We start from the raw sequence: 50,508 nt of genomic DNA, 5'->3' as shown, positions 1-50,508 counted from the left end.
GGGGCGGCTCGGGTCGAAGGAGAAGTGGCAGGTCCTCGACCACCCGCTGGTGTGCGTGGCGTCCGAGGACCGCACCTTCCACTCGAACTCCGTGATCCTGCCTGCCGCGGAGGTCTCCAGGGTGGCCCGCGGGATGGTGAACACGGCGGACTGGCCCGAGAAGGCGTGCAGGTTCGCCGGGTCCGTCTCGACGACGGTGGTGCCGTGCTGCGACACCTTGAAGTCGACGCCGAGCGATTCGCTGACGGGGGACGACACCTTGGCGTAGAGGGTGACGTCGCCGTCGCCGAGGATCGTGTCGCCCGCGCAGGAGGATGCCGGGATGGTGTTGAGGTCGCTGGGGACGCCGGGCGGCGGCGTCGCGGCGGACGCCGCGACAGGGTGCAGAACACCGGTGACGGTCGTCAGCACGACGATGGCGGCGGAGGTCGCGAGGGCGTTGCGTCGGCTGGTCGAGATGCCGGAGCGGAAGGAATTCACGCGATCGTCAACTTTCGAACTAGGGACCGAATGACCCTGATCGGCGATCAGGATAGGCGTCATCGCCCCTTCCTCACAGGGGATTTCCCGGTGGGCCGACAGGCGGGCGTTTATGCGCGGTACGTGCCCGATCCACACCAAAGGGCGAAATGGGCTGGTAGCTCTGGCTCTTTGTCGATTCGTTGAGGAATTCTGACGGTGCGACGTCGCAGTCCGTAGCACCGCAGCCGTGAGTACCGCAGAGCAGCCAGGAGGACCGCATGTCCCGTATCCGTACCGCTCTTGTCGCCGTTCCGCTCGCCGCCGCCGCCCTGATCCTCGGGGCGGGCGTGGCGTCCGCCGACAACGGGGCGTTCGCGGGTTGGGGTTCGACCAGCAGCACGTCCACCAGTTCCGTCTCCGACAACGGGACGGGCAACCTGTCCGGTTGGGTGGACGGCAATGCGAACTGGACGCAGCAGACGGCGAACGGGTCCGGCGCGGCGAACCAGAACAACACGTTCGCCGTGAAGGACAACAACGGCCCGATCTTCAGCAACCAGTCCAACAGCAACGTGCGGATCGTCTTCGGGGGGTAGCGCCTCCGATCGCAGTGCGAGTGAGCCGACGGCCCCGGGTGTCCCCCTCGGGGCCGTCGTCGTGTCTTGACAGTCCTCACAGATCTGACGCACTGTCAGATCTGTGAATCTGGAGGCTTACCGAGGACTGCCATCGACGGTCGGCGGGGTGGGGCTCGACCTCGTCAACGCGCCCATGATCCGGCACTGGTGCGAGGCGCTGGGCGACGCCAACCCCGCCTACGCCGCAGCGGGGCCGGAGGCGATCGCGCCACCCGCGATGCTCCAGGCGTGGACCATGGGCCCGTCCGGTCGGCGCGAGCACTTCGACGCGCTGATGCGGGAGTTGGACGCGGCCGGCTACGCCTCCGTGGTCGCGACCGACTGCGAGCAGCAGTACGTGCGGCCGCTGCGGATCGGAGAGCGGGTGCTCTTCGACTCCGACATCGAGAGCGTCTCGGCCGAGAAGCACACCACGCTGGGGACGGGCTACTTCGTCACCACGCGGATGGACGTCCGCGCCTACGACGAGGCGGCGGGCGAGAAGCCCGGGGACGCGACGCCGGTCGGGTCGCACCGCTTCCGGATCCTGAAGTTCACCCCGGCGGAGCGGCGCGAGCGTCCACAGGGTGTGGATGCCAAGGCCCTGCGGCCCAGGCCCGTGGTCAACCGGGACAACGCCGGCTACTGGGAGGGGGTCGCCGCGGGCGAGCTGCGGTTCCAGCGCTGCGACGACTGCGCCGCGGCCCGCTTCCCGTGGCTCCCGGGCTGCAATGCCTGCGGGAGCGACCGATGGCACGCGGAGGCGGCCTCGGGTGACGGCGCGGTCTACTCGAAGGTCGTCGTCCACCACCCCCTCCCACCTGCCTTCGGTACCAAGCCCTACCCGGTCGCTCTCGTCGAACTCGCCGAAGGCGTACGGATCGTGGCGAACGTCCTCGGCGCGGCACCCGACGAGATCGGGATCGGCATGCCGGTGCGTCTCGGATTCCAGCGCCACGACGACGCTTTGCTGCTGCCCGTGTTCCACCCCTCCGGGCCGGACCGGCTGCCGCCCCTGCGCGTCCCGGTGACCCGCACGCTGATCGTGGCCGGCGCCCTCGCCTCGCGTGACTACCAGGAGGTGCACCACGACGCCGAGTTCGCGCGGACCAAGGGCGCGCCGGACATCTTCATGAACATCCTCACCACCAACGGCCTCGTCGGCCGCTACGTCACCGACTGGACCGGCCCGGACGCCCGCGTCGAGTCGATCGCCATCCGCCTCGGCGTGCCCGCCTATCCGGGCGACGAGCTGCAGTTCAGCGGCGAGGTCACCGAACGCGGCGAGGACGGACGGCTGATGCTCGCGATCCGCGGCACCGGGCGGCTCGGCGTGCATGTCAGCGGAACCGTGAAGGTCAGGGTCAAGGGGGCCTCGGCATGAGCCTGCACCGCGCCGACACGCTCGGCGGCCGCGCCGCCGTCGTCGGGATCGGGGCCACGGAGTTCTCCAAGGACTCCGGTCGCAGCGAGCTGAAGCTCGCCGTCGAGGCCGTCCACACCGCGCTCGACGACGCCGGGCTGACTCCGGGGGACGTCGACGGCCTGGTCACCTTCACCATGGACACCAGCCCGGAGATCACCGTCGCCCAGGCTGCCGGCATCGGCGAGCTCTCCTTCTTCAGCCGCGTCCACTACGGCGGCGGGGCCGCGTGCGCGACCGTGCAGCAGGCGGCGATGGCGGTCGCGACCGGCGTGGCCGAGGTGGTGGTCTGCTATCGCGCCTTCAACGAGCGGTCCGGGCACCGCTTCGGCAGCGGTCTGCAGTCGCGGCAGCCGTCCGCCGAGGGCGTCGCGATGGGCTGGACGATGCCGCCCGGCCTGCTCACCCCCGCCTCCTGGGTCGCCCTGCACGCCGCCCGCTACCTGCACGCCTACGGCCTGAGCCCGGACGTCTTCGGCCACGTCGCCGTCGCCGACCGCCGCCACGCGGCCAACAACCCGGCCGCGTACTTCCACGGGCGCCCGATCACGCTCGCGGACCACGCCGCCTCCCGCTGGATCGTCGAGCCGCTGCGGCTGCTGGACTGCTGCCAGGAGACGGACGGCGGCCAGGCCCTCGTGGTGACCTCCGTCGAGCGCGCCCGGGACCTGCCGCACGCGCCCGCCGTCGTCGCCGCCGCCGCGCAGGGCGCGGGCCGCGCCCAGGAGGCGATGACGAGCTTCTACCGCGACGACCTGACCGGCCTGCCGGAGCTCGGCGTCGTCGCCAGGCAGCTCTGGCGCACCAGCGGGCTCCGGCCCGCGGACATCGACACGGCGGTGCTGTACGACCACTTCACGCCGTTCGTCCTGATGCAGCTGGAGGAGTTCGGCTTCTGCGCCCGCGGCGAGGCGGCCGCCTTCGCGGCCGACGGCGGACTGGAGATGGGCGGTCGCCTTCCCGTCAACACCCACGGCGGCCAGCTCGGCGAGGCCTACCTGCACGGCATGAACGGCATCGCGGAGGGCGTCCGCCAGCTGCGCGGCAGCAGCGTCAACCAGGTCGCGGACGCGAAGGCGGTGCTGGTCACGGCCGGGACAGGCGTGCCGACCTCCGGTCTGGTGCTGACCGCGGACGGTTGATTCCGCTGCCCGGCCGCCGAGGATCGCCTCGGCGCTGCTCTCGCACGCCCTTCGCGAGGGCCTGCCGCGGGCTGGGGCAACTCGACCCTGGGCGTGGACGCGGCCTCCCTGACGGGGGCGGTCGGCCGGTACGAGCGGCCGGGGTACCGGGCGAAGCAGACGTTCGTCCAGCAGCGGAAGCTCCTGGGCTGACGTCGGCCGGTGGTGCGTCAGGTCCGTTTGAGTGGCGCCACACAGACTGTGGCGTGGCATATCGTCAGATAACGGGTATTCAGCCCACGATCGAATGTGACCAATCAGCGAACCCTTCTGCGCCGTCGTCGCGCCCCGCGTACGCGGTCCACGATGTGCTCTCTGCTCTGCGCGATGCTCGCGCTGGTGTTCGTCCCGGCGCTGGTCTCCCCGACCGAGGCCGCGGCGACGAGCCGACGGGACCTGTCGCAGGTCTTCACCGGGCAGGCCTTCGACACCTGCTCCGCCCCGAGCCCGTCGCTGCTGCGCGCCTGGCGGCACCACTCCTCCTACGGCGCCCTCGGCCTCTACATCGGCGGCCGGAACCGGGCCTGCTCGCAGCCGCTGCTCAACCGCGGCTACGTGCGCGCGGCGGCGGACATGGGCTGGCGGATGCTCCCGCTCTACGTCGGCGCCCAGGCGCCGTGCGTGACCGCGGAGCACAACCGCACCAAGCGAATCAGCTACGCGAACGCCTTCGAGCAGGGCCGGTCCGACGGGGAGGACGCCGTCAGCGCCGCGAGCTCACTGGGTCTCGCCCCCGGCAGTCCCGTCTACCTGGACATGGAGGCGTACGCCCGTGACCGCGGCCGGTGCAGCATGGCGGTGCTGCGCTACACCACCGCCTGGTCCCGCGCGCTGCACGAGGCCGGCTACCTCTCGGGCTTCTACAGCTCCGCCGACTCCGGCGTCGCCGACCTGGCCGACCTCGCCTCCCTCGCCGTGACCGGCGGCGACGAGCCGCCGCCGCTCGACGGACTGCCGGACGTGGTCTGGTACGCGCGCTGGGACCACCGTCGTTCGACCGACGGCTACCGGGCGCTCGACCGGAGCCTCTGGTCCGGACACCAGCGGGTGCACCAGTACGTGGGCAACGTCGCCGAGAGCCACGGCGGCCAGAGCGCGATGATCGACCGGAACTCCGTCGACGCCCCCGTCGCGGTCGTGCAGTAGGGCGGCAACAGCGGCGACAGTAGGGACGGCAGTAGGGCGTGGGCCGTGTGACGCTCGTCCTCTGGACGGACCGTGCGGCCCTCGCCCATTGTCCTCGGGCCGGACGGGAGTGAGAATGCCCCACGTACGCCCTACGTACCAGTCGGTATGGCGATGGTCGGCCGGCCACGGGCAGGGCCGGACGGGGCAGGTCAGGTCAAGGAGGACCCAGGTGCTGAGCACGATGCAGGACGTCCCACTCACCGTCGGCCGCATCCTCGCCCACGGGGCGGGATTCCACGGCGCCGCCACCGTGGCCACCTGGAACGGTACGGGCGCGGACACCCGCACCTTCGCCGAGGTCGGCGCCCGCGCTGCCCAGCTCGCCCACGCCCTGCGCGACGAGCTCGGCGTCACCGGCGACCAGCGCGTCGCCACCCTGATGTGGAACAACACCGAGCACCAGGAGATCTACCTCGCCGTGCCGTCCATGGGCGCGGTGCTGCACACGCTGAACCTGCGCCTACCCGCCGCCCAACTCTCGTACATCGTCAACCACGCCGCCGACCACGCGATCTTCGTCAACGGCAGCCTGCTGCCGCTGCTCGCCCCGCTGCTGCCCGCGCTCCGGCCGACGCTGCGTCACATCGTGGTGGTGGGCCCTGGCGACCGGGCCGCGCTCGAGGACGCAAAGGCCCGCGGCATCGCCGTCCACGAGTACGAGGAACTGATCGCCGGCCGGCCGACCGACTACCCCTTCCCGACCGACCTGGACGAGCGCACCGCCGCCGCCATGTGCTACACCTCCGGCACCACCGGTGACCCCAAGGGCGTCGTCTACAGCCACCGCTCGATCTACCTGCACTGCCTGCAGGTCATCTCCGCCGAGGACTTCGCGCTGACCTCCGCCGACAAGGCCCTGCCGGTCGTGCCGATGTTCCACGTCAACGCCTGGGGCCTGCCGCACGCGGCGTTCATGGTGGGCACCTCGCTGCTGATGCCGGACCGCTTCCTGCAGCCGAAGCCGCTCGCCGAGATGATCCAGGCCGAGCGCCCCACCGTCAGCGGCGCCGTCCCGACCATCTGGACCGGCCTGCTCGACGAGCTCGACCACGGCTCCTACGACACCTCCTCGCTGCGCCGCGTCGTCATCGGCGGCTCCGCCTGCCCGCCGTCGCTGATGAAGGCCTTCGAGGAGCGGCACGGCATCACCCTCGTCCACGCCTGGGGCATGACCGAGACCTCCCCGCTCGGCTCCTTCGCCCTCCCCCCGGGCGGCCTGACGGCCGAGCAGGAGTGGCCCTACCGCCTCACCCAGGGCCGCTTCCCCGCCTCCGTCGAGCCGCGGATCATCGGCCCCGACGGCACGCCCGCGCCCTTCGACGGCGAGACCGCCGGCGAACTCGAGGTCCGCGGCCCGTGGATCGCCGGCTCCTACTACGGCGACGACGAGCTCTCCTCCGAGAAGTTCAGCGAGGACGGCTGGCTGCGCACCGGCGACGTCGGCACCATCAGCCCCGACGGCTTCCTCACCCTGACCGACCGGGCCAAGGACGTCATCAAGTCCGGCGGCGAGTGGATCTCCAGCGTCGAGCTGGAGAACCATCTGATGGCCCACCCCGACGTCCTCGAGGCCGCCGTCGTCGCCGTCCCGGACGAGAAGTGGGGCGAGCGCCCGCTGGCCACCGTCGTCCTCCGCCCGGACGCCAAGGCCGGCTTCGCCGAACTGCGCGCCTTCCTCGCGGAGCGCATCGCCTCCTGGCAGCTGCCGGAGCGCTGGTCGCTGATCGAGTCCGTACCGAAGACGAGCGTCGGCAAGTTCGACAAGAAGGTGCTCCGCGCGGAGTACGCCGCGGGCGAGCTCGACGTCACCATGCTCGGCAAGGGCGACTGAGGCGGATCGTCCGGGCTGGGGCGGCTCGACGGCCGCCCCACCGACAGGCGTTACGCCTCGCCGAGGGCGCCGATGCGGCCCAGCAGGTCGACGATGCGGGCCTGGACCTCGGGAGAGGTCGAGCGTTCGGCGAGGAAGAGGACCGTCTCCCCCGCGCGCAGGCCCGCGCGCTGCTCCGGGCCGTCCACCGAGGTGTAGACGACGAGCGGGGTGCGGTGCAGCCGGTTGTTGCTGCGGAGCCAGTCGACGATGCCCATGCGGCGGCGCCGGATCAGCATCAGGTCCATCACGACCAGGTTCGGCTGGACGCTGCTCGCCCGGGACACCGCGTCGTTCTCGGACGCGGCGTGCTCGACGTGCATGCCGCGTCGCTCCAGCGCCGCGGTGAAGGCCGACGCGACGTGCGGGTCCTGCTCGATCAGCAGGACGCGCGGGGCGTGGCGCTCACTGTCGCGCGGCGCGAGCGCCCGCAGCAGGACGGCCGGGTCCGCCCCGTAGGCGGCCTCCGGAGTGGCCTGGCCGAGGCCGGCCGTCACCAGCACCGGCACGTTCGCGTCGCCCGCGGCCGTGCGCAGCGACTGCAGCGCGGTGCGGGTGATCGGCTCGGTCAGCGGGTCGACGAAGAGTGCGGCCGGGAAGCCCGGCACCTGTGCGTCGAGCTCCTCGCGGGTACGGACCAGGATCGGCCGGTAGCCGCGTTCCTGGAGCGCCTGATGCGTCGACGGATCGGGCTCCGGCCAGACGAGCAGGCGGCGCGGTCGTCCGTCGGAGGCCGGGGCGACCATCGTGGGGTAGTCGGCCCCGGCGATGAACTCCAGCCGGCTCTCCGTCAGCGGACCCTCGGGGCCATGCTGCTGGGGCGGCCGACCGCCGTCGGACTCGGGATGCTGCACCGGGAGGTGCTGCTGCGCGGGGACGTTGGTCCCCTTCGGCGGCGTCTGCACGGCCTGGAGCGGAGACTGCGACAGGCTCATCACGCCGCCGCTCCCGCCGAAGGTGCCGCCGGAGGGCACCGGCGCGGCGGGCGGCAGCGGCAGTGCGCCGTGGCTGTGATGGCGGGCCCGGGACTGCTGCGGGACGGGCGCGTTCGTGCCCGCGCCGATCGCCCTGGTGCCCGAGGCGTTCCTGGCCTGGCCGTTCGCCTGGCCGCCGACCTGGCCGTTCGCGTCCGCGGGCGCGGGGCCGAGCTCGAAACGGCCGCCGAAGGGGGCGGGCGCGGGGGACATCTCGGCCGCGCCGTGCTGCTGCGGCGCCTGCACCGGGGGGACCGTCGGGTGGACCGGCTCCAGCGCGGCCGGGCCCGTCGCTGCGGCCTCCTGCTGCGCGGCGGGGTTCTCGTCGCCCGCCGCCGGGCCGAGCGCGAGACGGCGCCGACGGCCGTTGCCCGGGTTGGCGGGGCGTGGCGGTTCCGGCGCGACCATGCTGCCCGCGGGCGGCAGGGCGTTCTCCAGGCCGGGGTAGACCGGCCCGCCGATCAGCCCCGAGAAGTCGTCGGAGCGGTCCTGCTCGGACTGCGCCTGCGGACCGGGCTGGCCTCGGCGTCCGGCTCGTCGCCCGCGTCCCTCCTGGCCCGTCCGACCGTTCTGCTCGCCGTAACCGGCCGCCTGCTCGGAGCCGGAGCCGTACTGGGAGCCGGAGCCGTCCGGCCCCGGCAGGGCGGGCAGGTGCGACGCGCGCTGCTGCTCCGCGTCCTGATCCTCCTGGACCGCACGGGGCGGACGGACCACCTCGGGTGCGGGCAACCGGTTGCGGCGGCGCGAACGGTCCGTGCCTTCGGCAGGGGTGTTCGACGTCGTGTTCGACGTCGCGTTCGGCGGGACGTCCGCCGCGGGCTCCTCCGGGAGCTGCGGCGGGGCCTTGGGGAGGGCGTCCAGCGGCAGCTCGGGCAGCAGCGTCGTCGCGTTCTCGCCCGGAGCGGGCAGCGGGGCGAACTTCGCCGCGTTCGCCGGGTCCAGCGGCAGTTCCACGATGTAGACCCGGCCCTGACCGTCCGGCAGGTCGTGCGCCTGGAGCACCCCGCCGTGGCGCTCCACGATGCCGCGCGCGATCGGCTGGTGCACCGCCTCGGCGCCGGCGCCGGGGCCACGGAGCTCGATCCGGGCCACGTCGCCGCGCTGCGCCGCCGCCACGACCACGCCGCCGCTGCCTGTGCCGCGCGCCCCGTGCCGTCCGCCAGGACGGCGTCCGGACAGCCCGGAGGCGACGCCGACCGCCATGCCGAACAGCTCGCCGCCGCCGTTGGTCCCGCCGTCCCCGGTGATCGCGATCTCGGCCAGCAGGTGGCCGAGCGCCTTGGCGAGCCGGTCCGCGTCGCCGATCAGCTCGATGGACGCGGGGTGCACGGCGATGTCGACACGGCCCGCGCCCAAAAGCGCCGTCGCCATCGCGACGGCCTCGGAGAGGATCTTGTCGAGCTGGACCGGCTGCCGGTCCAGCCGCTCCTTGCCGGCCTCCACGGCGGCGTCGAAGCGCTGGTACGCCAGCACGCCGTCAACCAGCGCGGACGTGCGACGGCACTCGTCGGCCAGCCGCCGCAGCACCCAGTTCGCCTCCGGCCACAGCTGCCCGGCGGGGTCCCGGGCCAACTGCTCCAGGGTGTCGTTGAGGCGGTCGAGCGGCTTGCGCAGCTCCTGCTCCAGCACGGCGGTCAGGTGCTCGTGCCGGTTCGCGAGGGTCAGGTAGGCCGTGCGGTCGGTGAACGTCATCACCGCGCCGACCAGCTGGTCGCCGTCACGCACCGGTGCGGTCGACAGCTCGACGGTCACCGGCTTGCCGTCCTTGCGCCACAGCGTGGCGGAGCGGACCCGGTGGCGACGGCCGGACATGAGCGTGTCCGCGAGCGGTGACTCCTCCGGCGGCAGCGGCGAGCCGTCCGCGCGGGAGTGCATCACCAGCGGCAGCAGCGCCTGTCCGCCCAGCTCCCCGGCGCGGTGGCCGAGGATGTGCGCGGCGGCGGGGTTCACCAGGACCACCTGGCCGTCGGTGTCGACGCCCACCACGCCCTCGGCCGCGGCGCGCAGGATCATCTCGGTCTGCTTGTGCTGGCGGCGCAGCTCCGCCTCGACCTCCAGCCGGGCGCTGAGGTCGCGCACGACGATGAGCAGCAGCTCACGGTCGCTGGGGGAGGAGATGCCGGAGCCGCCCATGCTGTAGTACGAGCCGCTGTAGGAGCCCGAGGTGCTGCCCAGCGCGCCCGGGGAGAGCCGGCCGTCGTCCTCGAACTCGGCCGCCTGCACCTCGACGGGCAGCGACGACCCGTCCGTACGCACGGCGCTCATCCGCACGGGGGCGTCGTCGTCCTCGTCGGCGCCGTCGGCGTTCTTGCGCGGACGCATCGAGCCGGGGATCCGGCTCGGATCGAACTCGGGCAGGACGGAGAGCACGCCCCGGCCGACCAGCGACGTCCCCGGAGCCTGGAGGCTCCGCACCGCCGCGGCATTGGCGTCGACGATGGTGCCGTTGCTGTTCACCAGCACCAGGGCGTCCGGGAGGGCGTCGAGTATCGCTGCGAGGCGAGCAGTGCCTCGTGTCGGCGTGCTGCTCACGACGGGAGGGCCTCCTACTCGCTTCCTTGCTCCTTGCGGCTCCGTGCGGCTGGGGGCCGCATCGGCCAGCTAGCACTATCGCATTGTTTTTGCGATCCCGGCGACCCGCCTAGTAACGTGGTCTGGGGTTAGCCGCAGCCCCCCGGGTTGTGGCATCATCCCTGCAGACGGTTGTGATCGCCAGTCGGCGAGAGCAGACGCCTGAGGAGGCTTCGCCTAGTCCGGTCTATGGCGCCGCACTGCTAATGCGGTTTCGGGGTTATTCCTGATCGAGGGTTCAAATCCCTCAGCCTCCGCTCCACATCGGGGCCCTGATCTGTCACTCACAGGTCAGGGCCCCGTGGCGTTTCCCGGCCTCTGGCGGGTCGAGGCTCCCGCGTCCGCGCACGGCCGATCGTCGAGTCGGCTTCGAGGTCTGCACGGACTCCGCTCCCCGCCCTCACCGACCGTCCACGCCTGGCGTCCTCGGCCCCCGCTCCCCGGCACGCTCGTCGCCCATGCTCGCCGCGCGCGCCCCTGCTCGCCCCTGCCGACGATCTTCAAGCCCGCAGCCTCCGTGGCGACCGGCCTCCTCGGAGGGGCCTCCGCCTCCCCTGCTCTCCTCCTCGTATGACCGCAGGTGAGGGCTTCGCAGGGCGCTCGAATACCCGATTTCGCCTCTGGGCCCAGGTCGTGTAATGTTCTTCTCGTGAGGCCGCGAGGGGCGAACGAGAAGGAAGCCCGGAGCGAACCGAACAACAACTGAACAAGCGCTCGTAGCTCAACGGATAGAGCATTTGACTACGGATCAAAAGGTTGCAGGTTCGAATCCTGCCGAGCGCACCAGCCGAGAGGCCCCGACCGAATCGAACGGTCGGGGCCTCTCGCATGTTCGGCGCGCGGATGCTTCGGCCGTGCCGGTCGGAAGTGATCCGGGTTACACCGGCCGGTGTAACAAGATCAGCCGACGGGCGGTCATATCGGGAGACGGGGTACGAGCCCCGGAATTGGAGTCTCTCGATGAAGCCCAGTCTTCGTGGCGCGGTCGGTGCCGCCGGAGCCGCCCTGCTCGTCCTCGGCCTCGCGGGGCCGTCCGTTGCCGCTGGCCGGGGTGTGGCGGCGCGGTGGACGGCGGCGTTGCCCGGCAAGGACGCGACGCTGCTCGGCTCGGCGTCGCCCGATGCGCACACGGTCTGGGTGGTGGGCGCGAAGCTCGTCGACCGGGGACCGCAGCGCGTACCCGGCTTCTCTCCGGTCCTGTTCGCGCGGGACGACCGCGCGGGGCAGGCATGGAAGCAGATGCCGACCGCCGAGGGGGTGCCGGTGCGGATGAACGCCGTGGCCGCAGCCTCGGACCGGGACGGATGGATGGTGGGCGACAGCGGCAGCACGTCGACGGGCGCCCGCGCAGGCGGCGTCTACACCGAGCACTGGAACGGCAGGGCCTGGTCGGTCCAGCAGTTGGCGCTTCCGAAGGCCGTGCTGGGCGGCGGGCTGCTGAGTGTGTCCGCCGTCGGCGGGTCGAACGCCTGGGCCGCGGGGTGGGTCCAGGTCTCCGATCCCGCCAAGCCCGGGACGCGTCCCTCGTCGCACGACGAGGGGCTGGTCGCGCACTGGAACGGCAAGGCCTGGCAGCGGGTCGCGCTGCCCCGGATCGGGACGGCGTGGACGCTGAACTCGATCACGGCCGCCGGGGCCGACGACGTCTGGGCCGTGGGCACCGTCGCCCAGGGCGACAGCAACGTCCCTCTCGCCCTGCACTACGACGGCCGCAGTTGGACGGCCCAGCGGGGCTCCGTCTTCGGCGGGACCGTGAACGGCGCGAACGGCGACCTGACGGGGATCGCCGCGCACGGTCACGACGACGTGTGGGCCGTGGGCGCCTACCGCGTGCCGGGCGCCCGCGTCAGTCAGGCCCTGATCGAGCACTGGAACGGACACCGCTGGGTCCGCGTGGCCGCTCCGGCGGCCGCAGGCCCGCTGACCGGCGTCGCCGCGGCGCCGGGCGGCATGGTGGCCGTGGGCGGTTCCACCGACGCGGCCGGCGACGGTTACGGGCTGAGGGTGGGTGGTGGTCGCGCCGTCTCGCTCGGACTGCCCGCGAACACGGCCGCCGCCCGGTACGCGCCCTGGGCGGTGGGCCTGTACGGCGGGCTGATCACCGTCGTCGGGGCGGTGGACCGTCCCGGTCAGTCGTTGCCGCAGCCGATGGTGCTGACGGGCCGCGGCTGAGCCGTCCCGACGCCAGGGCGGTCGGGCAGGTCGGCAGGCGTCCGGCCGGGGGTTGAATGCTGATCCGATGGGATGAAGAACTGATCGACGGCGATTCAGTTCCCCCTCCGCTGGCCAGCGTTGAGGGTCATGGAGAAACGTTCTTTCCGGGCACCCCGATGGCTCGGGCGTAGCGGTGCCCTCACCTCGGTGCTGGCGTTCCTGGTGACGGCGCTCGGCGCCGCGTTCGCCCCCGCCGCAGAGGCGGCGAGCGTACGGGCGGTGTATCCGACGGCGGCCGAGCAGCGGCACTGCCACGGGAGCGGGACCAGGCTCGTGGTCTGCGTCGACCAGAGCGCGCAGCGGCTGTGGGTGGTGCGGGGCAGGTCGGTGATCTTCGGGCCGGTCACGGTGCGGACGGGACGGCGCGGGCAACTGACGCGGACCGGGACCTTCCGCATCTACTGGCGCCATCAGCACCACTGGTCGAGCCTGTACAACGCGCCCATGCCGTACGCCCAGTTCTTCAGCGGCGGCGAGGCGCTGCACGGGGTCTACGGGAACCTCGGCCGAGGTCCCGGCTCGCACGGCTGCGTCAATCTGACCGTCCACGACGCGGCACGGCTGTGGCCGCTGACGCGAACGGGCACCGTGGTCGAGGTGTGGGGGCACAAGCCCGGCTCGTGAGAGTCCTGCACAGAAGCGGCCCGGCCGGTGTCGTAGGGGTGGTACCGGGAGCGATCACCCGGCCGGGGATGTGAGGATGGTGCCCATGAGTGACAACGTTTTCTTCGACATCACCATCGACGACCAGCCGGCCGGCCGGATCGTCTTCCACCTGTTCGACGAGACCGTCCCGAAGACGGCCCGCAACTTCCGTGAGCTCGCCACCGGCGAGCAGGGCTTCGGCTACGAGGGTTCGCACTTCCACCGCGTGATCCCGGAGTTCATGCTGCAGGGCGGTGACTTCACCCGCGGCAACGGCACCGGCGGCAAGTCCATCTACGGCGAGAAGTTCGAGGACGAGAACTTCACGCTGAAGCACACCAAGCCGGGCCTGCTGTCGATGGCCAACGCCGGCCGCAACACCAACGGCTCGCAGTTCTTCATCACCACCATCGTCACCGACTGGCTCGACGGCAAGCACGTCGTCTTCGGCGAGGTCGTCGAGGGCATGGACGTCGTCAAGAAGATCGAGTCCCTGGGCTCGCGCACCGGCGCCACCAGCGCCAAGATCAGCATCGCCAAGTCCGGCACGGTCTGATCCGACGCCGCCTGAGCGGATGGGGCGCCCGGCCCGTTGTGGCCGGGCGCCCCACGTGCGTCCGGAGCCGGTCAGGCGCGGGCCAGCAGGTCCAGGACGTGCCAGTGCTTCGGGCCGCTGACCGCGTTGCCCTCGCGTTCCTCCTCGCGCACGGCCAGGACCTCCAAGCCGTCGAGGAGGGCGCGGGCCTCGGCCGCGGAGTGGGTGGTGAGCTCGGGATCGCCCGCCCAGGTGTCGCGGGGCCCGAAGAGGTTCACCGCGAGGATCGCGCCCGGCCGCAGCGCGTCGCGGATCAGGGACCAGGTGCGGGCGAAGACCTCCCGCCGCTGGAACGGCAGGGCGTAGCCCGCATAGATCAGGCCCGCGTCCGGCAGCCGGTCGAGGGCGGCGAAGGACTGCTCCACGACGGTCAGGCGGTCCCGCCGTGCGGGCCGGACGGCGGCCTCGATCCGCAGGTGCGCTCCCGGAGCGCCGTCGAGCGCGAGGACCCGCCAGCCCGCGTCGAGCAGCGCGGCGGTCTCGCGCCCTGCACCCGCGCCGAGGTCGACGGCCAGGTCGACGGCCGGGCCGTCGTGCGGATCGCCCGCGGTGGCGATCGCCTCCAGGCAGAGCGGACGGACCGGGCTGTCGGCGGTGGCCCGGTAGAAAGGCTCCCAGTCTTCGATCACGTCGTTCATTCTGCGCGAAGCGCCGGCTCGTCGGAGTGCTCGCCGGGATTGTCAGTGCCGGGTGCCAAGCTCGGGCCATGGAGAGTGGGAGCGAGGACCGGAGCGGCACCCGGGCCTTCTGGCGGTTGATCGAGCAGGCCCGCGCCGTCGCCGGGGTGGAGGACAGCGGCGCTGTCGCGGCGACGGCCTCGGCGCTGCTCGCGCGGTGCCGGGCGGGGGAGATCGTCGCGGCGCAGCGGGCGCTGTGGGCACTGATGGAGGAGTCGTACCGCAGTCCGCTGTGGGCCGCCGCTTACATGATCAACGGCGGTTGCTCGGACGACGGGTTCGACTACTTCCGCGGGTGGTTGATCCTGCAGGGGCAGCAGGTGTTCGAGCGCGTGATCGTCGATCCGGACGCGCTGGCCGAGCTCGCCCCGGTCCGCGAGGCCGCCGCGCACGGGTGGGAGCTGGAGGGTGAGGAGGCGCTGGCCATCGCCTGGGACGCCCACCGGCGCGCCACGGGCGGCGAGCAGCTGCCCGCAGGGTGCTTCAGCGTCCGCTACCCGGAGCTGGACCAGGCCTGGAACTTCGACTTCGACGACATGGGCGAGATGCGGCGCAGGCTGCCGCGCCTGGCGGCGCTGTACGCGGGGGAGCCCGCCGTCTGAGTCGGTCCCCCGGATCGCGGCGTCCGTGCCTTGCCCCGGCGTGAACACCGGGGCAAGGCACGCGGGGTGACCGGAGGTCAGTGCGAGGCCGCCACCAGGTCGGGCAGGAGCAGCGCCGCGTTCGGGGTGCCGAGGCCCGTGACGGGGTCCCAGCCGGTGGACGCGGGGTAGCCCGGGACGGACGGGTCGGCGGTGTTGTTGCCGATGGTGATGTCGTTGAAGTCCGCCGCGTACTGTGCCGGGTTCGCCGCCACCTTGTAGAGCGCGGGGTTGATCGGGCCGAGGCCGCCGCCGTTGAGCTGGTCGGCGATGGCGACGAGGCCGGCCCACTGCGGGCAGGCGAGCGACGTGCCGCCGACGTCGTACCAGCCGGTGCTGCAGGCCGTGCTGCCGCAGGAGAGGCCGCTGTCGCCGTCCGGCGGCAGGGAGATGTAGACCAGCATGCCGGTACCGGCGCTGGCCTGGAGGGAGACGTCCGGCACGCCGCGCATCGCGCCGATCGCGGAGCTGCCGGCGGGCAGGGTCCCCTGGTAGGACGGGCGGGCGAAGACGGAGCTGTAGCCGCCGCCCCCGTCGGTCCAGCCGATCTCGGCCTGGCCCGGGTGGGCCTGGCAGGTGGCCGGGTTGCTGCTGCTGTCCGCGGTCCGGGCGCTGTTCGTGCCCGCGTTCGCGTCCGTGCAGAGGTAGGTGCCGCCGACGCCGGTGACCAACGGGTCGGAGGCGGGCCACTCGACGCCCGGGTCCGGCAGGGTGGTGCCGCCCTTCTTCACCGGGGTCTTGGTCGTGATCGCCGAGCCGTTGTCGCCGGAGGAGCCGAGGACCGTGACGCCGTTGTTCGAGGCGTCCTGGAAGGCGTAGCGCAGGTTCTGCAGGGCCGCGGTGCTGGAGAACGCGCCCTCGCCGGAGGCGAAGGACTGCGAGATGACGTTGGCCAGGTGGTGCTGGACCACGTAGTCCTCGGCCGCCATCATCTGCGGGAAGCCCTGGACGCCGAGGGTCTCCGCGGTGGTCGTGGTGACCAGCAGGATGTTCGCCCCCGGCGCGACCGCGTGCGCGGTCTCGACGTCGAGGGAGACCTCCAGCGCCCAGGCGGCCTTGTCCTCCTGGCCGGTGCCCTTGCTGGTGGGCGGCGGCGCCACGGTGGCGGGCGCGCCCTGCAGGTGCAGCTCGCTGAAGGAGGGCATGCCGGGCGTGCAGGTGACCGCCTCCTCGCCGCACATGGGTGCGACTCCGAAGGCCTGGTCGAAGACGTGGAGGTCGTGGGCCATGGTGTCGCTGCCGTAGGAGTCCACGATCGCGATGGTCATGCCCCTGCCGTCGTCCCCGGCCGTGTAGAGCGGGCCGAGGTCGTAAGCGGCCTGCACGGACTGCGGGGTGAAGCAGCGTCTGCCGACGGAGCCGCACTGGTCCTGGGTGGGCGGGGTGTTGGCGGTGCTCAGCTGCGTGTACTCCGCGACGGTCGGTCTGACCTGCGGGTAGGCCGCTGCTGTGGTGCTCGTCACCGCACTCGCGCCGAGCGCGGCGCCGGGTGCGGCGAGGGTGAGGCCGCTCACGACTGCGGCAAGCAGTCGGCGGCGCACCGATGGAACCATAGAGAGCCCTCCGGAGGGTGTGAGGGGATCAGGTTCGTGCGGGCCCACGCTAGAGGCGGACGGTCGTCCGCACTACGCCTCGGACACGACCGAGACCGGAGCGCAACCTGTTGACCCCTCGGGCCGTGGTGCCAAAGGTCCGCCCTGGCCCGCCCGGTGGCCCGCCCCGGCCCGCCTACGACCTGAGTCCGAGTCGAGGTCATCCCGGAGGTGGTTTTTGCGCGGACGAGTGTGCGCTACATTTAGTTGCTGGGAGCAAGCAACTAAGTGGGGAGGCGGGGGGCGTCGTGGCACGGACGAACCAGGCCGAGCAGTCCGACCCGGTCGCGGCGGAGCTCGGTGAGGAGCTGGTCCGCTTCTTCCGGTTCATGCAGGCGCGCAAGCAGCGCTCACGCGACGAGCACGGCGGCGGAGACCGCGTGCTGCTCGCCGTTCTGGTCCGCTGCGGGCCGAGGCGCGCGACGGATCTCGCCGTCGACGCGCATCTGGACCTGTCGACGGTGAGCCGTCAGGTCCGCTCGCTCGTCGAGCGTGGCCTGGTGGAGCGCACGCCCGACCCCGAGGACCGGCGCGGCGTGCTGCTCTCGGTCTCGCCGAGCGGCCTGGCCGCCTTCGAGGCCTTCCGGGAGCAACGCAACCGGGAGCTCAGCGCCCTCCTGGAGAACTGGACCGGGGCGGACCGCCAACAGCTGGTCCGTCTCCTGTCCCGCCTGAACGACGAATTCGCCCGGCACCACACCGCCGAGCAGGGAGCAGCCAAGTGAGCAGCAGCAACAGCCACGGAGGGGCGGCCACCGCCGCCGCGCCGGGCATACCCGACGCCGCGGCCAGAGCCGGACTGAGCCACCGCCAGATCCTGACGATCCTGTCGGGCCTGATGATGGGCATGTTCCTGGCCTCGCTCGACCAGACCATCGTCTCCACCGCGATCCGGACCATCGCCGACGACCTGCACGGTCTGAGCCAGCAGGCGTGGACCACGACGGCGTACCTGATCACCTCGACGATCGCCACGCCGCTGTACGGCAAGCTCTCCGACATCTACGGCCGCAAGCCGTTCTTCCTCGCGGCGATCAGCATCTTCGTCGTCGGCTCGATCGCCTGCACCTTCTCCACCTCGATGATCGAGCTGGCCGGGTTCCGGGCGTTCCAGGGTGTGGGCGCCGGTGGTCTGATGTCCCTGGCGCTGGCGATCATCGGCGACATCGTGCCGCCGCGCGAACGCGCCCGCTACCAGGGCTACATCCTCTCCGTCTTCGCCACCTCCAGCGTGCTCGGCCCGCTGGTCGGCGGCTTCCTGGCCGGTCAGACCACGATTCTCGGCATCTCCGGCTGGCGCTGGGTCTTCCTGGTCAACGTGCCGATCGGCATGATCGCGCTGGTCGTCGTCGCCAAGGTGCTGAACGTCCCGCACGTCCGCCGCGAGCAGCGGATCGACTGGTGGGGCGCGGTGACCATCGCCGTCGGCGTGGTGCCGCTGCTGCTGGTGGCCGAGCAGGGCCAGGGCTGGGGCTGGACCTCCGCGCGTTCGTTGAGCTGCTACGCGATCGGCGCCGTCGGCATCGTCGTCTGGCTGCTGGTCGAGCGCCGCATGGGCGACGCCGCGCTGATCCCGATGCGGCTCTTCTCCAACAAGGTCTTCAGCCAGACCAGTCTGCTGTCCGTGCTCGTCGGCATGGCGATGTTCGGCGGGATGATGATGATCCCGCAGTACCTGCAGATCGTGAAGGGCGCGAGCCCGACCAAGTCCGGTCTGATGATGCTGCCGCTGATGCTCGGCATGATGGTCACGTCGATCGTCGTCGGCCGGCTGATCGCCCGGACCGGGCACTACAAGATCTACCCGGTGGTCGGCACTGCCGTCATGGTCGGCTCCATGCTCCTCTTCCACTTCCGGGTGGAGTGGAACACCCCGCTGCCGGAGACCATGGGCTACATGGCCGTCTTCGGCGTCGGCCTGGGCCTGACCATGCAGACGCTGACGCTGGCCGTGCAGAACGCGGTCCCGCCGCAGGACATGGGCGTGGCCACCGCCTCGGCGACCTTCTTCCGCCAGCTCGGTGCGACGGCCGGTACCGCGATCTTCCTCTCGGTGCTGTTCAGCACGGTGAAGGACAACGTCGCCAAGGCCTTCACCTCGGCCCAGCACACCCCGGCGTTCCAGCAGGCCTATGCGCAGCACCCGCACGCGCTGTCCGGCGCGAACTCCTCGTCGGTGCTGAGCGACTCCTCCTTCATCCAGAAGCTCCCGGACGCCCTGGCCGCGCCCTTCAAGGTCGGCTTCGCCGACTCGATGCACCTGGTCTTCCTGATCGCCTCCGGCGTCGCGGTGGTGGCCTTCCTGCTCGCCGTGATCATCAAGGAGGTCCCGCTGCGCAAGGTCTCCGGAATCCAGGCCCGGGCGGCGGAGGAAGCGGACAAGTCGGCGTAACTCGTATCACCCCCATGGGTGATACGGTGACCCGCCATGAAGGGTTTCCGGAAGTTTCTGCTCCGCGGCAATGTGGTCGACCTGGCCGTGGGTGTCGTCATCGGTGCGGCGTTCACCGGCGTGGTGCAGGGGTTCGTCAAGGACTTCCTGACGCCGCTGATCGGCCTCTTCGGCGGCAAGAACAACGACCTTGCCGCGAAGTCCTGGCACCACTTCCAGTACGGCGACTTCATCAACGTGGCGTTGAGCTTCCTGATCACCGCAGCGGTCGTCTACTTCCTCGTCGTGCTGCCGGTCACCAAGCTGACGACCCGCTTCTCGACGAAGGCGGACGTGGACGCGCCGAAGAAGGACTGCCCGGAGTGCCTGAGCTCCATCCCGGCGGCCGCCAGCCGCTGCGCGTTCTGCACCGCGCAGCTGCCGGTGCAGTACGCCACCATCCCGAGGCAGTGACCGTCACACGTTGACGACCAGTGCGGGCCGACGAGGATCGTCGGCCCGCACGGTCATGTCGGCGGACTCCTCGGGGCGGATCTCCGCCTGGTAGCGGGCGAAGGCGGACAGGGTCCACCGCTCGGCCTCCGGTGTGCGGCGCTCCAGCGCGGCCGGGGTCAGCCGCAGGTGGACCGCCAGGTCGAGCGGGAACCAGCGGCCCAGCAGCAGAGGGCCGTCGAGGACCAGCACCCCGCCGGGGGCCAGCGGGACGCGCTCCGCGCGCGTGGCGCGGTCGGTGACCGGATCCCAGAGCGTCGGCAGGACCAGGCCCGAGCCTCCGGGCTCCAGCGGGTCGAAGACCTCACGGAAGAGGGCACCCGCGTCCAGCCAGCGGTCCAGGTAGGCGTCCGGGTCGTGGTGACCGTACTCGAAGCGCAGCGACGCGGGCCGCAGGAAGTCCCGTGCGCGGATCCGCTGGACGGGCCGCCCGCGCAGCCGCAGCGGCTCGACGAGCGCGTCCGCGAGGTCGCCGGGACGGGCGGCGTCCGCGCCGTCCACGGCGACCCTGGTCCAGGTCCGGCCCTCCTCGGAGCCGGCTGTCGCCAGCGCGGCGATCCGCTCCGCGAGCTCCTCGGCGAGCGACTCCGGAGTGAGCGGCCGGACCTGCGGCATCAGGCGGAGGCCGCGGTCAGCGCGTCCAGCTCGGCCTGCGTCAGCGTGAGCTCGGGGAAGGCGACCAGGTCGGCCAGCTGCTCGACGGTGCGGGCGGAGGCGATCGGCGCAGCGATGGTGGGCTGCGCGGCGAGCCACGCCAAGGCGACGGTGGCGACCGCGACGCCGTGCGCCTCGGCGGTCGCGTCCAGCGCGGCGAGGACCTGCCGGCCCCGCTCGCTGGCGGCGTGCTTCTCGGCGCCGCTCGCGCGCACGCTGTCGACCTTCTGGCCACCGGCGCGGTACTTGCCCGTCAGGAAGCCTGCGGCCAGGGCGTAGTAGGGAACCCCGGAGAGCCCGTACTCGGACGCGACGTCCGCCAGTTCGCCCTCGTACGTGTCGCGCGACATCAGGTTGTAGTGCGGCTGCAGTGCGACGTACTCGGCCAGGCCCTCACGGCGGGCGAACTGCATGGAGGCGCGCAGCCGGGCCGGAGAGATGTTGGACGCGGCGATCTGGCGGACCTTGCCCGCCCGGACCAGGGCGTCCAGCGCGGTCATGATCTCCTCGACCGGCGTGGACTCGTCGTCGAAGTGCGTGTAGAGCAGGTCGATCCGGTCCGTGCCGAGACGCTTCAGCGAGGCCTCCGCGGCGGCGGTGATGTTGTCGGCCCGCAGGCCCTGGAACTGCGGGTGTGCCCCGAGCTTGGTGGCGATGACGACGTCGTCGCGGTTGTCCCGGGCGGCCGTCCAGGCGCCGATGATCGTCTCGGACTCGCCGCCGGTGTGACCGGGGACCCAGGCCGAGTAGACGTCGGCGGTGTCGACGAAGTTGCCGCCGGCGGCGGTGTAGGCGTCGAGGACGGCGAAGGACTGATCGCGGTCGGCGGACCAGCCGAAGACGTTGCCGCCGAGGTTGAGCGGGAAGACGGAGAGGTCGGAGCTGCCGAGCTGCACACGTGCGGAGGAGGTCATGCCGTGCTCAACGACATGCGAGTGAGGACGTGTTCCCCGACACGCCGCACGACTTCTCCACGCGAAATCCGGGGTTTCTGTCACAGAGCTGCGACATTCGGGGGTCCAGCTTCCGGTCGTCATTGGCTAGAGTCAGGGCACATGTCGAACTACCAGAACTACCAGCCCTCGAACGAGGACACCTCGGCGAGCACGCAGATGTTCCGCGCCTTCGTCGACGAGCCCGTGGTCCAGCCGGCGACCGCGCCCAGCGAGACGCGCCGCACCGGCGTCATCGCCGCCGCGGTGATCATCGGCCTGGTGGTCGTGATCGGCGTCGTCTACCTCGCGTTCAAGTAAGCACCGTTCCCGTCAGCACACAGGCGTTCGTACCGGCTCAGCCGAGGGTCGCCGCCCGGGTCTCCAGGTGCATGCCGAGTGGGACGCGCCACGCGTCCAGGCAGATGGTCCAGCTCTCGTCGGCGCTCGCGTGCCCGGCGACGGGCGCGGCCAGCGGCTGGCTCGTCCGGTAGGTCCACCAGTCGACGCCGAGTGCGCCGATGACGTGTGTGGCGAAGGTCACCGTGCCGCCGGTGGCGGCGCGGTCGCCGCTGTTGGCGAGCGTGAGCGTGACCTTCTGGCACCAGCGCTGAGCGGTGTCGGCGGTCTGCAGCGCCGTGACCGCGAGACTGGCGGGCGTCTGCGGCGGCGGTGTGCCCGTACCGCCGGTGGCTCCGCCGCCGGTGCTTCCCCCGGTCCCTCCGTGGCCGCCGCCCTGGGCCGGAGGGCTGCTCGGCGTGCCGCCGCTGCCCGCGCCCGTACCTGAGCCCGTACCTGTGCCGCCGCCACCGCCTGTGCCGCCGCCCGCCCCCGGGGTCCCGGGCGTTGAGGCCGGGGCGCCGGGCGTGCCCGAGGTGTCCGCCCCGCCCTTCGTGCCGGTCGCGTCCGCCGGGCCGGGCGCCGACGAAGCGCGCGTCGACGTGTGCGGGTCGAGCGGGACGAAGACCACGCCACCCTGGGAGGGCGTCGTCGCGGCCGGCGCGGGAGCGTCGTCGAGCGCGACCGAGCTTCCGCGGTCCGCTCCGCAACCCGCGAGGGCCAGCACCGTGGCACCGAGCAACCCGCCGATCACCAGCCCCTTCGTGGTACGCGCCATCGCCGACCGCCTCCCCGCCCCGTCTCCGGAGACGCCAGTTTACTGACGGGTCATCAGGTCAGGAAGACACCCTTCGGCGCGGCCTCGGCGGGTGCCTACACTGGCGAACGATTGCACGAAGAAACGTTCGTCCCGACCCGAGGGAGCCGATGTGACCCAGCAGGACCGCGTCGTCGACACCGGCACCGACCGCGCCCCCGGGCGCAGCCTCGGGCTGCAGTGCGCCGTGAACGCTCGTGACCTGGGCGGATACCGCACCGCAGACGGTCGGACGGTCCGCTTGGGCGTCGCGCTGCGCGGTGACGCGCTGCACCGGGCCACGGACGAGGACCTCGCCGTCCTTGAGGGCCTGGGCCTGCGCCACGTGATCGACCTGCGCGGCACGAACGAGGTCGTCGAGAACGGCGCGGACCGGCTCCCCGCCGGCGTCGAGCTGGAGGCCCAGCCCGTCTTCGCCACCGACCACGACATCTACGCCTCGCTCCGCGACACGCTCGCCGCGCAGGACGGCGACGCCCAGCGCGACCTGCTCGGCGACGGCGGCGCACAGCGGATGATGGTCTCGATGTACGGGTGGTTCGTCACCGACCCCGAGATCCGCGGGCGCTTCGCCGCGACGGTCAAGGCGCTGGCCCGCCCCGAGAACCTGCCGCTCTTCTTCCACTGCACGGCCGGCAAGGACCGCACGGGCTGGACGGCGGCGATCGTCCTCACCGCCCTCGGTGTGGACCGCGAGACGGTCTACGCGGACTACCTGCTCACCAACGAGCGCACGGACGGGCTGATCGCCCGCATCCTCGACCACCTCGGCACCCAGGGCGTCATGCGCGAGCCCGAGCTGATGCGCCCCGTCATGCACGCGGACCGCGCCTACCTCGACGCCTCCTTCGCCGCGGTGGAGGCCGGCTGGCCCAGCTTCGACGCGTTCCTGCGCGAGGGGCTGGGACTTGCACAGGGGGACCTCGAGGCGCTGAGGAAGAACCTTCTGGACTGACGTTCACCCCAGGGGCGCTGGGCCCGCGCCCCTGGGGTGAGCACCTATCCCTCGGCGATCAGGCCTTCGCGGAGGGTGGCCAGGGTGCGCGTCAGGAGGCGGGAGACGTGCATCTGGGAGATGCCGATCTCCTCGCCGATCTGTGACTGCGTCATGTTCCCGAAGAACCGCAGCATGATGATCCGCCGTTCGCGTGCGGGCAGCCGCGCGAGCAGGGGCTTCAGGGCCTCGCGGTACTCGACGCCCTCCATCGCCGCGTCCTCGTAGCCGAGGCGCTCCGCGAGGGGGCCGTCGCCGTCCTCCTCGGAGGGCGTGCTGTCGAGCGAGGACGCCGTGTAGGCGTTGCCGACGGCGAGGCCCTCGACGACCTCCTCCTCGCTGACGCCGAGGCACTCGGCGAGCTCGGGGACGGTCGGGCTGCGGTCCAGCCGCTGGCTGAGGTCGTCGCCGGCCTTGGTGAGGGCCAGGCGCAGCTCCTGCAGGCGGCGCGGAACGCGCACCGACCAGCTGGTGTCGCGGAAGAAACGCTTGATCTCGCCGATGATCGTCGGCATCGCGAAGGTGGGGAACTCCACGCCGCGGTCGTGGTCGAACCGGTCGATGGCCTTGATCAGGCCGATCGTGCCGACCTGGACGATGTCCTCCATCGGTTCGTTGCGGCTGCGGAAGCGCGCGGCCGCGTAGCGGACCAGCGGCAGGTTGAGTTCGATCAACGTGTTCCGCACGTACGCGTAGTCGGGGTGCTCCGATGTGAGCTCCGCGAACCGCAGGAAGAGCGACCGGGAGAGGGTGCGGGTGTCGAGCCCGTCCTCTGCCGGAGCGGCCGCCGGAACGACCGCCTGAGCGGTCGCCCGCTGGGCGGGAAGGACCACGGCGCCGTGGACAAGAGCGTCGTCTGCGCCGTGCGCCTCATGGACGAGTGCCTCGGACACGCTGCAACCCCCTTCAACTCAGCCATCGATGAGTCGACATGCCGACGACTCCGTACCTCCACTGGGATACCGGCACAGCATCCCCGGCAAACCACGAGAGGGCCAGATGTCACGCGGCGGCAACGTGCTGTCAGGAGCGATTTCCCAGGTTGATCAGTAGGACTATTACGGCATATGACGGACACTCGACTACGCAGAGCGATCGGCGTGAGGCGAGGGGGCGTGCGCCTGAGGAGGCCTCAGTTCTCCCAGTGGTTGCCGCTTCGCAACCGGGCGAAGATCCGTGCGAGCAGGCGTGACACGTGCATCTGGGACATGCCGAGCTCGGTGGAGATCTGCGACTGGGTGAGGTTGCCGAAAAAGCGCAGCATCACAATCTGTCGCTCCCGGTCCGGCAGCTGCACGAGCAGGTGACGGACCATGTCCCGATGCTCCACATGGGTGAGGGCGGCGTCCTCGTAGCCGAGCCGGTCGAGCAGGGCGAGGCCGCCGTCGTGCTCCTGCTGGGCCTCCAGTGAGGTGGCGTTGTAGGCGCGGCCGGCGTCGAGGCAGGCGCGCACATCCTCCTCGGGGATGCGCAGCGACGCGGCGATCTCGGGCACCTTGGGCTGGCGTCCGTGGGTGACCGTCAGCTCCTCCATCGCGCTGCTGACCTGGACCCACAGCTCCTGGAGTCGACGCGGGACGTGCATGGTGCGGACGTTGTCGCGGAAGTAGCGCTTGATCTCGCCGAGGATGGTGGGCAGGGCGTAGGTGGGGAACTGGACGCCGCGACTGAGGTCGAACCGGTCGATGGCGTTGATCAGCCCGATGGTGCCGACCTGGACGACGTCCTCCATCGGCTCGCTGCGGCCGCGGAAGCGCGCCGCCGCGTAGCGGACCAGCGGCAGGTTGACCTCGATCAGGGCGGCGCGCACGCGCTCGTGCTCCGGGGAGCCTGAGGGCAGTTCGGCCATGCGCTCGAAGAGCACGCGGGTCAGCGCACGCACGTCGACCCGCGACTCCGCGATCGCGGAGGAGAGCGGCTCGGCGGGGGGCGTCGTCTCGCCTGCCCCGCCGGGGGCCTCTCCCGGTGCCTGCATCGCCACGCCGCCCCTCGTGATCCCTTGTGATATCCAGCGAAAGCCAGTCCCATATCTGGCAAAACTGGTCATAGCATCACAAGTCGGTCCGGAGGCGAGCAAGCACCGGCCTTACGCGTGTTGGTGGAATCCGCTGCTCCGGATCGTCTCCGGTTGCGCGGACGCCGACGGTGTGTCAGACCTCGAAGTCGGCGATGACCCAGGTGGCGAACTCGCGCCAGAGCCCGGCGGCGGCCACGTGGTCGGGGTGGGTCAGGTAGGCCTGGAGCGCCTCGCGGTCCTCGACCAGGCTGTTGATCGCGAAGTCGTAGGCGATGTCGCGCTCGGTGACGTTCCAGCCGATCTGCCACTCGCGCAGCTGCGGCACGGTCGTGCCGACCTTCTCGAACGCGGCGACGGCGGCGGGAACGCGCGGGTCGTCCTTGGTCACACCGTCGTTCAGCTTGAACAGGACCAGGTGGCGGATCATGAGCGGCACTCCTTGGCGGGTCGAGTGCCCCGAGGGTACTTCACCTGCGGCATCACTTGATCAGGCTGCTCATGAACGTGCCCACGGCCTTCGCCGCGTGGGAGATCCCGGTGAAGCCCACCTGCACCAGATCGGCCGCCCGGACCGGAGAGGTGATGATCGTGTACAGCACGAAGATCACGACGGCCCAGGTGATGATCTTCCTGGCCTGCCCCATCTCTCGTGCACCTCCCCGTGCCGTCGCCCCTGACACTCATTCACCCGTGCGGACTCTCACCCGTACGGGCGAAGCCTAACCCGCTCCCCCGGGCGGATGTGAGCAGTGCGTCAAGCCGAAGGGACCAAGGTCCCCGCACATCAGGCCCAACGCCGCCTGCGGGTGGCGGCGCCCGGCGGCAGAGTGGAAGACGTACCGAGCAGGTCTGGCAGGGACCTCCAGGTACGTGGACCGGACTTCCCGCTGTGGGATCGACGGCTCGTCCCTTCCCGGACGCGTCCTCGATCGGGAACTCCGCAGGGGAGCGGCAGCGAACCCCCGTCGCTGCTCCCCTTCCGTGCGAAGTCCTGCTCCCGGCGCCATGGCAGGGTGGTCGGCGCCGGGAGCGGGGCTTTCGCGACCGAGGACCGCCGCGGGCCTGGGAGAATGGGGACGTGCCCGCCGATCTCTCCCTCGTGTCCGACTGCGGCAGCTGCTTCGGGCTGTGCTGCGTCGCCCTCCCCTTCTCCAAGTCCGCGGACTTCGCGAAGAACAAGGCCGCCGGAACGCCATGCGCGAACCTCGCCGAGGACTTCCGGTGCGGAATCCACGCGCGGCTGCGGGAATCCGGGTACGCCGGCTGCACGGTCTTCGACTGCTTCGGGGCCGGGCAGAAGGTCTCCCAGCTGACCTTCGGCGGCGTCGACTGGCGACGCGAGCCCGCCTCCGCGCCGGCGATGTTCGCGGCGTTCTCCGTGATGCGGCAGCTGCACGAGCTGCTCCGGTACCTGAACGAGGCCGCCGACCTCCCGGCCGCCGCGCCGGTGGCCCCGCGTCTGCGCAGCGCGTTCGCGGACGTCGAGGGCATGACGCGCGAGGACGCCGACGCGCTGGCCGCGCTGGACGTGGCAGCGGTCCGCGCCGGGGTGAGCGAGCTGCTCCTGGAGGCGAGCGAGCTGGTCCGTGCCGGGCTGCCCGGACGCCGGCGGAACCACCGCGGCGCCGACCTGGTCGGCGCGAAGCTGCGCCGGGCCGACCTGCGCGGGGCGAACCTGCGCGGCGCCTACCTGATCGGCGCGGACCTGCGCGACGCGGACCTGCGCGGGGCGGACGTGATCGGCGCGGATCTGCGCGGGGCGGATCTGCGCGGCGCGGACCTCACCGGTGCGCTGTTCCTCACCCAACCCCAGCTGAACGCCGCCCGCGGCGACGCGGCGACGCGCCTGCCCGGGACGCTGGCCCGGCCGGGCCACTGGACCGGCTGAGCCGGTCCGGAGAATCCGCGCGTCGCCGGTGTCGATTCCGCCCGACCCCGCTCGTATAGAGGGTGAGAGAGGGCGACACCGCACGAGGAGGCGACACCATGAAGAAGCAGTACCTGCTCAGCATGTACCAGCCGCAGGGCCCGATCCCGGACGCCGAGTTCCTGGCGAAGGTGATGGCCGAGCTGGGCGCGATCCGCAGCGAGCTCCAGTCCACCGGGGACTGGGTCTTCGGCCAGGGCCTGCACGATCCGGGCACGGCGACGGTGCTGCGGCCCAAGGACGGCGAGGTGCTGGTCACCGACGGGCCGTTCACCGAAGGCAAGGAGTACCTCGGCGGGTTCAGCATCATCAAGGCCGTCGATCTGGACGCGGCGCTGGCCTGGGGCAACCGCTACGCACAGGCGACGGGCCTGCCGATCGAGGTGCGCCCGTTCCAGGGCGAGGTCGAGGACTGAACCCCGTGCCGCAGGGTGCCGGCTCGGTTCCTCCAGAGGAGATCACCCGGATCTTCCGGGCGGAGTACGGGCGGGCCGTGGCCGTCCTGGTCCGCGCGCTCGGCGACATCGACCTCGCCGAGGACGCGGTCCAGGAGGCCTTCACCGTCGCCGCCGAGCGCTGGCCCGCGGCCGGGCTGCCGCCCAGCCCGGTCGGCTGGATCATCACCACGGCCCGGAACAAGGCAGTCGACCGCGCCCGCCGCGAGGCCACCCGGGACGCGCGCCAGGCGGAGGCGCTGCTGCTGCACGCGCCCCAGGGGAGCGACGGCCAGGATCGGGAGGAGGGTCCCGTGCACGACGACCGGCTGCGTCTGATCTTCACCTGCTGCCACCCGGCCCTTGCCGAGCCCGCCCAGGTCGCCCTCACGCTCCGGCTGCTCGGCGGCCTCACCACGGCCGAGATCGCCCGCGCGTTCCTGGTGAGCGAGCCCACGATGGCGCAGCGCCTCGTCCGGGCGAAGGGCAAGATCCGCGACGCCCGCATCCCCTACCGGCTCCCGGAGGAGGCCGACCTGCCCGACCGCCTGCGCCCGGTCCTCGCGGTCATCTACCTGATCTTCAACGAGGGCTACCTCTCGTCGGAGGGCGCAGGCCGAACCGACGGCGCGGAGGACGCGGCGGGCGGCCGGAGCGCGCGGAGCGCGAGCGGCGTCGGCGCGTGGGGAGCCCCGGACAGCGCCTGGGGCGCGGGGGCGGCGGACGGCGTGCCGGGCGCGGGAGGAGCGGACGGCGTCGAGGCCGCGACGAGCGGGCAAGGCGCGAGGGGTGTCGATGCCGCGGACAGCTCGGACAACGCGCGGGTCCCAGCGGACAGGGCGGGAACGGCGGATACGGCGGCCTCCGACGGCGCCACGGGTCCGCGGAGCGCGGGCGGCGGCGACCCGGCGCGGGAGGAGCTGTGCGGGGAGGCGATCCGGCTCGGGCGGCTGCTGGTCGCGTTGATGCCGGACGAGCCCGAGGCGATGGGGCTGCTGGCGCTCATGCTGCTGATCCGGTCGCGGCGGCCCGCCCGCTTCGGGCCGGACGGCGAGCTCGTGCTGCTCGCCGAGCAGGACCGGGGTCTCTGGGACGCGGGCCTGATCGCGGAGGGCCAGGCGCTGGTGCGTCGTTGTCTGCGGCGGGACCGGCCCGGGCCGTACCAGATCCAGGCCGCCATCAACGCCGTGCACAGCGACGCGCGGACCGCCGAGGCGACGGACTGGGGGCAGATCCTGCGCCTGTACGACCAGCACCTCGCCGTCGCGCCCACCCCCGTGGTCGCCCTGCACCGGGCCGTCGCCCTCGCCCAGGTGGCCGGTCCGGCGGCGGCGCTGGCGGAGGTCGACGGCCTGGCCGAGCGGTTGGACGGCTACCACCTCCTGCACGCGCTCCGCGCGGACCTGTTGATCCGCCTCAGCCGCCCCGCAGAGGCCGCGCAGGCCCTGGAACACGCCCTCGCCCGTACCCGCAACCCCGCCGAACGCGACCAGCTGCAGCGTCGACTGCGACGGCTCTGACCTGCCACTCTTCCGAAAGGATCGGGGACGCCCCCAACGAAACGGCACGGCTGTTCGTGTTACTCGGTGAGGGCTTCGGGAGGGGCATGTGACCGAGTGGTCGGATCAGCTCGCACAACTGGTGCGAGCACGCGGCGCGGAGCTGAGCCGGTACGGCTACCTGCTCTGCGGCGACATGACAGAGGGCGCGGACCTGTTCCAGGAAGCGCTGGTCCGCGTCTTCGCGCGGCCGCGCCGCTCCTGGTCGCTCGGGGAGGTCGAGGGCTACGTGCGCCGCACCATGCTCAACGACTTCCTCGACCAGCGTCGCCGCAGCCAACGCTTCGCCCGCCTGCTGCCCCGCCTCTCCTCGCCTGAGGCCGCGCCCGACCACAGCGGGGGCGTGCTGCGCCGCCACGACGTGGTCGAGGCACTGGGGACGCTGTCGCCGCGTCAGCGCGCCTGCGTGGTGCTGCGGTACTACGAGGACCTGCCGGTGGCCGGCGTGGCCGAGCGCATCGGACTGAGCCAGGGCGCGGTCAAGCGGTACCTCAGCGAGGCGCTGGCCCGCATGTCCGCGGTCGTGGACCCGCCGTGGCGGGAGACGGAAGAGGCCTCGCCGGGGCAGCGAGTCGGCGTGGGCCGTTCGACGGGAAAGGAGAACGCGCGGTGACCGCGCAGCAGACGTCGCAGACGCCGGAGGCGGACCGGCCCGAGCTGTCCTCCGCGCTCCACAGCGCCGCCGAGCAGGCGGTCACGCCGCCGGTCGACCTCGACCGCCTCGTCGGACGGGTGCGCCGCAAGCGCCGTACCCGGGCCGGTCTCGTCGGCGGCCTCGCCCTCGCCGTGCTGGCCACGGGCGGCGTCGCGGTCCCGCGCCTGCTCGCCGCCACACCGGACCCGGCCGACCACGGCCACCATCAGCAGCAGAAGCCGACGGCCAGGGACGTCGACGCGAACCGCATGATCGCCTCGCTCGAAGGCCTGCTGCCGCACGCGGCGAAGGCGAGCGGGGCGTACGCCTGGGGACTGAGCGGCAGGCCCACCCCTGGCGCGCCCTCCACCGGCGGGGCGTCCGCGCAGGTCCATCTGGTCTACGACGACGGCCACGGCCCCGCCTGGATCGAGCTGACCGTGGAGCGCTGGGACACCCCCGGCAGCGGCGGCATGCCGACGGCCTGCGTGGACAACCAGTTCGAGCAGTGTCGGGCCACGAACCTGCCGCAGGGCGCGCGGGTCAGGGTGCTGCAGTCCTCCGACGGGAACCCGGCCAACCCCTCCCGGTACTGGACCGCGATGTTGGATCTCCCGTGGGGAGGGGAGGTCGTCGCCAGCGAGTCCAACAAGGCCGACTTCTACGGGGGCGCGCCGACCCGGCACGATCCGCCGCTGACCATGGCTCAACTGCAGGCGCTGGTGACCGCGCCGGTATGGCAGCCGATCGTCGCGGCGGTGCCGAAGCCGGCCAAGGGCACGCTCGCCAAGCCGAGCGTGCCGGGGGTCCTGGCCGCGCTGCTCCCCGCGGGCTTCAGCAGGACGCCCATCGCGCGGGCCGACGACGTGACCATGGGTGTCGCGACCGTGCTGACCGACCGGCGGGGCATGGGCATCGTCTTCGCCGCGGTCGAGGGGGACGGCGATTCGACCGCCGACGCCCTGAGGATGTTCCGCGGCGCGTATCCGCACGCGGTCGAGCTGCCGGACGGCGACTGGCTGGCCACCGTGCAGAAGCCCGGCAAGGGCGGCCCCGGCACGGTGCAGAACTGGGCCGTGTACCTGCACGGCGTGCTGCAGGTGCGGATCGTCGCGCTCAACAGCGCGGGCCCGACGGGGCCGCGATCCCGGCCGGAGCCGGTGCTGACGCTCGATCAGTGCGCGGCCATCGCCCGGAGCACGCAGTGGCGCGAGATGTCCTGACCGTCCCTCCCGTGTCCTGGTCGGGCCCGCGCGGGGGGCGGGCCCGACCAGGACCTCACCCGGCGGTCTCCTCCAGCGCGAGCAGCTCCGCCACCGTCTGGCGTCGGCGGATCAGGCGGGACGTGGCGCCGTCGACCAGGACCTCGGGGATCAGCGGGCGGGAGTTGTAGGTCGAGGACATGCTGGCGCCGTAGGCGCCGGTGTCGTGGAAGACCAGCAGGTCGCCGATCCGGGGCTGAGGCAGCGGAACCGCGTGCACCTCGCCGCCGGCGCTCTGGGTGAAGACGTCGCCGGACTCGCAGAGCGGTCCGGCCAGCACGGTGTCGCGCACGCCCTCGGTGCGCGGCTCGCCCTCAGGGGAGAGCAGCGTCGCGCGGTGGCTGCTGCCGTACATCGCGGGCCGCATCAGGTCGTTGAAGCCGGCGTCGACGAGCACGAAGTCGTTGCTGCCGACGGCCTTGGCCGCACGCACCTCGCCGACCAGCACGCCGGAGGCGGCGACCAGGAACCGGCCGGGCTCGATCTCCAGCCGCACGGGGTGGCCGAGTTCGGTGACCAGCTCCTGCCGGGCGGCGTCCCACAGCTCGAAGTAGCGGTCGGTGTCGAGCTCCGGCTCGTCCTGACCGTAGGGGACGGAGAGGCCGCCACCGGCCGAGATCGCCCGCACGTCCTGCCCGGCGAGCCGCACCTGCTTGACCATCGTCTCGCAGACGGCCTCCAGGTGGCCGTAGTCCACCCCGGAGCCGATGTGCATGTGGAAACCGACCAGGTCCAGCCCGTGCTGCCGGACGAGTGCGAGGCTCTCGGCGAGGTGCTCGTGCCAGATGCCGTGCTTGCTGTGCTCGCCGCCGGTGTTGGTCTTGCGGCTGTGGCCGTGCCCGAAGCCGGGGTTGATCCGGATCCACACCTTGTGGCCGGGCGAGGCCGACCCGATCTGCTCCAGCATCTGCGGCGACCCGGCGTTGACGGGCACGCCCAGCTCGACGACCCGGCGCAGCGTGGCCCGGTCCAGCAGGTCCGCGGTGAACACCACGGGCTCGTGCCCGCCCGCGACGTCGTACCCGGCCGCGAGCGCCCGCTCGATCTCGCCGAGCGAGACGGCGTCCACGAGCACGCCCTCGGCGCGCATCAGGCGCAGCAGGTGGGTGTTGGACGAGGCCTTCTGCGCGTAACGGATCGTGTCGAACCTGCGCAGCCGCGCGATCTGGGCACGGATCGTGCCCGCGTCGTAGGCCCACAGCGGCGTCCCGTACGCCTCGACGAGCCCGGCGATCCGGCCTCCGTCGATGGCACCGGGGAACTGGGCGGGGAGGCGCGTCACTTCGGGTCCTTTTCGCGTGGTTCTCGGCCGCTCGCGCAGAGCGCGGACCCCCGACGCTACTGCGCAAATCGGACGCCCTCGCGCGCCCGCCCGCTCCGCCCGCGACCCCCGGTGCAGATCCTGCGACACGCTCTCGACCGGACCGCAAATTCCCCTGCGGCGTCCGCACCGCGCGCAACAACGCGGCCCCGGAGCCGAAAGAAACCGAAGTCTCACCCCTCGGGACGCTCCAAGAGCCGCCTGCCGAGGGACAACTGAGACCACATTCGGGACCCCACGACGAAGGGCCCCGACCGATACGGTCGGGGCCCTTCGTTCTTACTGCTCAGAGCGGTAGCGGTGGGATTCGAACCCACGGTGGAGTTGCCCCCACACACGCTTTCGAGGCGTGCTCCTTTGGCCGCTCGGACACGCTACCGTGGGACAGCCTACCGGACGCCGGCGTGTGCTCCTAAACGCCTTTCGGCGGGGTGGGCGCCGTCACTCTCGGTGGGTGTCGAAGAACGCCTGGAGCTGGGTCGTGCAGTCGGCGGCGAGGACCTCGGAGACGACCTCCGGGCGGTGGTTGAGGCGGCGGTCGCGGATCGTGTCCCAGAGGGAGCCGGCGGCGCCGGCCTTGGGGTCGAGGGCGCCGTAGACGACGCGGTCGAGGCGGGAGAGGACGATCGCGCCCGCGCACATCGTGCAGGGCTCCAGGGTGACGACGAGCGTGCACCCCGACAGACGCCACTCGCCGACGACGCGAGCCGCCGCGCGGATGGCGAGGACCTCCGCGTGGGCCGTCGGGTCGCCGACGGCCTCGCGTTCGTTGTGGCCCCGGCCGATGATCGTGCCGTCCGGGGCGAGGACCAGTGCGCCGACGGGGACGTCGCCCGTCGCCGGGGCCAGCGCGGCCTCGGCGAGGGCGAGGCGCATCGCCGGCTCCCAGCGGGTGCGGACGGGGTCGAGGCGGACCGGGGCGGGCAGACGGGTCATGGGGACCAGTCTTACCGAACGGCCTCCAGGACCTCGCCGCAGCCCAGCGCCTCCGCGATCTCGCTCAGCGCGTCGCCGGGGACGGAGCCCTCCGCGGCCAGGTCCATCAGCTCCTTGGCGCCGAAGCCGAACTCGATCAGCAGCCCGGCGTCGCCCAGCGGACCGGACGGGATGCCCTGGGCGCCGTCGTCCGAGCCGTCCTCGTCGTCGTCCTCCTCGGCGGAGTCCGTGTCCTCCTCGTCGTCCAGTTCGGTCACGAGGTGATCGAGATCACCCAGCTCGTCCTCGCTCTCGCGGCCCAGCAGCTCGTCGGTGAGCACCAGCTCGCCGTAGGAGCTGCGGGAGGCCGCGGCCGCGTCGGAGACGAAGACCCGGGGGTCGTCCTCCCCGTCCACGCGGACGACGGCGAACCAGGCGTCCTCCTGTTCGATGAAGACGAGGACGGTCTCCTCGTCCTCTGCGGCCTCGCGCGCCAGGTCGGCCAGGTCGGCGAGGGTTTCGACGTCGTCGAGATCGGTCTCGCTCACGTCCCACCCGTCCTCGGTGCGAGCGAGCAATGCAGCGAAGTACGCCACCAGCGACTCTCCCAGGTCTTCGGCCGTTAGGACCGGTCGGTGCGGTCCAGGGTCTCCACGTACGGACTCCCCATCGGCATCGTGACAGAAAGCGGTGCACTCCGGGGAGTGTTCCGCCGCGCGTCTTCCCAGGTCGTGTCGAGGAGTTGGCGAGATCCACCGCCAGAAGACGGCTGGGCGACGGATCCTTGACCGATCCGTGTCCGATCAGAAGCGGAACGTGCGCATCCGGGCGGCCTGGCGCAGCCGCATCGCCTTGGTGCGCCGCGGCTGGACCCGTTCTCGCAGCGCCCGGGCCTCTGCGAGCTCGCGCAGGAAGACGGCGCGGCGGCGGCGACGCTCGGCGGGATCCTCGGCGGGCCCGTCGGCGGAGCCCTCCACAGGAGGCTCCACTCGTTCGTCGGCCGCGCGCTTCGCGGTCCGCTTCGACTTCGGCATTCGGCGGTCACCCCTGCGGGTCGCTTGTCCGTTCCCCCAACTCTCTCTCCCTCCTGCCCAGGCCACCAGTGCGGTGCACGGACGGGGTGCTGCGAGCTTGGGGGATGGACCGGTTTCGCTCGGTTAATGTCGTCCCATGCGGATTCATGTCCTGGACCACCCCCTGGTCGCCCACAAGCTGACCACCCTGCGTGACGAGCGCACCGACTCCCCCACCTTCCGTCGCCTGACGGACGAGCTGGTGACGCTCCTGGCCTACGAGGCCACCCGGGACGTGCGGACCGAGCAGGTGGAGATCACCACCCCGGTCGCGGTCACCACGGGCGTCAAGCTCAGCTACCCGCGCCCGCTGGTGGTGCCGATCCTGCGCGCCGGCCTCGGCATGCTCGACGGCATGACCCGGCTGCTGCCGACCGCCGAGGTGGGCTTCCTCGGCATGGTCCGCAACGAGCAGACCCTCGAGGCCTCCACCTACGCCACCCGGATGCCGGACGACCTCTCGGGCCGTCAGGTGTACGTGCTGGACCCCATGCTCGCCACCGGCGGCACCCTGGTCGCGGCGATCCGCCTGCTGATCGAGCGCGGCGCGACCGACGTCACCGCGATCTGCCTGCTGGCCGCGCCGGAGGGTGTCGCGGTGCTGGAGAAGGAGCTGGCCGGGATGCCGGTCACGATCGTCACCGCCGCGGTGGACGACCACCTCAACGAGCACGGCTACATCGTCCCCGGCCTCGGTGACGCGGGCGACCGCCTCTACGGCACCGCCGGGGACTGAACCGGGGGCGCGCGCAGACCGAAAGACCGGGGACCCCGAGCCTGAGCTCGGGGTCCCCGGTCCGTGTCAGGCGCGGCTCAGCAGCGGGCGCCGGCCGTGGGGGAGGGGTTGACGGCGAGGGTCAGCGCCTGCGCGGCCTGGGCCGGGCTCTGCAGCGCGGTGAAGCCGTTGCCGATCACCAGGTCGACGGTGCCGTCGGTGCGGGTGTCCATGGCCGTGCTCGCGCCCGAGACCTCGGAGCCGACGAGCTGCATCGCGGCCTTGCTCGCGTTCGCGCCCATGACCTGGGCCGTGCCGGTCACCTTGCCCTCCAGCGGGGCCGGGGCGTTGGCGACCTTGCCGATCTTGAAGCCGCGCTGGGCGAGCAGCTTGGCCGTCTGGCCGGCGAGCCCGGCGTGGTTGGTGGCGTTGTAGACGTTCACCGTGAAGGTGGACGGCTGCGGCACGCCGGCCGGCAGGGCCATCAGGCTCGGCGCGGCGGATGCCGAGGCGCCGGCCGAGGCCGAGCCGGACGCCGCCGGGCCGGACGCGGACGCCGAGGCGTCCGGGCTCGCGGAGGGCTTCGCCGCGTCACCGGCGGCCCTGGCCGTGGCCGGGCGGACGCAGTGACCGTCCGCGGCGGCGGTCGGCTTCTTCTTCGAGCCGAAGACGGTCACCAGCTGGACCGTGCCCCAGCCGATCAGGGCCAGTGCGACGACGGCCCCGATCACCTGGAACACCCGACGTCGTTTCTGGCCCGGGCGGGCGAGGCGGGGGTACGCCTTGCCGCTGATGCGGTACTGCTTTCCCTTGAGGCCGGGGGGAGTCAGCATGCTCACCGCGGGTTGCCCCCTTGTGCGCTGGGCGGCCGTTACCAGTGCGCAGGCAGTACGAAGTCGTACCGCGCCGAAGGTCGGCCGTGGTTCGGGTGTCGTTGCTCACAGTAGCCCCGACGACCAGCCGCGCGCCCGTCCAGGAGTACTAACGGATGATCAGTGAACCCGTTCAGTCCAGTTCGAGCACGCGGGCGTGCAGCACCTGGCGCTGCTGGAGCGCCGCGCGGACCGCGCGGTGCAGCCCGTCCTCGAGGTAGAGGTCGCCCTGCCACTTCACCACGTGGGCGAAGAGGTCCCCGTAGAAGGTCGAGTCCTCGGCGAGCAGGGTCTCCAGGTCGAGCTGGCCCTTCGTCGTCACGAGCTGATCGAGGCGGACCGGGCGCGGAGCGACGTCCGCCCACTCACGGGTGCTGACCCGGCCGTGGTCGGGATACGGCCGCCCGTTTCCGATGCGCTTGAAGATCACACGGAGAGCCTACCGTGAATGGCTGAGCGCCGCGCCGATCCGGTCGAGTGAGGACAGCCGCATCAGGCCGTAGTGGTAGAACTCCACTTCGGGAACACCCAGCTCGCGCAGGATGTCGATCTTCGTTGCGAGGTTCTCGGCGCTGTCGCAGTCCTCGGCCATCGGGCGCAGGATCACCGCGAGGGAGGACGGCCGCACCCCGTGGAGCGCGAACGCGGCCACCTTCTCGCGCACCTGAGCCGCGGTCGGCGCGTAGCCGAGCGTCTCGATCCCGTGGACCGTCCCGGCGAGGACCGGCAGGTCGATGCCGGCGAGCCAGCCGCTTCCCGGTCCGCCGCCGTCCATGAAGGTCAGCCGCATGCCGCCCGCCTCGGCGACCTCCGCGGCCTCGGCGGCGAGCGAGGTGACGGTCGCGGCGGACGCGTCGACGTACGCGGCCAGCGCGCCGTCCGCGATCTCGGCGAGCGGGGTGGGGGAGGCGCTCTCGTCGTCGAGGCACGCGCGGATCTCCCGCCGGACCTGCGCGCGCACCTCGTCGGCCGGGACGCCGACCGCGCGGGCGGCGGCGCGGCAGTGGGCGCAGAAGCAGAGGCCGAGCAGGGCTTCGGCGATCGGGCCGAGCCGTTCGAAGTAGCGTTCGTGGTGGTAGCCGTGGCGCAGGCCGTGGAAGTGCAGGGATTCCGCGCGGATCGCGTCCACCCCGTAACGGGCGTGTTCGCCGACGAGGGTCCGCACGTACTCCCGCACCTCCGGGTCGGCCGGGCAGAGCTCGGTCAGGTGGCGGTCGCCGAAGGCGTTCTCCGGCGCGCACTGCGGGTGCTCGAAGCCGAGCCGGTCGTTGTGCAGGAAGACGGTCCAGGCGTGCAGCTTCATGCCGCGGCGCGCGGCCTCCGCCGAGGCGAGCGCGAAGGGGTCGGTGTCGCCGATCGCGGCGGAGGCGCGCGGGCGCAGTCGCAGCCCGCGCCAGGCGGCCGGGTCCGGCCGGAAGTAGGCGGCCCCGGGTTCGAGGTAGCGGACCACCCGTCGCGGGTTGTGCGGGAACACGTCCCGCGCCGCGTGGTAGACGGACGCGAGCGTCACGCCACCGACGCAGGCGCGGTCGCTCAGGTTCCCGAAGAAGGGGTCTGCGCCCTCGTCCAGGAGGTCGACGGCGAAGGCGAGGACGGAGGACTCCACGGCCCCGAGGCTAGCGACTGCGCAGCCGCTGGTCTAGACCTTCCCGCGGGCTCGGCCGCGTGCGCCGAGCTCGGCAGGCAGGTGGTGGCGAGTGTGAAGCCCGCGGTGAGGATCACCGCGGCGGCGGTCAGGGCGTGGGTCCGGGTGCTGGGCTCCATGCAACCAGACTCCCCCGCCCGCCTATGGGTTCCGTGATCGGCCGGTCACAGCTTCGCTACCGCGTCCTGCCCGGCCTCGCCCCCACCCTCATCGGAGTGAGAGGTGCTCCTCTTCCGATTATGTCGGTGACAGAGGTAAAGTCGAGGTGTGACCCTCAGCGACGCCCCGATACCCCGCGGGTGGGATCTCCTCACCAAGGAGCGCCCGCGGCCCGACGTCATCCGCAGGCGCAGCTGGGCGTGGCGGCTCGCCGTGGCGACGGTGTGCTTCGGGGCGTTCATGGGTCAGCTCGACGCCAGCATCGTGACCCTCACCTACCAGGCGCTCGGCAGGGGCTTCCACGCCTCCCCGGCCGCCGTCGAGTGGGTCTCGCTCGCCTACCTGCTGACGCTGGTCGCGCTGCTCGTGCCGGTCGGCCGCTTCTCCGACGCGCACGGTCGCAAGCTGATGTACCTCTACGGCTTCGGTGTCTTCACCGTGGCCTCCGCGGCCTGCGGGCTCGCGCCCGGACTCGCGGTGCTGGTGGTGTTCCGCGTGGTGCAGGCGCTCGGCGCGGCCCTGATGCAGGCGAACAGCGTCGCGCTGGTGACGACCTCGGCGCCGCCGGGGCGGATGCGGACCGCGCTCGGGATGCAGGCCGCCGGGCAGGCCCTCGGTCTGGCGCTCGGCCCGACCGTCGGCGGGGCGATCGTCGCGACGCTGGGGTGGCGCTGGGTCTTCCTGGTCAACGTCCCGGTCGGCGTGCTCTCGCTCGTCGCCGGGCACTACCTGCTGCCGCGCACGCACCGCCGCTGTGCCGGCGCCCGCGTGGACGGGCTCGGCGTGGCGCTGCTGGCGACGGCCGCGACGGGGCTGCTGCTCGCGGTCTCGGTCGTCTCCGGTCTCGGCTGGCCGCTGTGGACGGCGGCGGCCCTGGGCGTCGCATCCGTCGCGGCCGGGTGGGCGTTGATGCGACGTCAGGCCGAGACGCCGCAACCCCTGGTTGATCCGCTGCTGCTGCGCTCGCACGGGCGGGGACTGCTCGCGGGCATGAGCGGCTACCTGGTGCTGTTCGGGCCGCTGGTGCTGGTGCCGGTGGTGCTGGCCCGCCAGGGCGTCGGCCTGGTGACGGCGGGCCTGGTGCTGACGGCGCTGCCGCTCGGCTTCGCGCTCGCCGCGACGACCGCGGACCGGCTGCTGCCGGCCTCCCTCACGGACCGGGCGCGGGCCCGGGCCGGCTCGCTGCTCTGCCTGCTCGCGCTCGCGCTGATGCTGGTGCTCCCCCTCGACACGACGGCACTGCCGCTCGTTCTCGGCCTGCTGGGGTGTGGTCTGGGGGTGTTCACCCCGGCCAACAACACGATGGTCATGCGCGCGTTCCCGGCCGAATCGGCCGGAACCGGCGGCGGGATGGTCAATATGGGGCGCGGTCTCGGTACCGCCCTCGGCGTCGCCGCGGTGACGCTGTTTCTCCAGCTCGGACCGGGCATATCGGGCGAACGTGCCGCAGTCGCAGGGCTGCTGGCCTGCGCCTTGCTGATGCTTCCTGTTCGTGGAGCTTCGTTGTCATAACGTTCTCCTGCTTCCTGGGCACCCCCTGTTTTGCGCAGTGATCGAAGCTGATAGAAAGACTTTCTATTTCACTGTTGGGGGAGTCACCGGACCGCCTCCGCGCTCCGGTATGCCGCCGCGTCCCATTCCACTGGTTGACGCGGCGTCACCATGTCTTAGGAGATCCAGCATGGCCAACAAGGCCGGACGGGTCGGGCTCATATCCGCAGGCTTGGCCGCGGCTCTGTGCGTCACCGGCAGCCTCGCCTACGCGTCCGCGTCGGACAGCGGCCCAAGCACCGATGCGGGGTCGTCCCCGCAGCGTGTGGGCGCCGCACCGCATCTGCCCGCGAGCGCGCACACCACCGGAGGCGCTCCCGCCGCGCAGCAGCTGCACCTGGGTGTCAACCTGCAGCCCCGCGACCCGCAGGCGCTCAGCGCCTTCATCAACGCCGTGACCACGCCCGGCAGCCCGCTCTACCACCACTACCTGGCCAAGGGTCAGTTCGCCGGGGAGTTCGGGCCCACCAAGGCGACGATCGACAAGGTCACCGCCGCCCTGCGCGCCCAGGGGCTCACGCCCGGTCACGTCTCCGCTGACGGGCTGACCATCCCGGTGAGCGCGACCGTGGCGCAGGCGTCGAAGGCGTTCGCAACCACCATCAACTCGGTCAAACTGGCCGACGGGCGCACCACCGTCGCCAACACCCAGGCGCCGTCGCTCCCGGCGGACGTGGCGTCGGTGATCTCCGGTGTGACCGGTCTGGCCGACCTCGCCCCGGTCGACTCGCACGTCCGGTCCAGCGGCAAGCACGGCAAGGCCAAGCCGATCGTCGGCCGCACCGCCGAGCCCCGCCTCGCGACCGCGCGCACGACCGGCACGGCGAGCTGCCCGAGCATCGACTCGAGTCTCGCGGCCAACAACATGGTCGACACCCGGAACTACTACAGCCCGGCCCAGCTGGCCTCCGCGTACGGTCTGAGCACCTCCGCCACCGCCGGCCAGGGCCAGACCATCGCGGTCTACGAGCTGGAGTCCGTCGACACCGCCAGCATCGCCACCTACCAGAGCTGCATGGGCACCAAGGTGCCCTTCTCGATCGTCCCGGTCGGCAACGCCGCGGGTAACTCGGCGCCGGACAACACCCACATCGGTGTGGAGTCGGCGCTCGACATCGAGGACATCATCGGTCTGGCGCCCGGTGCCGCCGGGGTCATCGACTACGAGGGCCAGGACAGCAACAACAGCCCCTCGCTGCAGAACGAACTCGACGTCTACCAGCAGATGGTGACCGACGACAAGGCCCAGGTCCTGTCGTCCAGCTGGGGCCTGTGCGAGGGCTACACCACGGACGCCCAGCGCAACGCCGAGGCCAACATCTTCGCCGAGGCGGCCGCCCAGGGGCAGACCGTCGTGGCCGCGGCCGGCGACTCGGGCTCCTCGGACTGCTTCGGCGCCGACGGCGCCACCAAGACCCTCGGCGTCGACGACCCGGCAAGCCAGCCGTACGTCACCGGCGTCGGCGGCACCACCATGACCGGCTCCGGCGGCACGCTGGCCCAGAAGGTGTGGAACAACACCACCGACGGCTCCGGCATCGTCGCCGCCGGCGGCGGCGGCGTCTCCGGCAAGTGGCCGGCGCCCGCCTTCCAGGGCGGCGTCACCGGCCAGGGCACCCGCAGCGTCCCGGACGTCTCCGCGGTCGCCGACCCGCGCACCGGCTACCTGCTGATCTTCGGCAGCACGGCCAACCCGACCTGGTCGATCATCGGCGGCACCAGCGGCGCCGCGCCGACCTGGGCCGCGCTGGTCGCCCAGGCCAACTCCAGCGCCGGCTGCCAGACCAACGGTCCGGTGGGCTACCTCAACCCGGCACTGTACGACGCGGCCCGCTCGGGCTACGCGGGCGGGTACTACGACATCCGCACCGGCGACAACGGCATGCGCAACCTCGGCCAGACCAGCTACGCCGCCGCCGCCAACTACGACCTCGCCTCCGGCCTCGGCACGCCGAAGCTGGGCGGCCTGGTCTCCTCGCTCTGCGGCGCCAAGGGCACCGCGGCGACCGGCCCCGGCACCTACCACGCGCTGTCGGCGCCGACCCGGTTCCTCAACACCTACACCGGCTACGGCCAGGGCGTCAGCGGCGCCGTGACCACCCGTCCGCTGCCGGCCTACGGCACCGAGCCGGTCAGGATCACCGGTCAGCACGGCGTGCCGAGCACCGGCGTCACCTCCGTGGTGCTGGACGTCACCGTCGCCTCCGTGGGCGGCGCCGGTCAGCTGACCGTCTACCCGGACCGCGCCGCCAAGCCCGCGACGCCGCAGCTCTCCTGGCCCGGCGCCAACCGCCGGATCAGCGTCCAGGTCACGGTGCCCGTGCCCGCCGACGGTGTGATCGACCTGTACTCCAACGCGACGATCCACATGACCGCCGACGTCATGGGCTACTACAGCAACGCCACGGGCGGCGCGAAGCTCACCACCGTCGCCTCGCCGACCCGCCTGCTGGACACCCGGCACGCGGTGGGCGTCAGCACCACCTCGATCCTCACCAACAAGGCCGTGACCTTCCAGGTCACCGGCCGCGGCGGGGTGCCCAGCACGGGCGTCTCGGCGGTCGTGCTGAACCTCGGCTCGGTCAACTCCACCGGCTCGGGCTACTTCACCGCCTACGCGGGCGGCGCCACCCGTCCCGGCACCACCAACCTCTCGTGGATGAGCGGCGGCCCGTACGTCGCCAACCAGGCCGTCGTCCCCGTCTCGTCGAGCGGCACGGTCAGCGTCTACGTCACCGGCACCAGCCACGTCGTCGCCGACGTGCAGGGCTACTACAGCACCGGCGCGGCCACCCAGTTCACGCCGGTCACCTCGACCCGACTGTTCAACAGCCAGGTCGCGGCCGGCAGCAACACCGCGGTCACCGTGGTGGGCAAGGCGGGCGTCCCGACCGGCGCCAAGTACGCGCTGGTCTCGCTCACCTCCGCCACCGCCGGCGGCTCGGGCTCCGGCCTGGCCTACGCGACCGGCGGCGGCCACGCCTCCTACGCGGACTGGTACTGGCTGACCGGCCAGACCACCTCCAACGAGGTGCTCGTCCCGCTCAGCAGCGGCGGCCAGTTGAGCGTCTACAGCAGCACCGGCACCCGGCTCCAGGTCGACCTGCAGGGCTACTACAAGTGAGTGCCGCGTAGGCGCTGACCCCTTCAGCCCGCATCGAGAGGCCCCGAGGACCATCCCGTCCTCGGGGCTTCTTGCGCGAAGGACGAAGATGGTCACCATGAGCAGCAGCAGTGAGCGCAGCGAGACGCGGCACACCATCGACCTCACCGAGGTCTTCGACGCCCTTCCGGCCTGGGAGCGGCGCTTCCGGGCCGCCCGGGTGAGCCTGCCCGAGTGGGCCGACGACGCGCCGGACCGGTCCCTGTTCGTCTCCAACGCGACCGGCACCTACGAGATCTACGCCTGGGACCGCGCGGACGGTACACAGCGCCGGGTCACCGACCGGCCCAACGGCACCACGGAGGGGACGCTCACCCCCGACGGCGAGTGGATCTGGTGGTTCGACGACACCGACGGCGACGAGTTCGGCGTGTGGCGCCGTCAGCCCTTCGCGCAGCCCGCCGACATCGCCGCGGATGCGCCCGACCCGGAGGCCGTCCCGGGCCTCGCGCCCTCCTACCCCGCCGGGCTCGCGCTCGGCCGCCGAGGGGAGGCGGTCGTCGGCCGCTCCACCGACGAGGACGGCTCCACGCTGCACCTGATCCGGCCCGGTTCCGCCGAGCCGCTGGAGATCTACCGCCACCGCGAGTCCGCGGGCGTCGGCGACCTCTCGCACGACGGCGCCCTGATCGCCGTCGACCACACCGAGCACGGCGACGCCATGCACAGCGCCCTGCGCGTGCTGCGGGTCGACGGTGACGTCGTCGTATCCGTCGCCGAACTCGACGACGCGACCGGGCGCGAGGAGCCGCTGGGCCTCTCCTGCCTCGGCTTCGCGCCGCTGCCCGGCGACACCCGGATGCTCGTCGCGCACCAGCGGCGCGGCCGCTGGGAGCCGCTGATCTGGGACACCGTGACGGGCGACGAGCACGAGATCGTGCTGGACCTGCCCGGCGACGTGACCGCCGAGTGGTACCCGGACGCCACCGCGCTGCTCGTCGAGCACAGCTTCCGCGCCCGCAGCGAGCTCTACCGCTACGAGCTCGCGAGCGGCGGGCTGATCCGGCTCGACACCCCGACCGGCACCGTCTCCGGGGCGTCCGCGCGCCCGGACGGCACGGTCGAGTTCCTCTGGTCCTCGGCGGAGCAGCCGCCGGTCGTGCGGTCCACGTCCGGGGGCGTGGTGCTGTCCGCGCCCGGCCCGCAGGCGCCGTCGTCGGTGCCCGTGGAGGACGTGTGGGTCGAGGGCCCCGGCGGCACCGTCCACGCCCTCGTGCAGCGCCCTGCCGACGCCGGCGACGGCCCGCTCCCCTGCGTCTTCGAGATCCACGGCGGCCCTACTTGGCACGACTCCGACTCCTTCGCCGCCGGCCCCGCGGCCTGGGTCGACCACGGCTTCGCAGTCGTCCGCGTCAACTACCGCGGCTCGACCGGCTATGGGCGCGCCTGGACGGACGCGCTGCGGCACCGCGTCGGCCTGATCGAGTTGGAGGACATCGCGGCGGTGCGCGAGTGGGCGGTGGCCAGCGGGCTCGCCGACCCCAAGCGCATCGTGCTGGCGGGCGGCTCCTGGGGCGGCTACCTGACCCTGCTGGGGCTGGGCACCCAGCCGGACGCGTGGGCGCTGGGCCTGGCCGCCGTCCCGGTCGCGGACTACGTGACGGCCTACCACGACGAGATGGAGGCGCTGAAGGCGATGGACCGCACGCTCGTCGGCGGCACCCCTGAGGAGGTCCCGGACCGCTACGCGGCATCCTCACCGCTGACGTACGTGGACGCGCTGAACGCGCCCGTCTACATCAGCGCGGGCGTCAACGACCCGCGCTGCCCGATCCGGCAGATCGAGAACTACGTCGGCCGGCTGGAGGGCCTGGGCAAGGCGCACGAGGTCTACCGCTACGACGCCGGACACGGCTCGCTGGTGGTCGAGGAGCGGATCAAGCAGCTGCGGCTGGAACTGGACTTCGTCGCCCGGCACCTGCGCTGACCCGCGCCCGGGCAGGCCGACGTCAGGCGGTCTCGAGACCCAGCGCCTTGTCGCGCTGGGTCTCGATCTCCCTGCGCACGAAGCGGAACCACATGAAGACGACGAACCCGGCGAAGACGAACCACTGCCCGACGTAGCCGAGGTTCTGGATCGCCTGCAGGCTCAGGCCCCCGCCCGAGGAGTCCGTGACCGACGCCGCGGAGTAGGGCACCGCGGTGAGCCCGGCCGTGCCGGTGGCCCCCGGGTCGAGCGAGGCGTAGCCGTTCCAGACGCCGTACGGCAGCGCGTTGACCATGGTGACCGGGGAGATCATGCCCAGCTGCCCGGCCGGGAGGGTGCCGGAGGAGATCGCGTCCGGGGTGTCCGGGGTCTCCGCCGCCCGCAGGCGGCCGGTGACCGAGACCTCGCCGGACGGCGGGACCGGAGCCGCGGACGGAGTGCCCGGCAGCCACCCGCGGACGACCGCCAGGTAGGTGCCGCCGCCGTGGAGCCGCATCGGGGTGACCACCAGCGTGCCGCTCCTGCCGTCCACGGTGCGCTGCGGTACGAGCAGCTGGTGCGCCGCGTCATAGGTACCGGAGAAGGAGACGCGGCGGCCGTCGTCGTTGTTGATGCCGTCCTTGTCCGCGCCGTCGATCAGGCGCGACAGCGCCGTCGGCGCCGCGTCCGTGGAGGCGGTCGCGGCCTGCTGCTTCTGGGCGTGGCTGTGCAGCTCGAAGCGGCTCAGCTGCCACATCCCCAGCATGATGCAGACCGGTACGGCGACCAGCGCCAGCAGGTGCAGAGCCAGCCAGCGCGGGGTCAGAAGGGTCCGGTACACCCCACCACGGTAACCGTGGACTAATGCGGCGCGGGCAGCGGGTCGGTCCGGTAGATGGTGCCGGCGCAGGCGCCCTGGAGCGTCGTGGTCGCCGCGGCCTTGCCTCCGGCGGCCGGGACGCTGGCCACCTGGACGCTGGGGGCGTCCGGGGAGGCCGTGTCGCTCGTGCCGCCGGACGCACCCGTACCGCCGGGCGTGCCGGGAGAGGCCGACGGGCTGCCGGCCGCTCCGCCGGAGGAGCCGTCGGCCGCGGTGGTGGCGGTGCCGCCGGTGGCTCCGGAGGACGCGGTGCCCGGCGCACTCGAGCTCGGGCTGGGGGCGCCCGTCGGACCGAGAGAGCTGTTGCTCGCGCAGGCGGCGGGCACGTAGGCGAAGTCGACCACGTAGGTCTGACCGGGGCCGAGCTCGACCGGCGGATGCGCCGGGTCGGCGGCGGGCAGGGCCACGGCCGGGTCTCCCGCGGTGTGCGGGACGACGGAGAACCGGGACGTCTGCGTGCCGACCGGGGAGAGCACGTCGATGTCGCCCGAGCTGCTGATCTTGCACGGGGTGGACGAGACGTTGCTGACCGCGAAGGAGCCGTAGACGATCCCCGACGCGTCGGCGGGCGCGACGCCGGCCGCGCCCTTGCCGAGCTGGCTGCGGGTGCACGCGGCGAGTGCGGCCGAGGCTGTGGCGTGGGTCTGGCTCGCGGCGATGCTGGTCACACCGCCGGAGGGCAGCGGTACCAGGACCGTGCCCGGCCGGTGCCCGCGGGCCTCGTTGGCGGATCCGCCCGCGACGCCGCCGGGGAAGGCGGGCCCTGAGGCCGTCCAGCCGACCCCGTCGCCGGTGGCGGACGGGTGGGCGCCCGGCAGGAGCTGGCCCGCGGGCCCGGTATCGGCGCTGGTGGCGCCTTCGGGGCCGAGCGAGTGCAGGGCGGTCAGGCCGAACAGGGCCAGCGAGGCGGCGACGGCCGCGCCGCCGTAGGCGCGACGGCGCAGGGTGCGCCGCTGCGGGACCGCGCGACGCAGGCGGTTCAGCGAGTCGGGCGCGGGGCGCACCTCGCCGACCGCCTGGTGCAGGCGTTCGCGCAGCGCGGCACCGAGCGGGTCCGCGTCGTGGCCGTCGGAGGTGAAGGTGGCGCCTGCGAGGCCGCCCCCGGGCATGGGTCCCTGCCCGGGGAGCGGGCCGGGCTCCGGCACCGCGGACCTCGGGGAGTCCAGCCAGAGCGGCGGGGTGAGCGGCGGCTCGACGGGAAGCGGCGGCGTCACGGCGGCGGCCTCGGAACCGGCACCCGATCCCGGCCGCACCACGCGCAGGTAGCGCGAGCGCCGCTCCGCGCTCACCGCTGCCTCCCCTCTGTCTGCGACTCGCCAGGCGAGTCCGTCCGCGTTGGTCTCCGTGCTTCGCCGAGTCGTGTTGGCTCGCCGATCGGTGCAGAGCCGATCCGAGGCCCGCCCATCCGGGCCGAACCCGTCCGCTTCGGATCGATCCGTGCGGAGCCGATCCGTGGCTCGCCGACGCGCAGCTCGCCGATGCGCGGCCGACGCGCCCGTGCGTCCCTGCGTGGCTCCGACGCGGCAGCCCCGGGAACCGTTCCACCGGATGTCCCGGCGTTCGGAGCCGGGGACTCGGACGGCAGCGTGCCGCCGTCCATCGTCAGCCGCAGCGCCGCCAGCCCGCGCGAGCCGTACGCCTTGACCGAGCCTACGGAAATGCCCAGGGTGTCCGCGACCTGAGCCTCCGTCATGTCGGAGAAGTAGCGCAGCACCAGCACCTCGCGCTGGCGGCGTTGCAGGCCCCGCAGGGCCACGATCAGCTCGTCGCGCTCCAGCGCGTCGTACGCGCCCTCCTCTGCGCTGGCCGCGTCCGGCATCGGCTTCTGCAGCAGCCGCAGGCCGAGGATCCGCCGGCGCAGCGTCGAGCGGGAGAGGTTCACCACGGTCTGGCGCAGGTAGGCGAGGGTCTTGTCGGGGTCGCGCAGCCGGCGGCGCGCGGAGTGGACCCGGATGAACGCCTCCTGGACGACGTCCTCGCAGGAGGCGGTGTCGTCCAGCAGCAGTGCGGCCAGGCGCAGCAGGGACGAGTAGTGGGCCTGGTAGGTCTCGGTGAGCTGGTCGACGCTCGCGCCCACGGTGGCCGTCGGCGCCGCCTGAGCGGTCTGGCCTGCGGTCGCGTGGGCCTGGGGATGAGGACGTGAGGCGTCCGCCGCGGTGAAGGGCGCTGTCATGACAAGCACCGAGCTTGGTGGCACGTCAGTTGGACGCATGACCCGCCGCGAGGGTTGTACGTCACCTGACCCCTCCGTGACACCGTATCGAGGGGCACTACGGTACGGGCCCGCTCAGCGGCACGGAAGCCGAATCCGGCGTCTGCACCAACTCCCCCTAAACCTCTTCCGAATCCGTTCCGGAGAGCTTAACCGTCCGTGTTCCCGCCCGTGCCTTGCCCTCGCGCGCTCAGTTCTGCGTGGGTTCCTCGGCGGCGACCAACTCGGCGATCTGCACGCAGTTCAGCGCCGCTCCCTTGCGCAGGTTGTCCCCGCACAGGAACAGCTCCAGGCCGTTGGGCTCGTCGAGCGAGCGCCGCACGCGGCCCACCCAGGTCGGGTCGGAACCCACTACGTCGGCGGGCGTCGGGTACTCGCCCTTGTCCGGGTCGTCGTAGACGACGACACCGGCCGAGGAGTCGAGGATCTCGCGGACCCGGTGCACGTCGGGCTCACGCTCGAACACCGCGTGGACGGTCAGTGAGTGGCCGCTGACGACCGGCACGCGCAGGCAGGTCGCCGAGATCGGCAGCTCGGGCAGCCCGAGGATCTTGCGGGTCTCGTTGCGCAGGCCCAGCTCCTCGCTCGACCAGCCCTCCTCGGCGGTGTCACCGGCCCAGGGCAGCAGGTTGTAGGCGAGCGGCGCCTCGAACGGGTCGTCCTCCTGCTCGGACACGGCGCGGCGCAGGTCCCCGGTGCGAGTGCCGACCGACGGGTCGCCCGCGACCTCGGCGGTCTGCCGGCGCAGCGTGTCGACGCCGATCCGGCCGCGGCCGGAGGCGGCCAGCGCCGCGGTCACGACCAGCCGGCTCAGTCCGAACTCGGCGTGCAGCGCGGCCAGTGCGACCGTCAGCACCAGCGTGGCGCAGCGCGGCGCGGCGATGATCCCGATCCGGCGCATCCGTGCGGCCGACGGGTTGATCTCAGGGACGACCAGCGGCACGTCCGGGTGCAGCCGGAACGCGGCGGATCCGTCCACCGCGACCGCGCCCGCCTCGACGGCGAGCGGCGCCCACTCCTCGACCACGTCCTCCGGAGCCTCGAAGAGCGCGATGTCGACGCCCTCGAAGCAGCCCGGCTCCAGGGCGCGCACGGGCTCCGCTCGGCCCAGGACCGGCACCTCGGTGCCGATGCCCTCGGGGCCGGCGAAGAGCCGGACCTCGCCCCACACGTCCGCGCGGGTGGCGAGCAGCTCCATCAGCACCCGACCCACGGCTCCTGTGGCGCCCACGACGGCCAGGGTGGGCCGGGTCGGCTTGGTTCCCTTGGCGCTTCCGGAGGTACCGGTGGTGCCTGCGGTGCTGGCGGGGTGCTCGCCCCCCGGAACGGTCATCGGCCGGTGCCGCCGTAGACGATGGCCTCGTCCGTCTCGCTGTCCAGGCCGAACGCGGTGTGCACGGCCTGCACCGCGGCGTTCACGTCCTCGGAGCGGGTGACGACGGAGATGCGGATCTCGGAGGTGGAGATCAGCTCGATGTTGACGCCCGCGGCCGACAGCGCCTCGAAGAAGGTCGCGGTGACGCCCGGGTGCGATCGCATGCCGGCGCCGACCAGGGAGATCTTGCCGACCGCGTCGTCGTAGCGCAGCGCCTCGAAGCCGATCGACTCCTGCACCTTCTCCAGCGCGTCGATGGCCTTGCGGCCCTCGGTCTTGGGCGCGGTGAAGGAGATGTCGGTGCGGCCGGTGGTCGCGGCGGAGACGTTCTGGACCACCATGTCGATGTTGATCTCGGCGTCCGCCACGGCGCGGAAGATGCGCGCGGCCTCGCCCGGCTTGTCGGGGACGCCGACAACCGTGACCTTCGCCTCGGAGGTGTCGTGGGCCACACCGGAGATGATGGCCTGCTCCATGTCGATCTCGCCCCCTTCGGGCTTGGTCAGCGGCTTGTTGGAGACCCAGGTGCCGGTCAGTCCCGAGAAGGACGAACGGACGTGGATCGGGATGTCGTACCGCCGCGCGTACTCGACACAGCGGGCCAGCAGCACCTTGGAACCGGACGAGGCCAGCTCCAGCATGTCGTCGAAGGCGATCCAGTCGATCTTCTTGGCCTTCTTCACCACGCGCGGGTCGGCGGTGAAGACGCCGTCCACGTCGGTGTAGATCTCGCAGACCTCGGCCTTCAGCGCGGCCGCGAGCGCGACGGCGGTGGTGTCCGAGCCGCCGCGACCGAGGGTGGTGATGTCCTTGGTGTCCTGCGAGACGCCCTGGAACCCGGCGACGATCGCGATGTTGCCCTTGTCGAGCGCGGCACGGATGCGACCCGGCGTCACATCGATGATGCGCGCCTTGTTGTGGACCGCGTCGGTGATCACGCCTGCCTGGCTGCCCGTGAAGGACTGCGCCTCGTGGCCGAGGTTTTTGATCGCCATCGCCAGCAGGGCCATGGAGATCCGCTCTCCGGCGGTCAGCAGCATGTCGAGCTCGCGGCCGGCAGGGAAGGGCGACACCTGCTCCGCGAGATCGATGAGCTCGTCCGTCGTGTCACCCATGGCGGACACCACGACGACGACCTCATGGCCGGCCTTCTTGGTGTCGACGATCCGTCGGGCGACCCGCTTGATGCCTTCGGCATCCGCTACGGATGAGCCGCCGTACTTCTGCACGACAAGGCCCACGTGCGCTCCTCGACTCTGGTGGTCCTGGCCCTCGGAGGTGGGTGTCCGGCAGGCCTGTGGTCGCTGGCCAGTCTAGCGATCGGCCTTGTCCCGGCGGCCGGCGTCCGAGAGCCGAGACGGGTGTATCAGTATTCGATCAACGTGCGTTCGGGCGGGGACGGGTGGTGGACGGAAGATTTGCCGGACGGGGCCCCGGCGGGGCTCCGGATTTCCGGGCGAGGCGGGGAGGGGCCCCCGGGTTGTGGCCTTCACCACATTCTGACTCCGGCGCTCCGGGCTCCGGTCCTCGGCGGTCCGGCCGCCTGGCCGCCGAGTGGCCTGGCGGGCGGGCGTGACGCAGCTGACCCCGGCCTCTCAGCCGGGGTCGACGCAGGCCC

At 72.3% G+C, this 50,508-nt stretch carries 44 protein-coding genes, 3 tRNA genes and 2 pseudogenes; 25 read left to right on the top strand and 24 right to left on the bottom strand.

Annotated features, from left to right (window positions below; genetic code table 11):
- Nucleotides 1-480: pseudogene (locus TR49_RS43935) on the bottom strand (hypothetical protein); the annotation flags it as partial.
- Nucleotides 481-740: 260 nt separating this feature from the next.
- On the opposite strand from TR49_RS43935, the gene TR49_RS19230 reads away from it, so the two are divergent.
- The 5 genes from TR49_RS19230 to TR49_RS19210 all read left to right on the top strand — a co-directional run bounded on the left by TR49_RS19230 (nucleotide 741) and on the right by TR49_RS19210 (nucleotide 6,702).
- On the top strand, nucleotides 741-1,058 hold the full coding sequence (locus TR49_RS19230) for a hypothetical protein (RefSeq protein ID WP_042383140.1): 318 nt from the start codon (nucleotides 741-743) through the stop codon (nucleotides 1,056-1,058).
- A gap of 148 nt (nucleotides 1,059-1,206) precedes the next feature.
- Complete coding sequence (locus TR49_RS46755) at nucleotides 1,207-2,463, top strand: OB-fold domain-containing protein (protein ID WP_369405326.1); 1,257 nt, start codon at nucleotides 1,207-1,209, stop codon at nucleotides 2,461-2,463.
- Nucleotides 2,460-3,644 (top strand): lipid-transfer protein, encoded by a 1,185-nt coding sequence (locus tag TR49_RS19220; protein ID WP_042383138.1) that lies wholly within the window; start codon nucleotides 2,460-2,462, stop codon nucleotides 3,642-3,644. Before TR49_RS46755 ends, TR49_RS19220 begins: the two co-directional genes overlap by 4 nt.
- 345 nt (nucleotides 3,645-3,989) lie before the next feature.
- Nucleotides 3,990-4,829 (top strand): glycoside hydrolase domain-containing protein, encoded by an 840-nt coding sequence (locus TR49_RS19215; protein ID WP_042383137.1) that lies wholly within the window; start codon nucleotides 3,990-3,992, stop codon nucleotides 4,827-4,829.
- Nucleotides 4,830-5,040: 211 nt separating this feature from the next.
- Nucleotides 5,041-6,702 (top strand): long-chain fatty acid--CoA ligase, encoded by a 1,662-nt coding sequence (locus tag TR49_RS19210; protein WP_042383136.1) that lies wholly within the window; start codon nucleotides 5,041-5,043, stop codon nucleotides 6,700-6,702.
- A gap of 50 nt (nucleotides 6,703-6,752) precedes the next feature.
- Here the strand turns inward: TR49_RS19210 and TR49_RS19205 are convergent, their stop codons facing one another.
- Nucleotides 6,753-10,247, bottom strand: a complete 3,495-nt coding sequence (locus TR49_RS19205; protein ID WP_152627345.1) for a PAS domain-containing protein — start codon at nucleotides 10,245-10,247, stop codon at nucleotides 6,753-6,755.
- A gap of 205 nt (nucleotides 10,248-10,452) precedes the next feature.
- Here TR49_RS19205 and TR49_RS19200 point away from each other — a divergent pair.
- The 5 genes from TR49_RS19200 (at nucleotide 10,453) to TR49_RS19180 (ending at nucleotide 13,701) form a co-directional block, all read left to right on the top strand.
- Nucleotides 10,453-10,543, top strand: a tRNA-Ser gene (locus tag TR49_RS19200).
- A gap of 453 nt (nucleotides 10,544-10,996) precedes the next feature.
- Nucleotides 10,997-11,072, top strand: a tRNA-Arg gene (locus TR49_RS19195).
- A gap of 174 nt (nucleotides 11,073-11,246) precedes the next feature.
- Nucleotides 11,247-12,458: a hypothetical protein gene (locus TR49_RS19190; RefSeq protein ID WP_042383135.1), complete on the top strand. Its 1,212-nt coding sequence runs from the start codon at nucleotides 11,247-11,249 to the stop codon at nucleotides 12,456-12,458.
- A gap of 129 nt (nucleotides 12,459-12,587) precedes the next feature.
- A complete protein-coding gene (locus tag TR49_RS19185; protein WP_084725039.1) occupies nucleotides 12,588-13,124 on the top strand; it encodes a L,D-transpeptidase in 537 nt (178 codons plus the stop codon).
- Between the two features lie 85 nt (nucleotides 13,125-13,209).
- Nucleotides 13,210-13,701 (top strand): peptidylprolyl isomerase, encoded by a 492-nt coding sequence (locus TR49_RS19180; protein WP_042383134.1) that lies wholly within the window; start codon nucleotides 13,210-13,212, stop codon nucleotides 13,699-13,701.
- Nucleotides 13,702-13,772: 71 nt separating this feature from the next.
- On the opposite strand, the gene TR49_RS19175 is transcribed toward TR49_RS19180, so the two are convergent.
- Nucleotides 13,773-14,369, bottom strand: a complete 597-nt coding sequence (locus TR49_RS19175) for a class I SAM-dependent methyltransferase (RefSeq protein ID WP_201776205.1) — start codon at nucleotides 14,367-14,369, stop codon at nucleotides 13,773-13,775.
- A 77-nt stretch (nucleotides 14,370-14,446) separates the two neighbouring features.
- Here TR49_RS19175 and TR49_RS19170 point away from each other — a divergent pair, with 77 nt between their 5' ends.
- Nucleotides 14,447-15,019 (top strand): DUF4240 domain-containing protein, encoded by a 573-nt coding sequence (locus TR49_RS19170; RefSeq protein WP_042383132.1) that lies wholly within the window; start codon nucleotides 14,447-14,449, stop codon nucleotides 15,017-15,019.
- Between the two features lie 77 nt (nucleotides 15,020-15,096).
- Here TR49_RS19170 and TR49_RS19165 read toward each other — a convergent pair whose 3' ends face one another.
- Nucleotides 15,097-16,599, bottom strand: a complete 1,503-nt coding sequence (locus TR49_RS19165; RefSeq protein WP_152627344.1) for a S53 family peptidase — start codon at nucleotides 16,597-16,599, stop codon at nucleotides 15,097-15,099.
- 299 nt (nucleotides 16,600-16,898) lie between these two features.
- Here TR49_RS19165 and TR49_RS19160 point away from each other — a divergent pair, with 299 nt between their 5' ends.
- From TR49_RS19160 to mscL, 3 genes are read left to right on the top strand one after another with little or no spacing between them, the layout of a single operon-like run.
- Nucleotides 16,899-17,375, top strand: coding sequence for a MarR family winged helix-turn-helix transcriptional regulator (locus TR49_RS19160; protein WP_042383130.1), 477 nt, complete (start codon nucleotides 16,899-16,901; stop codon nucleotides 17,373-17,375).
- Nucleotides 17,372-19,042, top strand: coding sequence for an MDR family MFS transporter (locus tag TR49_RS19155; RefSeq protein ID WP_042383215.1), 1,671 nt, complete (start codon nucleotides 17,372-17,374; stop codon nucleotides 19,040-19,042). Before TR49_RS19160 ends, TR49_RS19155 begins: the two co-directional genes overlap by 4 nt.
- Before the next feature lie 36 nt (nucleotides 19,043-19,078).
- A complete protein-coding gene (mscL, locus tag TR49_RS19150) occupies nucleotides 19,079-19,495 on the top strand; it encodes a large conductance mechanosensitive channel protein MscL (protein WP_042383129.1) in 417 nt (138 codons plus the stop codon).
- A gap of 3 nt (nucleotides 19,496-19,498) precedes the next feature.
- Here mscL and TR49_RS19145 read toward each other — a convergent pair whose 3' ends face one another.
- Both TR49_RS19145 and TR49_RS19140 read right to left on the bottom strand, forming a co-directional pair.
- Nucleotides 19,499-20,149, bottom strand: coding sequence for a nucleoside/nucleotide kinase family protein (locus TR49_RS19145; RefSeq protein WP_042383128.1), 651 nt, complete (start codon nucleotides 20,147-20,149; stop codon nucleotides 19,499-19,501).
- Nucleotides 20,149-21,102, bottom strand: a complete 954-nt coding sequence (locus TR49_RS19140) for an aldo/keto reductase (RefSeq protein ID WP_042383127.1) — start codon at nucleotides 21,100-21,102, stop codon at nucleotides 20,149-20,151. Before TR49_RS19140 ends, TR49_RS19145 begins: the two co-directional genes overlap by 1 nt.
- A gap of 141 nt (nucleotides 21,103-21,243) precedes the next feature.
- Here TR49_RS19140 and TR49_RS19135 point away from each other — a divergent pair, with 141 nt between their 5' ends.
- Entirely contained in the window at nucleotides 21,244-21,441 is a 198-nt protein-coding gene (locus TR49_RS19135; protein WP_042383126.1) for a hypothetical protein, read from the top strand.
- A gap of 37 nt (nucleotides 21,442-21,478) precedes the next feature.
- Here the strand turns inward: TR49_RS19135 and TR49_RS19130 are convergent, their stop codons facing one another.
- Complete coding sequence (locus TR49_RS19130) at nucleotides 21,479-22,237, bottom strand: hypothetical protein (RefSeq protein ID WP_052434432.1); 759 nt, start codon at nucleotides 22,235-22,237, stop codon at nucleotides 21,479-21,481.
- Nucleotides 22,238-22,388: 151 nt separating this feature from the next.
- Between TR49_RS19130 and TR49_RS19125 the strand changes: the two genes are divergently transcribed.
- Nucleotides 22,389-23,231, top strand: a complete 843-nt coding sequence (locus tag TR49_RS19125) for a tyrosine-protein phosphatase (protein WP_052434431.1) — start codon at nucleotides 22,389-22,391, stop codon at nucleotides 23,229-23,231.
- Between the two features lie 44 nt (nucleotides 23,232-23,275).
- Here TR49_RS19125 and TR49_RS19120 read toward each other — a convergent pair whose 3' ends face one another.
- The 4 genes from TR49_RS19120 to TR49_RS44555 form a co-directional block, all read right to left on the bottom strand.
- Entirely contained in the window at nucleotides 23,276-24,103 is an 828-nt protein-coding gene (locus tag TR49_RS19120; protein WP_042383212.1) for an RNA polymerase sigma factor SigF, read from the bottom strand.
- Between the two features lie 299 nt (nucleotides 24,104-24,402).
- On the bottom strand, nucleotides 24,403-25,245 hold the full coding sequence (locus tag TR49_RS19115) for an RNA polymerase sigma factor SigF (protein WP_063770130.1): 843 nt from the start codon (nucleotides 25,243-25,245) through the stop codon (nucleotides 24,403-24,405).
- Between the two features lie 175 nt (nucleotides 25,246-25,420).
- Nucleotides 25,421-25,714, bottom strand: coding sequence for a Dabb family protein (locus TR49_RS19110; RefSeq protein ID WP_042383124.1), 294 nt, complete (start codon nucleotides 25,712-25,714; stop codon nucleotides 25,421-25,423).
- Nucleotides 25,715-25,766: 52 nt separating this feature from the next.
- A complete protein-coding gene (locus tag TR49_RS44555) occupies nucleotides 25,767-25,931 on the bottom strand; it encodes a hypothetical protein (RefSeq protein ID WP_169789995.1) in 165 nt (54 codons plus the stop codon).
- A 434-nt stretch (nucleotides 25,932-26,365) separates the two neighbouring features.
- On the opposite strand from TR49_RS44555, the gene TR49_RS19105 reads away from it, so the two are divergent.
- The 5 genes from TR49_RS19105 to TR49_RS19080 all read left to right on the top strand — a co-directional run bounded on the left by TR49_RS19105 (nucleotide 26,366) and on the right by TR49_RS19080 (nucleotide 31,064).
- Nucleotides 26,366-27,175 (top strand): pentapeptide repeat-containing protein, encoded by an 810-nt coding sequence (locus TR49_RS19105; RefSeq protein WP_042383123.1) that lies wholly within the window; start codon nucleotides 26,366-26,368, stop codon nucleotides 27,173-27,175.
- 98 nt (nucleotides 27,176-27,273) lie between these two features.
- Complete coding sequence (locus TR49_RS19100; RefSeq protein WP_042383122.1) at nucleotides 27,274-27,630, top strand: YciI family protein; 357 nt, start codon at nucleotides 27,274-27,276, stop codon at nucleotides 27,628-27,630.
- Nucleotides 27,631-27,635: 5 nt separating this feature from the next.
- Nucleotides 27,636-29,168, top strand: a complete 1,533-nt coding sequence (locus TR49_RS45680) for an RNA polymerase sigma factor (RefSeq protein ID WP_236653431.1) — start codon at nucleotides 27,636-27,638, stop codon at nucleotides 29,166-29,168.
- A gap of 88 nt (nucleotides 29,169-29,256) precedes the next feature.
- Entirely contained in the window at nucleotides 29,257-29,820 is a 564-nt protein-coding gene (locus TR49_RS19085; protein ID WP_042383121.1) for a sigma-70 family RNA polymerase sigma factor, read from the top strand.
- The gene (locus TR49_RS19080) at nucleotides 29,817-31,064 is read left to right on the top strand and encodes a hypothetical protein (protein WP_042383120.1); all 1,248 of its coding nucleotides are present in this window, start codon (nucleotides 29,817-29,819) and stop codon (nucleotides 31,062-31,064) included. The genes TR49_RS19085 and TR49_RS19080 overlap by 4 nt, the downstream gene beginning before the upstream one ends.
- A gap of 55 nt (nucleotides 31,065-31,119) precedes the next feature.
- Here TR49_RS19080 and lysA read toward each other — a convergent pair whose 3' ends face one another.
- The 5 genes from lysA to TR49_RS19055 all read right to left on the bottom strand — a co-directional run bounded on the left by lysA (nucleotide 31,120) and on the right by TR49_RS19055 (nucleotide 34,373).
- The gene (gene lysA, locus TR49_RS19075; RefSeq protein ID WP_084725033.1) at nucleotides 31,120-32,385 is read right to left on the bottom strand and encodes a diaminopimelate decarboxylase; all 1,266 of its coding nucleotides are present in this window, start codon (nucleotides 32,383-32,385) and stop codon (nucleotides 31,120-31,122) included.
- Between the two features lie 331 nt (nucleotides 32,386-32,716).
- Nucleotides 32,717-32,803, bottom strand: a tRNA-Ser gene (locus TR49_RS19070).
- Between the two features lie 62 nt (nucleotides 32,804-32,865).
- On the bottom strand, nucleotides 32,866-33,360 hold the full coding sequence (tadA, locus tag TR49_RS19065) for a tRNA adenosine(34) deaminase TadA (protein WP_052434430.1): 495 nt from the start codon (nucleotides 33,358-33,360) through the stop codon (nucleotides 32,866-32,868).
- Nucleotides 33,361-33,371: 11 nt separating this feature from the next.
- Nucleotides 33,372-33,887: a tRNA adenosine deaminase-associated protein gene (locus tag TR49_RS19060; protein WP_236653430.1), complete on the bottom strand. Its 516-nt coding sequence runs from the start codon at nucleotides 33,885-33,887 to the stop codon at nucleotides 33,372-33,374.
- 255 nt (nucleotides 33,888-34,142) lie between these two features.
- On the bottom strand, nucleotides 34,143-34,373 hold the full coding sequence (locus tag TR49_RS19055) for a hypothetical protein (RefSeq protein ID WP_042383118.1): 231 nt from the start codon (nucleotides 34,371-34,373) through the stop codon (nucleotides 34,143-34,145).
- Between the two features lie 136 nt (nucleotides 34,374-34,509).
- Here TR49_RS19055 and upp point away from each other — a divergent pair, with 136 nt between their 5' ends.
- Nucleotides 34,510-35,148: a uracil phosphoribosyltransferase gene (gene upp, locus TR49_RS19050; protein WP_042369699.1), complete on the top strand. Its 639-nt coding sequence runs from the start codon at nucleotides 34,510-34,512 to the stop codon at nucleotides 35,146-35,148.
- Nucleotides 35,149-35,225: 77 nt separating this feature from the next.
- Here upp and TR49_RS19045 read toward each other — a convergent pair whose 3' ends face one another.
- The 3 genes from TR49_RS19045 to TR49_RS19035 all read right to left on the bottom strand — a co-directional run bounded on the left by TR49_RS19045 (nucleotide 35,226) and on the right by TR49_RS19035 (nucleotide 37,605).
- Nucleotides 35,226-35,960: a LytR C-terminal domain-containing protein gene (locus TR49_RS19045; RefSeq protein WP_152627349.1), complete on the bottom strand. Its 735-nt coding sequence runs from the start codon at nucleotides 35,958-35,960 to the stop codon at nucleotides 35,226-35,228.
- A 172-nt stretch (nucleotides 35,961-36,132) separates the two neighbouring features.
- Nucleotides 36,133-36,429 carry a type II toxin-antitoxin system VapB family antitoxin gene (locus tag TR49_RS19040; protein ID WP_042369700.1) on the bottom strand — a complete coding sequence of 99 codons (297 nt, stop codon included), beginning with the start codon at nucleotides 36,427-36,429 and terminating at the stop codon, nucleotides 36,133-36,135.
- A 9-nt stretch (nucleotides 36,430-36,438) separates the two neighbouring features.
- Nucleotides 36,439-37,605 (bottom strand): hypothetical protein, encoded by a 1,167-nt coding sequence (locus tag TR49_RS19035; protein ID WP_042383116.1) that lies wholly within the window; start codon nucleotides 37,603-37,605, stop codon nucleotides 36,439-36,441.
- 306 nt (nucleotides 37,606-37,911) lie between these two features.
- Here TR49_RS19035 and TR49_RS19030 point away from each other — a divergent pair, with 306 nt between their 5' ends.
- The 3 genes from TR49_RS19030 (at nucleotide 37,912) to TR49_RS19020 (ending at nucleotide 44,444) form a co-directional block, all read left to right on the top strand.
- Entirely contained in the window at nucleotides 37,912-39,315 is a 1,404-nt protein-coding gene (locus TR49_RS19030) for an MFS transporter (RefSeq protein ID WP_042383115.1), read from the top strand.
- A 169-nt stretch (nucleotides 39,316-39,484) separates the two neighbouring features.
- Nucleotides 39,485-42,478 carry a S53 family peptidase gene (locus TR49_RS19025; protein ID WP_042383114.1) on the top strand — a complete coding sequence of 998 codons (2,994 nt, stop codon included), beginning with the start codon at nucleotides 39,485-39,487 and terminating at the stop codon, nucleotides 42,476-42,478.
- Nucleotides 42,479-42,575: 97 nt separating this feature from the next.
- Nucleotides 42,576-44,444 (top strand): S9 family peptidase, encoded by a 1,869-nt coding sequence (locus TR49_RS19020; RefSeq protein ID WP_084725046.1) that lies wholly within the window; start codon nucleotides 42,576-42,578, stop codon nucleotides 44,442-44,444.
- A gap of 22 nt (nucleotides 44,445-44,466) precedes the next feature.
- Here the strand turns inward: TR49_RS19020 and TR49_RS19015 are convergent, their stop codons facing one another.
- From TR49_RS19015 to TR49_RS18995, 5 genes and pseudogenes are all read right to left on the bottom strand, one after another.
- Entirely contained in the window at nucleotides 44,467-45,264 is a 798-nt protein-coding gene (locus TR49_RS19015; RefSeq protein WP_042383113.1) for an SURF1 family protein, read from the bottom strand.
- Nucleotides 45,265-45,284: 20 nt separating this feature from the next.
- Nucleotides 45,285-46,592, bottom strand: a complete 1,308-nt coding sequence (locus TR49_RS19010) for a hypothetical protein (protein ID WP_042383112.1) — start codon at nucleotides 46,590-46,592, stop codon at nucleotides 45,285-45,287.
- A 305-nt stretch (nucleotides 46,593-46,897) separates the two neighbouring features.
- A pseudogene (locus tag TR49_RS19005) lies at nucleotides 46,898-47,476 on the bottom strand (SigE family RNA polymerase sigma factor); the annotation flags it as partial.
- Between the two features lie 229 nt (nucleotides 47,477-47,705).
- Complete coding sequence (locus TR49_RS19000; protein ID WP_084725027.1) at nucleotides 47,706-48,848, bottom strand: aspartate-semialdehyde dehydrogenase; 1,143 nt, start codon at nucleotides 48,846-48,848, stop codon at nucleotides 47,706-47,708.
- On the bottom strand, nucleotides 48,845-50,131 hold the full coding sequence (locus TR49_RS18995; RefSeq protein WP_042383111.1) for an aspartate kinase: 1,287 nt from the start codon (nucleotides 50,129-50,131) through the stop codon (nucleotides 48,845-48,847). The genes TR49_RS19000 and TR49_RS18995 overlap by 4 nt, the downstream gene beginning before the upstream one ends.
- Between the last annotated feature and the right edge of the window lie 377 nt (nucleotides 50,132-50,508).

The sequence above is a fragment of the Streptacidiphilus melanogenes genome, from assembly GCF_000787835.1.
In the GTDB taxonomy this organism is placed as follows: Bacteria; Actinomycetota; Actinomycetes; order Streptomycetales; family Streptomycetaceae; genus Streptacidiphilus; species Streptacidiphilus melanogenes.
Note: the sequence above shows the minus strand (reverse complement) of the source record. Positions and strands in the feature narration are given on the sequence as shown.

What these genes read in the sequence shown, in the direction of transcription:
- tadA (WP_052434430.1), bottom strand. Translation starts at nt 33,360, where the DNA reads ATGACCCGTCTGCCCGCCCCGGTCCGCCTCGACCCCGTCCGCACCCGC.
- TR49_RS19190 (WP_042383135.1), top strand. Translation starts at nt 11,247, where the DNA reads ATGAAGCCCAGTCTTCGTGGCGCGGTCGGTGCCGCCGGAGCCGCCCTG.
- TR49_RS19140 (WP_042383127.1), bottom strand. Translation starts at nt 21,102, where the DNA reads ATGACCTCCTCCGCACGTGTGCAGCTCGGCAGCTCCGACCTCTCCGTC.
- TR49_RS19135 (WP_042383126.1), top strand. Translation starts at nt 21,244, where the DNA reads ATGTCGAACTACCAGAACTACCAGCCCTCGAACGAGGACACCTCGGCG.
- TR49_RS19230 (WP_042383140.1), top strand. Translation starts at nt 741, where the DNA reads ATGTCCCGTATCCGTACCGCTCTTGTCGCCGTTCCGCTCGCCGCCGCC.
- TR49_RS19020 (WP_084725046.1), top strand. Translation starts at nt 42,576, where the DNA reads ATGAGCAGCAGCAGTGAGCGCAGCGAGACGCGGCACACCATCGACCTC.
- TR49_RS19170 (WP_042383132.1), top strand. Translation starts at nt 14,447, where the DNA reads ATGGAGAGTGGGAGCGAGGACCGGAGCGGCACCCGGGCCTTCTGGCGG.
- TR49_RS19145 (WP_042383128.1), bottom strand. Translation starts at nt 20,149, where the DNA reads ATGCCGCAGGTCCGGCCGCTCACTCCGGAGTCGCTCGCCGAGGAGCTC.
- TR49_RS19115 (WP_063770130.1), bottom strand. Translation starts at nt 25,245, where the DNA reads ATGCAGGCACCGGGAGAGGCCCCCGGCGGGGCAGGCGAGACGACGCCC.
- TR49_RS44555 (WP_169789995.1), bottom strand. Translation starts at nt 25,931, where the DNA reads ATGGGGCAGGCCAGGAAGATCATCACCTGGGCCGTCGTGATCTTCGTG.
- TR49_RS19220 (WP_042383138.1), top strand. Translation starts at nt 2,460, where the DNA reads ATGAGCCTGCACCGCGCCGACACGCTCGGCGGCCGCGCCGCCGTCGTC.
- TR49_RS19110 (WP_042383124.1), bottom strand. Translation starts at nt 25,714, where the DNA reads ATGATCCGCCACCTGGTCCTGTTCAAGCTGAACGACGGTGTGACCAAG.
- TR49_RS19025 (WP_042383114.1), top strand. Translation starts at nt 39,485, where the DNA reads ATGGCCAACAAGGCCGGACGGGTCGGGCTCATATCCGCAGGCTTGGCC.
- mscL (WP_042383129.1), top strand. Translation starts at nt 19,079, where the DNA reads ATGAAGGGTTTCCGGAAGTTTCTGCTCCGCGGCAATGTGGTCGACCTG.
- TR49_RS19130 (WP_052434432.1), bottom strand. Translation starts at nt 22,237, where the DNA reads ATGGCGCGTACCACGAAGGGGCTGGTGATCGGCGGGTTGCTCGGTGCC.
- TR49_RS19055 (WP_042383118.1), bottom strand. Translation starts at nt 34,373, where the DNA reads ATGCCGAAGTCGAAGCGGACCGCGAAGCGCGCGGCCGACGAACGAGTG.
- TR49_RS19180 (WP_042383134.1), top strand. Translation starts at nt 13,210, where the DNA reads ATGAGTGACAACGTTTTCTTCGACATCACCATCGACGACCAGCCGGCC.
- TR49_RS19215 (WP_042383137.1), top strand. Translation starts at nt 3,990, where the DNA reads ATGTGCTCTCTGCTCTGCGCGATGCTCGCGCTGGTGTTCGTCCCGGCG.
- TR49_RS19185 (WP_084725039.1), top strand. Translation starts at nt 12,588, where the DNA reads ATGGAGAAACGTTCTTTCCGGGCACCCCGATGGCTCGGGCGTAGCGGT.
- TR49_RS19100 (WP_042383122.1), top strand. Translation starts at nt 27,274, where the DNA reads ATGAAGAAGCAGTACCTGCTCAGCATGTACCAGCCGCAGGGCCCGATC.
- TR49_RS19000 (WP_084725027.1), bottom strand. Translation starts at nt 48,848, where the DNA reads ATGACCGTTCCGGGGGGCGAGCACCCCGCCAGCACCGCAGGCACCACC.
- upp (WP_042369699.1), top strand. Translation starts at nt 34,510, where the DNA reads ATGCGGATTCATGTCCTGGACCACCCCCTGGTCGCCCACAAGCTGACC.
- TR49_RS19045 (WP_152627349.1), bottom strand. Translation starts at nt 35,960, where the DNA reads ATGCTGACTCCCCCCGGCCTCAAGGGAAAGCAGTACCGCATCAGCGGC.